The 57671-nt window shown below is 72.2% G+C and carries 51 protein-coding genes (1 of these 51 running past the window's edge); 14 read left to right on the top strand and 37 right to left on the bottom strand.

Features of this window, described 5'->3' with window-relative positions:
• Nucleotides 1-953 carry the 3' end of a glycosyltransferase family 2 protein gene (locus AAW13_RS18125; protein WP_046733119.1) on the top strand. It extends 964 nt beyond the left edge of the window, so the window shows 953 of its 1917 coding nt (coding positions 965-1917); the start codon falls outside the window, past its left edge; it ends in the stop codon at nt 951-953.
• Between the two features lie 27 nt (nt 954-980).
• Here the strand turns inward: AAW13_RS18125 and AAW13_RS18120 are convergent, their stop codons facing one another.
• The 4 genes from AAW13_RS18120 to AAW13_RS18105 all read right to left on the bottom strand — a co-directional run bounded on the left by AAW13_RS18120 (nt 981) and on the right by AAW13_RS18105 (nt 9944).
• Entirely contained in the window at nt 981-2585 is a 1605-nt protein-coding gene (locus AAW13_RS18120) for a serine/threonine-protein kinase (protein WP_046733153.1), read from the bottom strand.
• A gap of 81 nt (nt 2586-2666) precedes the next feature.
• Nucleotides 2667-4454, bottom strand: coding sequence for a serine/threonine-protein kinase (locus AAW13_RS18115; protein ID WP_046733118.1), 1788 nt, complete (start codon nt 4452-4454; stop codon nt 2667-2669).
• Between the two features lie 181 nt (nt 4455-4635).
• Nucleotides 4636-7608 carry a protein kinase gene (locus AAW13_RS18110; RefSeq protein ID WP_046733152.1) on the bottom strand — a complete coding sequence of 991 codons (2973 nt, stop codon included), beginning with the start codon at nt 7606-7608 and terminating at the stop codon, nt 4636-4638.
• Between the two features lie 137 nt (nt 7609-7745).
• Nucleotides 7746-9944, bottom strand: coding sequence for a serine/threonine-protein kinase (locus tag AAW13_RS18105; protein WP_071659593.1), 2199 nt, complete (start codon nt 9942-9944; stop codon nt 7746-7748).
• 168 nt (nt 9945-10112) lie between these two features.
• Between AAW13_RS18105 and AAW13_RS18100 the strand changes: the two genes are divergently transcribed.
• On the top strand, nt 10113-11156 hold the full coding sequence (locus tag AAW13_RS18100; RefSeq protein WP_046733116.1) for a serine hydrolase domain-containing protein: 1044 nt from the start codon (nt 10113-10115) through the stop codon (nt 11154-11156).
• 274 nt (nt 11157-11430) lie between these two features.
• Here AAW13_RS18100 and AAW13_RS18095 read toward each other — a convergent pair whose 3' ends face one another.
• Complete coding sequence (locus tag AAW13_RS18095) at nt 11431-13137, bottom strand: glycerol-3-phosphate dehydrogenase/oxidase (RefSeq protein WP_071659592.1); 1707 nt, start codon at nt 13135-13137, stop codon at nt 11431-11433.
• 292 nt (nt 13138-13429) lie between these two features.
• Between AAW13_RS18095 and AAW13_RS18090 the strand changes: the two genes are divergently transcribed.
• Both AAW13_RS18090 and AAW13_RS18085 read left to right on the top strand, forming a co-directional pair.
• The gene (locus tag AAW13_RS18090; protein ID WP_046733114.1) at nt 13430-14638 is read left to right on the top strand and encodes a nucleotide sugar dehydrogenase; all 1209 of its coding nucleotides are present in this window, start codon (nt 13430-13432) and stop codon (nt 14636-14638) included.
• Between the two features lie 134 nt (nt 14639-14772).
• Nucleotides 14773-15426 carry a hypothetical protein gene (locus tag AAW13_RS18085; RefSeq protein WP_046733113.1) on the top strand — a complete coding sequence of 218 codons (654 nt, stop codon included), beginning with the start codon at nt 14773-14775 and terminating at the stop codon, nt 15424-15426.
• A gap of 75 nt (nt 15427-15501) precedes the next feature.
• Here the strand turns inward: AAW13_RS18085 and AAW13_RS18080 are convergent, their stop codons facing one another.
• From AAW13_RS18080 to AAW13_RS18065, 4 genes are all read right to left on the bottom strand, one after another.
• Complete coding sequence (locus AAW13_RS18080; RefSeq protein WP_046733112.1) at nt 15502-16626, bottom strand: GuaB3 family IMP dehydrogenase-related protein; 1125 nt, start codon at nt 16624-16626, stop codon at nt 15502-15504.
• A 117-nt stretch (nt 16627-16743) separates the two neighbouring features.
• Nucleotides 16744-18246, bottom strand: coding sequence for an IMP dehydrogenase (gene guaB / locus AAW13_RS18075; RefSeq protein WP_046733111.1), 1503 nt, complete (start codon nt 18244-18246; stop codon nt 16744-16746).
• Nucleotides 18247-18522: 276 nt separating this feature from the next.
• Entirely contained in the window at nt 18523-19083 is a 561-nt protein-coding gene (locus AAW13_RS18070; protein WP_420855474.1) for a sigma-70 family RNA polymerase sigma factor, read from the bottom strand.
• A gap of 304 nt (nt 19084-19387) precedes the next feature.
• Complete coding sequence (locus AAW13_RS18065) at nt 19388-19999, bottom strand: response regulator transcription factor (RefSeq protein WP_003948568.1); 612 nt, start codon at nt 19997-19999, stop codon at nt 19388-19390.
• A gap of 381 nt (nt 20000-20380) precedes the next feature.
• On the opposite strand from AAW13_RS18065, the gene AAW13_RS18060 reads away from it, so the two are divergent.
• Nucleotides 20381-20710 carry a WhiB family transcriptional regulator gene (locus tag AAW13_RS18060; protein ID WP_046733109.1) on the top strand — a complete coding sequence of 110 codons (330 nt, stop codon included), beginning with the start codon at nt 20381-20383 and terminating at the stop codon, nt 20708-20710.
• A gap of 226 nt (nt 20711-20936) precedes the next feature.
• On the opposite strand, the gene AAW13_RS18055 is transcribed toward AAW13_RS18060, so the two are convergent.
• On the bottom strand, nt 20937-21845 hold the full coding sequence (locus AAW13_RS18055) for a LysR family transcriptional regulator (RefSeq protein ID WP_046733108.1): 909 nt from the start codon (nt 21843-21845) through the stop codon (nt 20937-20939).
• An 81-nt stretch (nt 21846-21926) separates the two neighbouring features.
• On the opposite strand from AAW13_RS18055, the gene AAW13_RS18050 reads away from it, so the two are divergent.
• From AAW13_RS18050 to AAW13_RS18040, 3 genes are all read left to right on the top strand, one after another.
• A complete protein-coding gene (locus AAW13_RS18050; protein WP_046733107.1) occupies nt 21927-22595 on the top strand; it encodes an MOSC domain-containing protein in 669 nt (222 codons plus the stop codon).
• 97 nt (nt 22596-22692) lie between these two features.
• Nucleotides 22693-23466, top strand: coding sequence for an SDR family NAD(P)-dependent oxidoreductase (locus AAW13_RS18045; RefSeq protein ID WP_046733106.1), 774 nt, complete (start codon nt 22693-22695; stop codon nt 23464-23466).
• A gap of 69 nt (nt 23467-23535) precedes the next feature.
• Complete coding sequence (locus AAW13_RS18040) at nt 23536-24243, top strand: ester cyclase (RefSeq protein WP_046733105.1); 708 nt, start codon at nt 23536-23538, stop codon at nt 24241-24243.
• A gap of 87 nt (nt 24244-24330) precedes the next feature.
• Here the strand turns inward: AAW13_RS18040 and groL are convergent, their stop codons facing one another.
• From groL to AAW13_RS18020, 4 genes are all read right to left on the bottom strand, one after another.
• The gene (gene groL, locus AAW13_RS18035; protein ID WP_046733104.1) at nt 24331-25956 is read right to left on the bottom strand and encodes a chaperonin GroEL; all 1626 of its coding nucleotides are present in this window, start codon (nt 25954-25956) and stop codon (nt 24331-24333) included.
• Between the two features lie 109 nt (nt 25957-26065).
• Entirely contained in the window at nt 26066-26374 is a 309-nt protein-coding gene (groES, locus tag AAW13_RS18030; RefSeq protein ID WP_004955293.1) for a co-chaperone GroES, read from the bottom strand.
• Nucleotides 26375-26587: 213 nt separating this feature from the next.
• Nucleotides 26588-27400 (bottom strand): polysaccharide deacetylase family protein, encoded by an 813-nt coding sequence (locus AAW13_RS18025; protein WP_071659591.1) that lies wholly within the window; start codon nt 27398-27400, stop codon nt 26588-26590.
• Nucleotides 27397-28314, bottom strand: coding sequence for a polysaccharide deacetylase family protein (locus tag AAW13_RS18020; protein WP_079178853.1), 918 nt, complete (start codon nt 28312-28314; stop codon nt 27397-27399). The genes AAW13_RS18025 and AAW13_RS18020 overlap by 4 nt, the downstream gene beginning before the upstream one ends.
• 90 nt (nt 28315-28404) lie before the next feature.
• Here AAW13_RS18020 and AAW13_RS18015 point away from each other — a divergent pair, with 90 nt between their 5' ends.
• A complete protein-coding gene (locus tag AAW13_RS18015; RefSeq protein WP_046730599.1) occupies nt 28405-29580 on the top strand; it encodes a THUMP-like domain-containing protein in 1176 nt (391 codons plus the stop codon).
• A 168-nt stretch (nt 29581-29748) separates the two neighbouring features.
• Here the strand turns inward: AAW13_RS18015 and AAW13_RS18010 are convergent, their stop codons facing one another.
• From AAW13_RS18010 to AAW13_RS17990, 5 genes are all read right to left on the bottom strand, one after another.
• Entirely contained in the window at nt 29749-31011 is a 1263-nt protein-coding gene (locus AAW13_RS18010; RefSeq protein WP_046730600.1) for an RNA polymerase sigma factor, read from the bottom strand.
• Between the two features lie 52 nt (nt 31012-31063).
• Nucleotides 31064-31420 (bottom strand): YciI family protein, encoded by a 357-nt coding sequence (locus AAW13_RS18005; protein ID WP_046730601.1) that lies wholly within the window; start codon nt 31418-31420, stop codon nt 31064-31066.
• Between the two features lie 190 nt (nt 31421-31610).
• A complete protein-coding gene (locus AAW13_RS18000) occupies nt 31611-32666 on the bottom strand; it encodes an LCP family protein (protein WP_046730602.1) in 1056 nt (351 codons plus the stop codon).
• Between the two features lie 94 nt (nt 32667-32760).
• Nucleotides 32761-34104: an endo-1,4-beta-xylanase gene (locus AAW13_RS17995; RefSeq protein ID WP_046730603.1), complete on the bottom strand. Its 1344-nt coding sequence runs from the start codon at nt 34102-34104 to the stop codon at nt 32761-32763.
• Between the two features lie 120 nt (nt 34105-34224).
• Nucleotides 34225-35256 carry a LacI family DNA-binding transcriptional regulator gene (locus AAW13_RS17990; protein WP_046730604.1) on the bottom strand — a complete coding sequence of 344 codons (1032 nt, stop codon included), beginning with the start codon at nt 35254-35256 and terminating at the stop codon, nt 34225-34227.
• A 135-nt stretch (nt 35257-35391) separates the two neighbouring features.
• On the opposite strand from AAW13_RS17990, the gene AAW13_RS17985 reads away from it, so the two are divergent.
• On the top strand, nt 35392-37689 hold the full coding sequence (locus AAW13_RS17985; protein WP_046730605.1) for a beta-xylosidase/alpha-l-arabinosidase: 2298 nt from the start codon (nt 35392-35394) through the stop codon (nt 37687-37689).
• Nucleotides 37690-37836: 147 nt separating this feature from the next.
• Here AAW13_RS17985 and AAW13_RS17980 read toward each other — a convergent pair whose 3' ends face one another.
• Genes AAW13_RS17980 through tsaB form a run of 4 tightly spaced genes read right to left on the bottom strand, consistent with a single transcriptional unit; the run spans nt 37837 to nt 40370 of the window.
• Nucleotides 37837-38100, bottom strand: coding sequence for a hypothetical protein (locus AAW13_RS17980; RefSeq protein ID WP_046730606.1), 264 nt, complete (start codon nt 38098-38100; stop codon nt 37837-37839).
• A complete protein-coding gene (gene tsaD / locus AAW13_RS17975; protein WP_046730607.1) occupies nt 38097-39185 on the bottom strand; it encodes a tRNA (adenosine(37)-N6)-threonylcarbamoyltransferase complex transferase subunit TsaD in 1089 nt (362 codons plus the stop codon). Before tsaD ends, AAW13_RS17980 begins: the two co-directional genes overlap by 4 nt.
• Nucleotides 39178-39696 carry a ribosomal protein S18-alanine N-acetyltransferase gene (gene rimI, locus AAW13_RS17970; RefSeq protein ID WP_046730626.1) on the bottom strand — a complete coding sequence of 173 codons (519 nt, stop codon included), beginning with the start codon at nt 39694-39696 and terminating at the stop codon, nt 39178-39180. Before rimI ends, tsaD begins: the two co-directional genes overlap by 8 nt.
• Before the next feature lie 17 nt (nt 39697-39713).
• Entirely contained in the window at nt 39714-40370 is a 657-nt protein-coding gene (tsaB, locus tag AAW13_RS17965; protein WP_046730608.1) for a tRNA (adenosine(37)-N6)-threonylcarbamoyltransferase complex dimerization subunit type 1 TsaB, read from the bottom strand.
• A 148-nt stretch (nt 40371-40518) separates the two neighbouring features.
• Between tsaB and AAW13_RS17960 the strand changes: the two genes are divergently transcribed.
• Nucleotides 40519-41082: a L,D-transpeptidase gene (locus AAW13_RS17960; RefSeq protein WP_046730627.1), complete on the top strand. Its 564-nt coding sequence runs from the start codon at nt 40519-40521 to the stop codon at nt 41080-41082.
• On the opposite strand, the gene AAW13_RS17955 is transcribed toward AAW13_RS17960, so the two are convergent.
• The 8 genes from AAW13_RS17955 to glmS all read right to left on the bottom strand — a co-directional run bounded on the left by AAW13_RS17955 (nt 41079) and on the right by glmS (nt 49452).
• Nucleotides 41079-41270: a hypothetical protein gene (locus tag AAW13_RS17955; RefSeq protein ID WP_046730609.1), complete on the bottom strand. Its 192-nt coding sequence runs from the start codon at nt 41268-41270 to the stop codon at nt 41079-41081. The genes AAW13_RS17960 and AAW13_RS17955 overlap by 4 nt on opposite strands.
• A gap of 130 nt (nt 41271-41400) precedes the next feature.
• Nucleotides 41401-41913, bottom strand: coding sequence for a tRNA (adenosine(37)-N6)-threonylcarbamoyltransferase complex ATPase subunit type 1 TsaE (gene tsaE / locus AAW13_RS17950; RefSeq protein ID WP_046730610.1), 513 nt, complete (start codon nt 41911-41913; stop codon nt 41401-41403).
• A complete protein-coding gene (locus AAW13_RS17945; protein WP_046730611.1) occupies nt 41879-43132 on the bottom strand; it encodes an alpha/beta fold hydrolase in 1254 nt (417 codons plus the stop codon). The genes tsaE and AAW13_RS17945 overlap by 35 nt, the downstream gene beginning before the upstream one ends.
• 177 nt (nt 43133-43309) lie before the next feature.
• Entirely contained in the window at nt 43310-44524 is a 1215-nt protein-coding gene (gene alr, locus AAW13_RS17940) for an alanine racemase (protein WP_046730612.1), read from the bottom strand.
• A gap of 78 nt (nt 44525-44602) precedes the next feature.
• Nucleotides 44603-45496: a L,D-transpeptidase family protein gene (locus tag AAW13_RS17935; RefSeq protein ID WP_107483349.1), complete on the bottom strand. Its 894-nt coding sequence runs from the start codon at nt 45494-45496 to the stop codon at nt 44603-44605.
• 169 nt (nt 45497-45665) lie between these two features.
• Nucleotides 45666-47162, bottom strand: coding sequence for a bifunctional ADP-dependent NAD(P)H-hydrate dehydratase/NAD(P)H-hydrate epimerase (locus tag AAW13_RS17930; RefSeq protein WP_052768598.1), 1497 nt, complete (start codon nt 47160-47162; stop codon nt 45666-45668).
• A gap of 54 nt (nt 47163-47216) precedes the next feature.
• Entirely contained in the window at nt 47217-47588 is a 372-nt protein-coding gene (locus tag AAW13_RS17925) for a holo-ACP synthase (RefSeq protein WP_046730615.1), read from the bottom strand.
• 16 nt (nt 47589-47604) lie between these two features.
• Nucleotides 47605-49452: a glutamine--fructose-6-phosphate transaminase (isomerizing) gene (gene glmS / locus AAW13_RS17920; RefSeq protein WP_071659589.1), complete on the bottom strand. Its 1848-nt coding sequence runs from the start codon at nt 49450-49452 to the stop codon at nt 47605-47607.
• Nucleotides 49453-49625: 173 nt separating this feature from the next.
• On the opposite strand from glmS, the gene coaA reads away from it, so the two are divergent.
• Complete coding sequence (coaA, locus tag AAW13_RS17915) at nt 49626-50594, top strand: type I pantothenate kinase (RefSeq protein WP_046730617.1); 969 nt, start codon at nt 49626-49628, stop codon at nt 50592-50594.
• A 25-nt stretch (nt 50595-50619) separates the two neighbouring features.
• On the top strand, nt 50620-51549 hold the full coding sequence (locus AAW13_RS17910) for a DUF389 domain-containing protein (RefSeq protein ID WP_046730618.1): 930 nt from the start codon (nt 50620-50622) through the stop codon (nt 51547-51549).
• Nucleotides 51550-51633: 84 nt separating this feature from the next.
• On the opposite strand, the gene glmM is transcribed toward AAW13_RS17910, so the two are convergent.
• The 3 genes from glmM to rplM all read right to left on the bottom strand — a co-directional run bounded on the left by glmM (nt 51634) and on the right by rplM (nt 54185).
• Nucleotides 51634-52992 (bottom strand): phosphoglucosamine mutase, encoded by a 1359-nt coding sequence (gene glmM / locus AAW13_RS17905; RefSeq protein WP_046730619.1) that lies wholly within the window; start codon nt 52990-52992, stop codon nt 51634-51636.
• Between the two features lie 179 nt (nt 52993-53171).
• A complete protein-coding gene (gene rpsI, locus AAW13_RS17900; RefSeq protein ID WP_046730620.1) occupies nt 53172-53699 on the bottom strand; it encodes a 30S ribosomal protein S9 in 528 nt (175 codons plus the stop codon).
• Nucleotides 53700-53741: 42 nt separating this feature from the next.
• On the bottom strand, nt 53742-54185 hold the full coding sequence (gene rplM / locus AAW13_RS17895) for a 50S ribosomal protein L13 (RefSeq protein ID WP_046730621.1): 444 nt from the start codon (nt 54183-54185) through the stop codon (nt 53742-53744).
• Nucleotides 54186-54532: 347 nt separating this feature from the next.
• Between rplM and AAW13_RS17890 the strand changes: the two genes are divergently transcribed.
• On the top strand, nt 54533-55408 hold the full coding sequence (locus tag AAW13_RS17890) for a membrane protein (protein ID WP_046730622.1): 876 nt from the start codon (nt 54533-54535) through the stop codon (nt 55406-55408).
• A 44-nt stretch (nt 55409-55452) separates the two neighbouring features.
• On the opposite strand, the gene truA is transcribed toward AAW13_RS17890, so the two are convergent.
• From truA to AAW13_RS17875, 3 genes are all read right to left on the bottom strand, one after another.
• The gene (gene truA / locus AAW13_RS17885; RefSeq protein WP_046730623.1) at nt 55453-56310 is read right to left on the bottom strand and encodes a tRNA pseudouridine(38-40) synthase TruA; all 858 of its coding nucleotides are present in this window, start codon (nt 56308-56310) and stop codon (nt 55453-55455) included.
• A 129-nt stretch (nt 56311-56439) separates the two neighbouring features.
• Nucleotides 56440-56946, bottom strand: coding sequence for a 50S ribosomal protein L17 (rplQ, locus tag AAW13_RS17880; RefSeq protein ID WP_046730624.1), 507 nt, complete (start codon nt 56944-56946; stop codon nt 56440-56442).
• 96 nt (nt 56947-57042) lie between these two features.
• Nucleotides 57043-57671, bottom strand: a 629-nt coding sequence (locus AAW13_RS17875; protein WP_143145012.1) for a DNA-directed RNA polymerase subunit alpha, incomplete at its 5' end; no start/stop codon positions are given.

Genomic DNA, 57671 nt, shown 5'->3' with positions numbered 1-57671 from the left:
CCCTCGCCGGACGCGTCCGCGAGGTGACGGCCCGCACCGAGGTGGGCACCCCGCACTGGGCCGACGGCGGCCTGGTCGCCGACGTCACGCTCAGCCTGCTGCGCGGTGACGGCGAGCCGCTGGTCCTCGTCGAACGGGACGGGAAGCACCGGCTCGACCCGGAGCTGGTGGCCGGCGTGCCGGGGACCGAGGACGGCTGGGAGGTCCGCGATCCGTTCCGGCTGGCCTACGCCGAACTGGTGGTCAAGGACCGGGACCGGGAGGACTGGTGGTACCCGGAGGGCGACCTCGCGGTGGAGCTCCGGCCGCTCGGCGAGGGCCGCTCGCAGCTCGTCGCCACCGGCCGGCTGCGCCTCGATCCCGAACGGCTCGCCGGTGGCCGGCCGTTGCAGCGCGGGGTGCACGACGTGTGGGCGTTCGTGCAGCTGCTCGGCGTCGACCGGATGGTCCGGGTGACCGGCGACGGCACGCCCGGCACCCCGGCCGCGGGCCCCGCGCTGACCGGCGGCCGGCTCGCCCTGCCGTACTGGACGGGCAGCGGCCAGCTGGCCCTCGACATCGACCAGCGGCAGCGGAAGCTGGCCGCGGACACGGCCCTGGCGAGTGCCGCCGACGCCGGGCGCGGCGAGGGGGCGGCGCTCCCGCTGCCGTACATCGCGGCCACGGGCGGCGCCGCGGCGCGCGTCAAGGTCGGTGTGGGCCCGGTGACGGTGCGGGCGGAACTGGTGCCCGAGGCGGGGACGGCACTGCTGCGGCTCCCGGCACGCCTCCAGGTGCCCACCGGCCGGCATCCGGTCACGCTCCCGAAGGCGTCGGCGCCGGTCGCGTACGCGGTGGTCCGGGACGGTGCGGTGCTGCGCCTGGAGGGTCCGGCGTACCGGCCGAACCCGGCGCGCCGGTTCCTGGACGCGGCGTCGGACGGCCTGCGGCGCGTCAGCCGCGCTCCCCGCTAGCGGCGGGCCGGCTCCGCCGTCCCGTCCTCAGCCCGCCGTGAACGTGTCCAGGGCGACGTCGAAGTACTCCCGTGCCTCCCGCACCTTCCCGACCGGCGCCGACACCCACACGTCGTACAGCCGTCCGTTCTCCTCCCAGCAGAGGTCGTAGGTGTGGCGAGGGCCCTCCGTCGCGCTGAAGCCCTTCCAGGTGAACTCCCAGAAGGCGGCCGGGTGCCCGGAGTGGGTGGTGTCGGTGACCCGGCCGTCGTGGTAGCCCGGGTTGGTGCTCGGCCCCTCGGCCGCCGCCCGCCGCATCACCGTCCCCGGGCCGCCGGCCGGCGACTCCGAGACCTTGACGCCGAGCCGGAAGGTCTGCCCCGGTGACAGGTAGAAGACCCGCTCGCCCTGCGGATCGCGGGTGAAGCCCGCCGGCACCGCGAGCGAGAACCCGGCCGGGTCCTGCGCGAAGCGGTACCCGGAGGGCACGGTGCGGGAGCCGGTGGCCGGAGCAGAGGGGGAGGCCGGGGACGAGGTCGGCGGCGGGGCGGGCGAGTCGGTCTCCGGATAGGACGCGGAGACGGCCGTCGTGGCGGCGGGGCCCGGCGTGCCGCCGCCCCCGTCCCCGTGGAACAGCAGTGTCGCCGCCGAGACGCCCGCCCCGGCCACGGCGGCGACCAGCAGCGCGGCCACCAGCACCCCGCGCGTTGCGGTCCGCGGCGCGGCGGCGGCCACGGGCGGCGGCCGCGGCACGTCCCGCTGGGTCGGCGTGTACGGCGTCACGCCGCCGCTCTCCGTCGCGGCCGGGGCCGCCACGGCCCCCGTGGCCAGGTACTCGCGCAGCATCCGCTCGGCCTTCGCCGCGCCCAGCCGCCGCTCGGGATCCCGCTCCAGCAGCCCCCGTACGACGGGCAGCAGCGGCTCCGCCTGGGCCGGTGGCCGGATCTCGTCGGAGACCACGGCGTGCAGGATCCCGCCGAGCGAGTCGCGCCGGAACGGCGACTCGCCGCTGAGCGCCGCGCACAGCAGCGCGCCCAGCGACCACAGGTCGGACGCCGGGCCGGACCGCGAGCCGGACATCCGCTCCGGCGCGGTGTATTCGGGCGACCCGACGAAGGAACCGGTCTCGGTGAGCGTGGTGGCGCCCGCGACCTGGGCGATGCCGAAGTCGGTGAGCACGGCCCGTCCGGTGCCGGCCTCGACGAGCACGTTCGCCGGTTTGATGTCCCGGTGCAGCACCCCGGCGTCGTGCGCCGTCCGCACCGCGCTCAGCAGGTCGCTCCCGATCCGCGCGGCCTCGGCGACGTCCACCGGCCCGCCCCGGGAGATCCGGTCGGCGAGCGAACCGCCGTCGACCAATTCCATGACGATGTACGGCCGGCCGCCGTCCTCCACCACGTCGTGGACGACGATGATGTGCGGATGGCGCAGCTGCGCGACCGCCTGCGCCTCGCGCAGGGTGCGCTCGCGGCGCAGCCGGGCCTCGTCCTCGGAGAGGGTGTCGTCGACGGTGAGCTCCTTGACGGCGACCTCCCGTCCCAGCAGCTGGTCGGTGGCCCGCCACACGACGCCCATGCCTCCGCGTCCGAGCCGCGCCCCCAGGCGATACCGCCCCGCGACCAGACGTACGGCGTCGTCCCCCGGATTCACCATGGAGCCCATGATGCCCCACCGGACGCCGGGCTTCCGGACGGTGACCGGCCAAGCCCCACGGCCGGGACGCCCGGCGGCGGCTCAGCCCGAAGTCCCCGGGTCCCAGCTCTGAAGCACCCACTTGAACTGCTTGCTCGCGGTCGCCCAGCCCGTCGCGGGCGAGGACATGTAGATCGCGTACTCGACGCCGTCCCGCGAGTAGTACGTCTCCTCGATGGCGCGCCGCGGTCCCGCCGCGTTCGCCCCGTCCTTCTTCAGCGCGGTCCAGGTGTAGTCCCAGACCGCCCCGGGCCGGTCCCGGTACGTGTTCTTCTGCATGGTCACGCGGTGGTAGTTGACCAGCCGCTGCAACTGCTGCTCCAGGTCCTGCTGGTGCGCGAGCGCGTCGGAGAAGTCGGGCGAGCTGTCGATGGCGACGCGCAGGAAGTGCCTGCCGTTGTCGGGTGAGTAGTCGATCTGCTTCAGGTCGCCGTCGATGCCGTAGACGGTGCGCTTCCAGCCCTTGGGCAGGGAGAGACTGAAGCCGAGCGGGTCGTGCTTGGTCACCCAGTCGGCGGGGACCGCGCCGTCCGGGGTCGCGCCCGGCGAGGAGGAAGCGGAGGACGAGGAGGACCCCGACGTGGCGGGCGAGGCCACGCTGCCGGTGTCGTCCTTCTCCTGCCCGAAGCCCCACTGCTGCAACGCCACCGCCGCGCCCCCGCCGAGCAGCGCGGCCACGGCGACGACGAGCGCGAGCGTGCGCAGCCGGCGCCGTCTGGGGTGCACGGCACCGGGACCGGACGGCCCGCCGACGGCCGTCCGCGGGGTCGTGGAACCGCCCCCGGAGGGAGGCCGGACCTCGTACGAACCGCCGTAGAGACCGTCGTACGAATCGCTGTGCGAACCCCGGTGGGGGCCGCTCCGCGAACCCTGGGGGGAGCCGCCGCCGTAGGCCCCGTCCCGCGGGCTGTCGTACGACGGCTGGTGCGAGGTCGCCCCGGGCACACCGGAGTCCAGGCGGGTGCCGCCGCCGAGCTGCGACCGTGTCGGCACGTACGCCTGTGCCGCGCTGGGCCGCCGGCCCTCGGCGGCCTCGGCGAGCATCTGCTCGACCTCTTCGGGGGTCGGTCGCTGCGCCGGTTCCTTGCGCAGCAGCGCGGTGATGACGGGTCCCAGCGCGCCGGCCGCCTGCGGTTCGGTGGCCTCGTCCTCGACGACCGCCTGCATGGTGGTCAGCGGCGAGGTACGGCGGAACGGCGAGCGCCCCTCGACGGCCGTGTACAGGGTCGCGCCCAGCGCCCACAGGTCGGAGGACGGCCCGGGGTCGTGCCCGCGCACGCGCTCCGGCGCGAGGTAGTCGACGGATCCGACCACCTCCCCGGTCCGGGTGATGGTCGTGTCGCCCTCGATCTGCGCGATGCCGAAGTCGGTGAGGAGCACCCGGCCGTCCCGGCCGAGCAGCACGTTGCCCGGCTTGACGTCCCGGTGCAGCACCCCGGCGCTGTGCGCGGCGCGCAGCGCGCGCAGCACCCACAGCCCGATCCGGGCGGCCTCGCGCGGCTCGATGCGCCCCTGCTCCTTGACCGCGTCGGCCAGCGAGTGGCCCTCGACCAGCTCCATGACGATCCACGGCCGGCCGTCGTGTTCGAGTACGTCGTGGACGGTGACGACCGCCGAGTGGTTGATGCGGGCCGCGGCCCGGGCCTCGGCCCGGGTGCGCGCCAGCAGGATGGCCTGGTCGCCCTCGGAGACGTAGAGCGCGGCCGTCAACTCCTTGATGGCGACAGCCCGGTGCAGCACTTCGTCATGGGCGCGCCACACCCGGCCCATGCCGCCGCTGCCGATGGTGTCGGCGAGCCGGTACCGGCCCGCTATGAGCAGGCCCTGCATCTGATTCACGTTGCCCCGCAATGCTCTTGTCAGGGCCAGACTAAGGACCGGCCTGTGGTCATGGAACCAGTGGGGTGCCACGGAGACAGCACTGTGACGGTTTTCGCCTCCATTACGGGATGCGGACGAAATCCCCTCACCGGGGCGGGAACCGATCCGCCCGGGAAGGCGTCTCCGCGGCTCAGCCCGTGTACTTGTAGGTCGTCGACGCCTGCTCGTACAGCTCGGTGACCTCGTCCCGCTCGGACTCCGGGCCACGCACCTGCACGATGTGGTACCGCCCGCCGATCAGGAAGACCATGTTGCGCACGAACAGGTCGCCCTGTCCGCTGTCCGTCCAGGTGAACTGCCCCTCGGCGGAGACCTGCTGGCCCACCGTGATGGTCCGCAGCCCGCCGGCCGTGGCCCAGCTGGAGTCCCGGTACGGCTGGAGCTCCGGCTCCTTGTCCCGCTGGTACGCCATCGGGTCGCTGCCGTAGCTCGCCGCGCTGTCCCGCCCGGCCACGACGATCAGCTCGAACTTCCCGTGCGAGTAGATCACCTGGCCGCTGCCGTTCCTCGGGGTGCGGCTCCAGCCCTTGGCGACGGCGATCCGGAAACCGTCCGGGTCGTCGCGCAGGGTGAAGCCGTCGCCGGCGGAGGCGCCGCCCGTCGAACCGGCGGTGGTCTGGGTCTCCGTGGACGGGGCCGCCGTGGGCGTGGGGGTGGGGGTCGCGCTGGGCCGGGAGCTGGGCGTGGTGCTGGCCGACCCCGCCGACCCCGTCCGTTCGCCGGCGCCGTCCGTGTCGGTCTTCTTCGGCAGGAACAGCATCGCGTACGCGACGGCGGCCGCCAGCAGGAGCAGGACCAGCAGAAGCAGCGTACGGCCCAGCCTGCGCGGTGACTTGGGCTCCTGCCGGGCCCGCTTGTGCCGGCCGTGCGTCGCCGGGAGCCCGGCCCTGCGCCGGCGCACCAGCTCACCGCGGCGCCGGACGATCGGCAGCCGCCTGGGGTCGGCGGGCGGGGCGGCGACGACATGCGTACCCGCGTCCGGCTCGGGCGCGGACCGCACCAGCGAGCGCAGCCAGCCGCGCAGCTCCTCGAAGTCCAGTCGCTCGGTGGGGTCCTGACGCAGCAACGACTCGACGACCGGCCTGAGCGAACCGCACTCCTCCGCGAAGGCGGGCGGCTCCGAACACACCAGCTGCACCAGTTCGGCCGTCGACTCCTCGGGGTAGGGCGCGTGCCCCTGCACCGCGCGGAACAGCAGCGCACCGAGCGCCCACAGGTCGGTGGCCGGTCCGATCGGCGCCGCCAGCTGCCAGTTCTCGTGCACGGGCACGGCCTGTTCCGGCGCCCAGCGCTCGGTCACGGGCCCCACCACGGTCATCCGCACCTGCCGGGCCCGCTCGGCGGCCAGCGCGGTGGCGGGCCCCCGCCGTCCGGGCACGGCGGCACCCGCCTCGCCCCACCGGGGCGCGGCGCCGGCCCCCTGCGCGGGCACGACCGCGTGCGGCTGCCCCTGAGCGCCCCCGAGCACGCCGGGAAACGCCCCGGGAAGTTCGAGCCCGGCCGCGGCGGGCGCGGCGGGCGGCAGCGCGGAACGCTCCTGCCCGGCGAGCGCCGGCGGCACACCGGGCCGCGTGCGCGGCGACACGCCGGGCTGCGGACGCGGCGACGCGTCGGAAGGCGGACGCGGCGACACGTCGGACTGCGGGCCTGGTGACACGCCGGGTTGCGGGCGCGGTGCGGCTCCGTGCCAGGGCGCGGGCGCGCCGCGCACTCCGTAGGGGTCGGCGATCCGGCCGGGCGGCACGCCACCGGCGCCCCGCTGCTCGGCACCGGGCTCCGCCCCCTGCCCCCGCCCACTGCCGTACGGCGACTGCGACTCGCCGTTGACCTGTCCGGGACCGTACGGCGCCCTGGACTCGCCGGGCGCCTGCCCCGGGATGTGGGGCGACTGGGCGGCGCCGTTGGACTGCCCCGTGGCGTAGGGCGGCCGGGGCTCGGGGGCGGGCTGCTCCGGGTCGTACGGCAGTTGTGGTGCGTAGGGCGCGGTGTCGCCGTCGGCCGGCGGCCGGGCACCGGGCAGGGCGGCCCGGCTGTTCTGCTGGGCCTCCTGGACGCGGGCGGCGGCCCTGGCCCCCGCCTGGTACGCGGCGATCGCCCCGGCCCGGGCCGCCCGGACGTCCGCGCCGGTATCCAACGCGCGCCGTTCCACGGCCCCCGTACCGGCGCCGCCCGACCCCTCGTCCGGTCCGGCCCCCGGCAGCCCGCCGGCAGCCCGCGCCTGTATCGCGGCGCGCCGTGCGGCCTCGGGATCCGCCTCCGACGCGCCGGGCGCCGTCTGCGCGCCGCCCGTACCACCGAACGCACCACCGATGCTTCCCGTGCTCCCGACAGCGAGGGCTCCCGCACCGGCGGAACCACCCGAAACGGGCGAAGCGGGCGATACGTCGAGCGCACCGGCGACACCGGGGGTGCCGGGGGTGCCGGAACCTTCCGTCTGCCCGGCGCGCCGCTCACCGCCGGCCTCCCCGCCGCTCTCGCCCTCCGGGAACGGCACCGGGTCGTACCCGCTCAGCGCCTCCTCCGCCGCCCCCACCGCGAGGCCGGTCAGCATCACCCGGCCGTCGTCGCAGACGAGGACCGTGCGGGCGGTGATGTTGCGGTGGACCCAGCCGTGCGCGTGCAGCACCCGCAGCGCCATCAGCACGTCGGAGGCGACCTCGGCCGCCCGGTACGGCGTCAGCGGCTGCTCGGCCAGCAGCGCCGCCAGCGGCCGCGCCGCGACGAACTCGCTGACGATCCAGAGCGACCCGCCCTCGGCGAACACGTCGAAGACCTGGTCGAGCCGGGGATGGTCGGGGATCCGGGCGGCGGCCTGCGCGGCCTCCACGGCGCGGCGCACCGCCGGATCGCTGGGCCGGCGTGTCGCGGTCCGTGCCGACGGCGGACGGCGCGCGCCACGGTCACGGGCTGTGAACCCGTCGGGCAGTCCTTCCGCGTCGAGCACCTCCGCCTCGACGACCTCCGGCAACGGCACCTGCCGGACGAGCACTTCCTGCCCGCTGTAGGTGTCGAAGGCCCGGGTCTCGGTGAGTTCGTACTCGTCGGAGGGGGGCAGGGGCAGGCGGTAGCGGTCGGCGAGCACCCGACCCGCATAGTCGTCCACGTTGCCTCCCCCGGCCGTCCGGTTGGTCAAATCCGTTCGTTTCGCGGCCCGTTCTGTATGCATACCTGCATGCGTACGGTCCGCAACCACTCACGATACGTGCCGGAGGCAATTCGCATTGTGGGGATGCGAATTTGTCACTTGGGCTCGAAGGACGCCGTCAGCGTCTTCCAGGTGTCCTTGCGCAGCTCACTGCTCCAGCCGGCGGCCTTCGCGGTGTACATCAGCGCGTAGCCCTGGCTCGAGCTGACGACGAAGCCCCGGTCGATCGTGTGGTACTTGGTGCCGCCGTCGACGTAGGTGAACTCCCAGTCGGCGGTGTTCCAGCCGCGGTAGCCGACCGCGGCTATGCGGACCTTCTGGTACTGGGAACGCACCATGTAGCGCTCCTGGTTCTCCCAGTCCGCCACCGGGTTGTCCTTGGGCGTGCTCGTCCAGGCGATCAGCAGCTTCTGCCCGTCGGGGCCGGTGAAACGGTCGCCCGCTGAGCTGCTGGTCTGGAACTTCCAGCCCTTGGGCAGCCCGATCGAGTACCCCTGGCTCCCGGTGTACTTCTTCACCACCGGCGCGCCGTCGTCGGCACTGCCACTGGAGTTCGACGCCGAGGTCCCGTCGTCGCTCGCCGCGTCCGTGTCCGAGCCGCTCCCGGTGGTCGCGGACGCCGACGTGTCGCCGTCCGTGCGGGTGCCGCCGCTGGTGTCCTCCTTGGTGGACGACCCGCTGCCGGACCCCGAACCGGAACCGGTGCTCGCGCTCGCCCCGGAGGTCGCCACCGCCTTGGAACCGCCGCTCTTGCCGCTCCCCTTGCCGCCGCCGTCGTCCCCACCGCCCAGCGTGAGGGCGAGCACGGTGCCGAGCACCGCGAGCACCACCACCACGGCGATGATCACCAGGGTGCGCTTGGGCACCACGTCGGTGAGCGGTGCCCGGGGCACCGGCCGGGGCGCCAGGTCCAGGTCCGGCGGCGGCACCACGGGCCACCCCGAACTCGGCTTCCCGGCGGCCGGCTTGGCTCCCGCGGTACCGCCGGCGGAACCGGCCGCGCCACCGACACCCACGGAGGCCGAACCCACGACGGCCGAACGCGCGCCGCCACCGGACGCCGAACCCGGGCCCGAGCCGGAACCCGCCGCGGCACCCGAGCCGGACCCGGAGCCGGAACCCGAGCGGGCACCGGTGCCGTTCCCGACGCCCGCGCCGGCCGGACCGCCCGCACCGGACACCCCGGCCGAGCCCGCCGTTCCGCTCGCCGTGCCGCCCGCCGGGGCACCCGCACCGCCACCGCTCTTCGCCTTGCTCACGGCCGAGGCGCTCGCCGCCCCCGCGGCCTTGCGGACGGAACGCAGCGCCCCACGCAGCTTCTCCCCGGCCTCCTCACCGCGCTTGGCCGGGGTGGCCTTCTCCACCGACGGCGCGTCGGGCTGCGGGGGCAACGGCACCACCCGCGTGGCGTCCGCGGGCGCCTCCTCGGGCATGTTGATGACCGCGTTGAGCATCGCCCGCGCGCCCGCGTCGTCCAGCCGCTGGGCCGGATCCTTGGTGAGCAGCCCGTAGATGACGTCCCTGAGCGGCCCGGCGTTCTTGGGCTCCTCCAGCTGCTCGGTCATCACCGCGGTCAGGGTGGCGATCGCCGACCCCTTGTCGTAGGGCGGGGCACCCTCGACCGCCGCGTACAGCAGACCGCCCAGCGACCACAGGTCGGCCGCCGGACCGGGCTTGTGACCGCGGGCCCGCTCCGGGGAGATGTAGGAGGGAGCGCCGACGAGCATGCCGGTGGAGGTGATGGACGGGTCGCCCTCGACCTGGGCGATACCGAAGTCGGTGAGCACCACGCGGCCGTCGTGCTCCGAGATCAGCACGTTGGACGGCTTCACGTCCCGGTGCAGGATGCCCTCACGGTGCGCCGACCTCAGCACGTCGAGGATCGCCAGTCCGACCTCGGCCGCACGCTTCGGGTCCAGCAGGCCGTCCTCCCGGATGACCTCGGCCAGCGACTTGCCCTCGACCAGCTCCATCACGATCCAGGGCCGGTCGTCCTCCTCGACCACGTCGAAGACCGTCACCGCGCTGTTGTTGCGGATCCGGGCGATCGCCTTGGCCTCGCGCAGGGTGCGCGTGATCAGGCGCCGCTTCTCGTCCTCGTCGATGTTCGACGGGAACCGCAACTCCTTGACGGCCACGGTCCTGCCGAGGGTCTCGTCCTCGGCTCGCCACACGGTGCCCATCCCGCCGCGGCCGAGTACTCCCCCCAGCCGGTACCGCCCGGCGAGAAGACGCTCACTGTTGTCCTGACGAGTCCCCTGACGAGAAGTGCCCGCCCGCTCCGCCTCCGACATGCGTCCCCTCATGCAACCCGCCCTGACAGAGCCTCCATTGTCCCTCACCCGACAAGTGCCCGACGCCCAGGGGGCCCCTGACCGCACATCGGGGCTCCGGCCGGAACCCCCGGTGACGAGGGCGTCACAGGGACCGGGATGATGGGCCGCGACAAGGGAGGTAGCCGGATGCCACCGCTTCGGACACTGACGGCCATACCGGTCTCTCTCGCCCTCCTGTTCGCCCCGGTGGCCACCGGTTCCGCCTCCTCGGCGGAGGCCACGGACCCGCTCCTGTCACAGTTCGTCACCGCGGGCGGAGCACCGGCCGCCGCCCTCCTCGACGTCGACGGCGACGACGTCCACTACGCGGCCGCCGGCCGGCGCATCGCCCGCGCCGACCACTTCCGCGCCGGCAGCATCACCAAGACCTTCATCGCCACCGTCGTCCTGCAACTGGCCGCGGAACACCGGCTGTCCCTGTCCGATCCCGTCGAGCGTCACCTGCCGGGGCTGCTGCGCGGCCGCGGCACCGACGGACGCTGGATCACCCTGCGCGCCCTGCTCAGCCACACCAGCGGACTCGCCGACTTCACCACGGTCACCCGGGGTGTCGTCCCCCTGACGCCGCTTCAGGCCGTACGTGTCGCACTCGCCCTCCCTCCGACCCGGCCGGGTCGCTACTCGTACTCCAGCACCGACTACGTCCTGCTCGGCATGGTGATCCATCAGGTCACCGGCGCCTCGTACGCCGCCGAGGTCCGGCGCCGCATCATCACCCCCCTCCGTCTGACGGGCACCTCCTTCCCGGGCGCCCGCACCACGCTGCCCTCCCCGCACGGCCGCGCCTACGCCACCGACGGCTCCGACGTCACCGAGCTGGACCCGCGCGTGGCCGGCGCGGCGGGTGAGCTGGTGACCACGCTCGACGACCTGGACCGCTTCTACGCGGCCCTGCTGGGCGGCGAGCTGCTGCCCCCGGGCCGGCTGCGCGAGATGCTCGACACCCGTGCCGCACATGGCGCGTACGGCCTGGGGATCTTTCCTGTGAAGCTGCCGTGCGGGACCACGGTGTGGGGACACAACGGCCGGATCCCCGGCAGCTACGTACGGAGCGCCGCGTCGGTCGACGGCCGGCATGTCCTCACGTTCCGCGTGAACACGACGGCGGTCGCCGACCCGGACCTCGAACCCGCGCTGCTCGCGGCCCAGTTCTGCCCTCGCAGTGAGTAGAACGGCCGGGGCCCGGTGGAAGATCCCGACCCCGGGTCCCTCGATCGGGTGACATCCGGCGACTCGCCACCAGGAGCGTCCAGCACACGTCACCCAGGGAGCCAGCACCCGGGCACCACCACAGCCCGGCACCCAGGCACCCGGGCACCACCACAGCCCGGCACCCAGGCACCCGGGCACCACCACAGCCCGGCACCCAGGCACCACCACGGCCCGGCATCCAGCCCCCCGGCACCATCACAGCCCCGCGCCTAGGCACCCCGGCACCCCGGCACTACAGCGGGACGATGTCCGGTGCTCCCAGCCGTGCCGCGTCCGCCGTCAGGTCGTCCGGCTGGAGTTGGGACTCGCGCTCCGCCTCCACCCGCTTCTCGTAGTGCTCGACCTCCCGCTCGATCTGGTCCTTGTCCCAGCCGAGGACCGGCGCCATCAGCTCGGCCGCCTCACGGGCGCTGCGGGTGCCACGGTCGAAGGTCTCGATGGAGATGCGGGTGCGGCGCGTCAGTACGTCGTCGAGGTGGCGCGCGCCCTCGTGGGAGGCCGCGTAGACGACCTCGGCGCGCAGGTAGTCGTCGGCCGCGGACAACGGTTCACCGAGGCCGGGATCGGCGGCGACGAGGTCGAGGATCTCATCGGCGAGCGAGCCGTACCGGTTGAGCAGATGCTCGACCCGCACCACGTGCAGCCCGGTACGGGCGGCGATCCTGGCCCGCGCGTTCCACATCGCCCGGTACCCCTCGGCGCCGATCAGCGGGATGTCCTCGGTGACGCACTCGGCGACCCGCATGTCGAGCCCGTGCACGGCCTCGTCGACGGCGTCCTTGGCCATCACCCGGTACGTCGTGTACTTGCCGCCCGCGACGACCACCAGGCCGGGCACCGGGTGCGCGACCGTGTGCTCGCGCGACAGCTTGCTGGTGGCGTCCGACTCGCCGGCCAGCAGCGGGCGCAGACCCGCGTAGACGCCCTGCACGTCGTCACGGGTCAGCGGGACCGCCAGCACCGAGTTGACGTGGTTGAGCAGGTAGTCGATGTCCGCGCTGGAGGCGGCCGGGTGGGCCTTGTCGAGGTCCCAGTCGGTGTCGGTGGTGCCGATGATCCAGTGCCGGCCCCAGGGGATGACGAACAGCACCGACTTCTCGGTGCGCAGGATCAGACCGGTCGTGGAGTGGATGCGGTCCTTCGGGACGACCAGGTGGATGCCCTTGGAGGCACGCACGTGGAACTGGCCGCGCTCGCCGACCATCGCCTGGGTGTCGTCGGTCCACACACCGGTCGCGTTGACGACCTGCTGGGCGCGGATCTCGTACTCCCCGCCGCCCTCCACGTCCTGCACCCGCGCCCCGACGACCCGCTCGCCCTCACGCAGGAACCCGGTCACGCGCGCCCGGTTGGCGGCCTTCGCGCCGTAGGACACCGCCGTGCGCACCAGGGTCGCCACGTAGCGGGCGTCGTCCATCTGCGCGTCGTAGTACTGGATCGCGCCGACCAGCGCGTCCTTGCGCAGCGCGGGTGCGACACGCAGGGCGTGACCGCGCGTCAGGTGGCGGTGGGCCGGCAGGCCCCGGCCGTGGCCGCGGGCCATGGACATCGTGTCGTAGAGCGCGACGCCCGAACCGGCGTACAGGCGCTCCCAGCCCTGGTGCTGGAGCGGGTAGAGGAACGGCACCGGCTTGACCAGGTGCGGTGCGAGGCGTTCCAGGAGCAGGCCACGTTCCTTCAGGGCCTCGCGGACCAGGGCGAAGTCGAGCATCTCCAGGTAGCGCAGGCCGCCGTGGACCAGCTTGCTGGACCTGCTGGAGGTGCCGGAGGCCCAGTCACGGGCCTCCACGATGCCGGTGTTCAGGCCCCGGGTCACCGCGTCCAGCGCGGTGCCCGCGCCGACCACTCCACCGCCCACCACCAGCACGTCCAGCTCGCGCTCGGCCATGGCCGCCAGGGACTCCGCACGCTGCTTCGGCCCCAGTGTCGCTGTCCTCACCGCTGCCTCCCGCTCTGCCGCCATCGGTCATCGCTCGTCGTCGGTCATCGGTCGCGCAGGCCGCACCCGGCAGGCGAAGCCCATGACCAGATTCTGACCGGGTTGCCCGGCTTCAGCCACCACTCACCCCCAGCCTGTGGACAACGGTCACCGAACCCGCGGAAGACACACGAACACAATCCCACATAACGGTCATATTTACTCCTAGTCTGACATTGCGCTTCGCTCATCCTGTCCACCGGGCTTGCGCACCTGTCCCGCTTCGGTTACTGGGAAGGACGGCCCACACGCCATGCCCGCAGATCTCGCCGTCATCGGACTCGGTCCCTACGGCCTGCCCCTGGCCCAGGCCGCCGTGGCCGCCGGCGTCCGCACGATCGGCTACGCCACCGGCCCCGAGGCCGGCTCACTCAGCCCGGCCGAGCTGCGCCGGATGCTCTCGGGGGGCTTCCGGACGGCCGAGGACCCGGCCGAGTTGGGGCGGGTACGGACGGCCGTGATCTGCGCGCCGACCCCACGCGGCGCCGACGGCGGGCTCGACCTCGGCCAGGTGGAGACCGCCGCCCGCACCCTGGCCGAGCGACTGCGCCCGCACACGACGGTGATCCTGGAGTCGCCGGTCCACCCGGGGACGACGGAGGACTTCCTGCGCCCCCTGCTGGAGAAGGGCTCGGGGCTGCGCGCGGGCCGCGACTTCCATCTCGCCTACTCCCCCAGCCGGGTGGACCCCGGCAACCGCGAGTTCACCCCGGCCAACACGCCGAAGGTCATCGGCGGTCTCACTCCCGCGTGCATGGAGTCGGCCGCCACGTTCTACGGGCGGCTCACCGACAAGGTGGTACGCGCGCGCGGCCCGCGCGAGGCCGAGACCGTGCACCTCCTGGAGACCAACTTCCGGCACGTCAACATCGCCCTGGTCAACGAGATGGCCGTCCTCTGCCACGACCTGGGCGTCGACCTGTGGGACGTCATCCGCTGCGCGGAGACCAAGCCGTTCGGCTTCCAGGCCTTCCGTCCCGGTCCCGGCGTCGGCGGCCACGGCGTCGCCCAGGACCTGTCCGGCCTCGCCGGCCGCGGCCTGCGCATGGTGGAACTGGCCCAGCAGGTCAACAACCGGATGCCCGGTTACGTCGTCCAGCGCGCCGCCGCCCTCCTCAACGAGCACGGCAAGTCGGCCCGCGGCGCGCGCGTGCTGCTGCTCGGCGTCACCTACAAGGCGGACCTCGCCGACCAGCAGGACACCCCCGCGCGGGAGATCGCGACCCGCCTCATGGAACTCGGCGCCTCCGTCAGCTACCACGACCCGCACATCGGATCCTGGAGCGTCCTGGACCGCCCGGTGCCCCGCGCGGACTCGCTCTACGAGGCGGCCGCCGACGCCGACCTGACGATCCTGGTCCAGCAGCACCGCACGTACGACCTCCAAGGTCTCTCCGTGAAGGCCCAGTTGCTGCTGGACACACGCGGGGCGACACCCACGGGGGTGGCCCACCGGCTCTGAGCGGGGCCGCACACCGAAAACCGCGAGGGCGTTGTCACAGGGTCCTGTTAGCCTCCCCCCACTCGTCGCACAGTTGTGCGCACGCCGCTTCGTCCCATCGCTTTCGAGTGGTCACACCAGGGGGGATTCCTGTCATGAGCCAGTCAGCTCCACCGCCGCCGCCGTCGCAGCCGCACCCGCACCCGCAGCCCCAGCAGCAGCCGCAGTCCCAGCAGCAGTCCCAGACACAGCCGCAGTCCCAGACACAGCCGCAGTCCCAGCAGCAGTCCCAGACACAGCCGCAGTCCCAGACACAGCCGCAGTCCCAGCCCGCCGACGGCAACCCGTTCGCCCAGCCCGGCGCCGTACCCCCGCCCTCCGCGCCGGCAGCGCCGCCCGTGCCGCCCCGGTCCAACCTGGCCGTCGGCCTGGTCGCCGCCGTCGTCGCGGCCGTCGCCGCCGCGGCGCTCTACGGCGTGATCATCGGCGTCACCAAGCACGAGATCGGGTGGGCGGCGGTGGGCGTCGGCTTCGTCATCGGCCTCGCGGCCGGCCGGCTCGGCGGCCGCAACCCGGTCCTCGCGATCTCCGCGACCGTGCTGGCGCTCGGCTCGGTCTACCTCGGCCAGCTCGTCGGCGAGGCGATGATCGGCGCCGACCAGCTGGGCGTGGGCTTCTCCGAGGTGTTCTTCCAGCACTTCGACGTCGTCCAGCAGGCCTGGAAGGCGGAAGCCGACCCGCTGACCTTCCTCTTCTTCGCGATCGCGGCCTGGGCGGCGTTCTCGGGAGCCCAGAAGGCGGCCCGCTGACCGGCGCACCCGGGCATGCGGGAGGGCCGGTCACCCACGCGGGATGACCGGCCCTCCGTGCGTCTGCCGTGCGGCCTACCGCTTGTGCTGCGAGTCCGCCACGGTCACCTCGACGCGCTGGAACTCCTTGAGCTCGCTGTAGCCGGTGGTGGCCATCGCGCGGCGCAGGGCGCCGAACAGGTTCATCGAACCGTCGGGGGTGTGGGACGGGCCGGTCAGGATCTCCTCGAGGGTGCCGACCGTGCCGAGGTCGACCTTCTTGCCACGCGGAAGCTCCTCGTTGACGGCCTCCATGCCCCAGTGGTGGCCCTTGCCCGGACCGTCGGTCGCACGGGCCAGCGGGGAGCCCATCATCACCGAGTCGGCACCGCAGGCGATCGCCTTGGGCAGGTCGCCGGACCAGCCGACACCGCCGTCCGCGATCACGTGCACGTAGCGGCCACCGGACTCGTCCATGTAGTCGCGGCGGGCCGCGGCGACGTCCGCGACCGCGGTCGCCATCGGGACCTGGATGCCGAGCACGTTGCGCGTGGTGTGCGCGGCACCGCCGCCGAAGCCGACGAGCACACCAGCGGCGCCCGTGCGCATCAGGTGCAGGGCCGCCGTGTAGGTGGCGCAGCCGCCGACGATCACCGGCACGTCGAGTTCGTAGATGAACTGCTTCAGGTTCAGCGGCTCGTGCGAGGACGAGACGTGCTCCGCGGAGACCGTCGTACCGCGGATGACGAAGATGTCCACGCCCGCGTCCACGACCGCCTTGGAGAACTGCGCGGTGCGCTGCGGGGAGAGCGCGGCCGCCGTGACCACGCCGGAGTCGCGCACCTCCTTGATGCGCGCGCCGATCAGCTCCTCCTTGATGGGGGCGGAGTAGATCTCCTGGAGGCGCCGGGTGGCGGTGTCGGCGTCCAGCCCCGTGATCTCGTCGAGCAGCGGCTGCGGGTCCTCGTGCCGGGTCCACAGGCCTTCGAGGTTGAGCACCCCGAGGCCGCCGAGCTCACCGATGCGGATCGCGGTGGCCGGGGAGACGACCGAGTCCATGGGGGCGGCCAGGAACGGGAGCTCGAAGCGGTAGGCGTCGATCTGCCAGGCGATCGAGACCTCCTTCGGGTCCCGCGTACGGCGGCTGGGGACGACGGCGATGTCGTCGAAGGCGTACGCCCGGCGGCCGCGCTTGCCGCGCCCGATCTCGATCTCAGTCACGTCTGTGGCCTTTCCCTCTGCGTTTCAGCGTCTTCCAGTATCGCCGACGGGCACGACAAGGGCGGCCCCGGTGTGTCCGGGACCGCCCTGGAAGCGAGCGTCACGCGCGCGTGCGCGTCACTTACGGCTGTAGTTCGGTGCCTCGACCGTCATCTGGATGTCGTGCGGGTGGCTCTCCTTGAGGCCCGCGGAGGTGATGCGGACGAAGCGGCCCTTGGTCTCCATCTCCTCGACGGTGGCCGCGCCCACGTAGCCCATGGTCTGGCGCAGACCGCCGACGAGCTGGTGCAGCACGTTGGCCAGCGGGCCGCGGTAGGGCACCTGGCCCTCGATGCCCTCGGGGACGAGCTTGTCGTCGGAGGAGACCTCGGCCTGGAAATAGCGGTCCTTCGAGTACGACCGGCCCTGGCCACGCGACTGCATGGCACCCAGCGAACCCATGCCGCGGTACGACTTGAACTGCTTGCCGTTGATGAAGAGCAGTTCGCCGGGCGACTCCTCGCAACCGGCCAGCAGGCTGCCGAGCATCACGGTGTCGGCACCGGCCGCGAGGGCCTTGCCGATGTCACCGGAGTACTGGAGGCCGCCGTCGCCGATCAGCGGGATGCCGGCCGGGCGGGCGGCGAGGGAGGCCTCGTAGATGGCCGTGACCTGCGGGACACCGATGCCGGCGACGACCCTGGTCGTACAGATGGAGCCGGGGCCCACGCCGACCTTGATGCCGTCGACACCGGCGTCGATGAGGGCCTGCGCGCCGTCCCGGGTGGCGACGTTGCCGCCGATCACGTCGACGTCCACGCTCGACTTGATCTTCGCCATCCAGCTGAGGGCGTTGCTGTTGTGGCCGTGCGAGGTGTCGACGACCAGGAAGTCCACCCCGGCCGCGGCGAGCGCCTGGGCCCGCTCCAGGGCCTCGGGGCTGGCGCCCACGGCGGCACCGACGAGGAGGCGGCCCTCGGCGTCCTTGGCGGCGTTCGGGTACTTCTCGGCCTTGACGAAGTCCTTGACGGTGATCAGGCCCTTGAGGATGCCCTCGTCGTCGACCAGCGGCAGCTTCTCGATCTTGTGCCTGCGCAGCAGCTCCATGGCCTCGACGCCGGAGGTGCCGACCTTGCCGGTGATCAGCGGCATCGGGGTCATGACCTCGCGCACCTGGCGGCTGCGGTCGGACTCGAAGGCCATGTCGCGGTTGGTGACGATGCCGAGCAGCTTGCCGGCCGGGTCGGTGACGGGCACACCGCTGATGCGGAACTTCGCGCACAGCGCGTCCGCCTCGGCGAGGGTCGCCTCCGGGTGCACCGTGATGGGGTCGGTGACCATGCCGGACTCGGACCGCTTGACCAGGTCGACCTGGTTGACCTGGTCCTCGACGGAGAGGTTGCGGTGCAGCACGCCGACGCCGCCGAGCCGGGCCATCGCGATCGCCATGCGGGACTCGGTCACCTTGTCCATCGCCGCGGAGAGCAGCGGGATGTTGACCCGGACGTTGCGTGAGATACGGGACGAGGTGTCGACCGCGTTGGGGAGCACCTCGGATGCACCCGGCAGCAGCAGCACGTCGTCGTAGGTCAGCCCGAGTGTCGCGAATTTGTCGGGCACTCCGTCGACGTTTGCAGTCATGACACCTTCCCCAAATGGCCTTGAACGGTGCGGATGTCCATGCTAACGGGAACCAGAGGCCCCAAATTCCACGGTACGACCCGGCTCCGGGCTTCGTATGTTCGTACGGAAACGGGCGGGGGGCTGTTCATCGTGGGTGGCTGTGACCCCGTTCGGCCGCCGCTGCCGACTGCTTCGGCCGCTGCCGCCCACCGTTCGGGCCGCTGCCGCCCACCGTTCCTGCCGCCGCTGCCCACCGTTCCTGCCGCCGCCGGTCGGTGTTCCGGCCGCTGCCGGTCACTGTTCGGCGAGCGCCCGCAGCCGGCTCAGCGCCCGGTGCTGGGCGACCCGGACCGCGCCCGGTGACATTCCCAACATCTGACCCGTCTCCTCCGCCGTGAGGCCCACGGCGATGCGCAGCAGCAACAGCTCGCGCTGGTTCTCGGGGAGGTTGGCGAGGAGTTTCTTGGCCCATTCGGCGTCACTGCTGAGCAGCGCGCGCTCCTCGGGGCCGAGGGAGTCGTCGGGCCGCTCGGGCATCTCGTCGGAGGGGACGGCCGTGGAGCCGGGGTGGCGCATCGCGGCCCGCTGGAGGTCGGCGACCTTGTGGGAGGCGATGGCGAAGACGAAGGCCTCGAAGGGGCGGCCGGTGTCGCGATAGCGGGGCAGGGCCAGCAGGACCGCCACGCAGACCTCCTGGGCGAGGTCCTCGACGAAGTGCCGGGCGTCCCCCGGCAGCCGGGACAGCCGGGTGCGGCAGTAGCGCAGCGCGAGGGGGTGGACATGGGCGAGCAGGTCGTGCGTGGCCTGCTCGTCCCCGTCTACGGCGCGGTGGACGAGGGCACCGATCGTCCCCATGGCAGTGACTGCCTCGTCCTCGCGCATCGGTCCATGGTGCCCTGCTGCCGTCGGCTGGGTGGCACCGCGTCCGTCGTTGTGCACCGAAGCGTTATGAGCAGGTGCGCCGGAACTCATCTCCTGCGCCCTCCCCTTCCGCTCGAACGACTCGTCCCCGAGAGACTCCACACCTCAAGGATGCGGCATCCGCGCCGAAACGAGCAGCGGCACTGCGCCGATCCGTCTTGCGGACCCCGCCCACCGTGCGGTAGGCGGGGGCGTCCGGCCGGTGCGCGGTCCGGCTGCGGCGCAGCTCACCGCCGTGTCATCGGACCAGTCCCCAGCGGAACCCGAGGGCCACCGCGTGGGCGCGGTCGGAGGCGCCGAGCTTCTTGAAAAGGCGCCGGGCGTGCGTCTTGACGGTGTCCTCGGAGAGGAACAGCTCGCGGCCGATCTCGGCGTTGGAGCGGCCGTGGCTCATGCCCTCCAGGACCTGGATCTCGCGCGCGGTGAGGGTGGGCGCGGCGCCCATCTCGGCCGAGCGCAGGCGCCGGGGCGCCAGTCGCCAGGTGGGGTCGGCGAGCGCCTGTGTGACGGTCGCGCGCAGTTCGGCGCGCGAGGCGTCCTTGTGCAGGTAGCCGCGGGCGCCGGCGGCGACGGCCAGGGCCACGCCGTCCAGGTCCTCGGCGACCGTGAGCATGATGATGCGCGCGCCGGGGTCGGCTGACAGCAGCCGGCGTACGGTCTCGACGCCCCCCAGTCCGGGCATGCGCACGTCCATCAGAATCAGGTCGGAGCGGTCGGCGCCCCAGCGGCGGAGGACTTCCTCGCCGTTGGCCGCCGTCGTCACGCGCTCGACGCCGGGCACGGTCGCGACCGCGCGGCGCAGCGCCTCTCGGGCAAGCGGGGAGTCGTCGCAGACGAGGACGGATGTCATGACCGCCCTCCGCAGCTGATGCGCGTCACCTTGAGCCTCCAGGCTGGTACGGAATCGTCACCTGTGCGGTCGAACGTCTCGGACGCCTGCCCGAGCGCTTGTTGCTTCAACCGCCACCGCACTCTCAACGACGGTCACTCGAAAGAGTTACGGGGCTGCATGCCGTCTTCGGCACTCTACGTGAGGGCGCGGACACGGTGCAGACATGGACGTCAGACCCTCAACTTTTCATCACAACCAATGCCCCATTTAGACCTTTTTCTTCCTGTTTCACAGTGTCTGGGGCTAGATTGCCAATGAGTCATATTTTCATCTCTCTAGACCGGAGATGTACGGTCGTTGGCACCGTATCCGCCCAGAACGGCTACAAGGGGTCACGTAATGGCAGATTTCTCCCGCCTTCCCGGACCGAACGCGGACCTGTGGGACTGGCAGCTCCTGGCCGCCTGCCGTGGGGTCGACAGCTCGCTCTTCTTCCATCCCGAGGGCGAGCGCGGGGCGGCTCGGAGTGCCCGTGAGAACTCGGCCAAGGAGGTCTGCATGAGGTGCCCGGTCCGCGCGGAGTGCGCGGCGCACGCGCTGGCGGTCCGTGAACCGTACGGCGTGTGGGGCGGCCTGACCGAGGACGAGCGCGAAGAGCTCATGGGGCGGGCGCGCAACAGGCTGGTGTCGGCGTCGACGACCAGCGGCGACTCCGCCTCCGACACATGAAAGAACGTTTCTTCAGTCTTTTGGCGATCCTTCTCCGACCACCGGGCACGCGCGCGTGCCCGGCAGACCGCGTGCCGCCCGCGGAACCACCGCCCACCGCGGCCACCCGCCAGAACCGCCGCCAGCACACGGCCTGCACCCGCCACACGGCCTGCACCCGCCAGAACCGCCGTTCCCACACGGCCACCGGCCGTCGGGACCGCCGACCGCACACGGCCGCCGGGCGTCAGGGGCGTCGGGCTGCCCGGCTCAGTTGTTCCAGCGTCGCCGCAACCGCCGGCACCTGCTCCAGGTCGGGCAGGGTGAGGGCGACGATCTCCCGCCGCACCGCCGGCTCCAGGGCCACCGTGCGCACGCCCCTCGGACGTACCGACTCGATCGCCAGCTGAGGCAGCGCGGCCACGCCCAGGCCCGCGCCCACCAGGCCGACCACGGCCGGGTAGTCGTCGGTGGCGAAGTCGATGCGGGGTGTGAAGCCCGCGCTCTCGCACGCCTGGACGAGCTGCCCCCGGCAGCGCGGGCAGCCCGCGATCCAGGGCTCGTCGGCCAGCTCCCCGAGGGCGACGGACTCGGCGTGGGCCAGCCGGTGCCGTTCGGGCACCAGGCCGACGAGGCGGTCCGCGAGCAGCGGCCGCACCACCAGGTCCGCCCACTCCTCGGCGCCGCCTGCGTCCGCCGCGCCCTCGTAGCGGAAGGCGAGCGCGATGTCGCAGTCGCCCGCGCGCAGCAGGTCCACGGAGTCCGGGGGCTCGGCCTCCTCCAGGGAGACGCGGGTGCCCGGATGGGCGGCGCGCAGGGCGGCGAGGGCGGTGGGGACCAGCGTGGAGCTGCCGCTCGGGAAGGAGACCAGCCGGACCCGGCCGGCCCGCAGCCCGGCGATCGCGGCGACCTCCTCCTCGGCGGCGGTGAGTCCGGCGAGGATCCCGGAGGCGTGCCGCACCAGCGCCTCACCGGCCTGGGTCAGGCGCATCTCGCGGCCGTTGCGCACCAGCAGCGGGGTGCCCACGGAGGCCTCCAGGGCCTTCATCTGCTGGCTGACGGCAGGCTGGGTGCAGCCCAGTTCCCGCCCCGCCGCCGAGAACGAACCGGTGGCGGCGACGGCGCGCAGGACGCGGAGATGACGTGCTTCGATCACCCTCAGATCATAAGGCGGACTTGGGTACGGCGTCCGTTAATGCGTCGGCGCTTTGGGGCGTGGTCCATTACGGTTCGGAGCATGCAGCTTCTCTCCGTGAACCTCGGCCGCCCGACCCCGTCCCCCCACACGGACCAGGTGGACGGCGTGACCGGCATCGACAAGCAGCCGGTGGACGGGCCGGTGCGGGTGGCGGCCCCCGGGCCGAAGGGCGTCGCGGGCAGCGGTCTGGCCGGGGACGCGGTGTGCGAGCTGCGCCATCACGGCGGTGACGACCAGGCGGTGTACGCGTTCGCGCGCGAGGACCTCGACGACTGGGAGAAGGAACTCGGCCGCACCCTGCGCAACGGCTCCTTCGGCGAGAACCTCACGACAAACGGGCTGAACGTGTCCGGCGCGCTGATCGGCGAGCGCTGGCGGATCGGTTCCGAGGTCGTACTGGAGGTCACCTCCGGGCGCATCCCGTGCCGCACTTTCCAGGGCCATCTGGGCGAACGGGGATGGGTGAAGAGGTTCACGCGGAAGGGTGCGACCGGTGCCTACCTCCGGGTGATCGAACCGGGCGAGATACGGACCGGCGACCCGATCGAGATCGTGCATCTGCCGGAGCACGGGGTGACGGCCGCGATGGAGTTCCGTGCCACCACCACCGAGCGGGAGCTGCTGCCGCGGCTGCTCGCGGCGGGCCCGGCCCTGCACCCGGAGGCGCTGGCGCAGGCGCGCAAGTACGTGGCGGCGCAGGGCGGCTGAGCGGCCGTCACGGCGGCCGCCTTCACCGGCGCTCCATCCTTCGGGAGAGCTGGTGCGCACAGCGGACCCGGGCAGTCCGGGTAACTACCCTTGGGCCATGACAACGGCTCTGATTACGGGATCGACCGCGGGGATCGGTGCCGCGTTCGCGCGGCGGCTGGCGGCGGACGGGCACAACCTCGTCCTGGTGGCGCGGGACACCAAACGGCTGCGCGAACAGGCGACCGAGCTGCACGACCGGCACGGCATCGAGGCGGAGGTGCTCACCGCCGACCTCGCCGAGGACGCCGGCATCGAGTCGGTCGCCGCCCGTCTCGGTGACCGCAGGAACCCCGTCGACCTGCTGATCAACAACGCGGGCTTCGGCAACAAGGGCCGCTATCTGGACGTCTCCATGGCCGACGAGCTGCGCATGCTCAAGGTGCACTGCGAGGCGGTGCTGCGGCTGACGTCGGCGGCGGCCGAGGCGATGCGGGAGCGCGGGCGCGGCGGTGTCGTGAACGTGGCGTCGGTGGCGGCGTTCGTGCCGCGCGGTACGTACGGCGCCTCGAAGGCGTGGGTCGTGCAGTTCACCCAGGGCGCGGCGCGCGATCTGGCGGGCAGCGGGGTGCGTCTGATGGCGCTGGCGCCCGGGTTCGTGCGGACCGAGTTCCACGAGCGGGCCGGGATGGGCACCGACAACATCCCCGGCTGGATGTGGCTGGACGCCGACAAACTGGTCGCGGCGGCCCTCGCCGACCTGGCCCGCGGCAAGTCGCTGTCGGTCCCGGATCCCCGCTACAAGGTGCTGACGGGCCTGGCGAAGATGGCCCCGCGCAATCTGGTGGGCGGCATCAGCTCGCGGACCGGACGCAAGTACGGGCCGCAGTAGGAGCGCCGGCCGGGCCGGTGGGAAAATGGGCGTGACGGTACCGGACCCAGGGGGGCCGGAGGCTGCGGTATGACGTTCATGCAGGTCATCGAGTGCAGGACCAGCCGGTTCGAGGAGCTGGACCGGCTGTTGGACCGATGGGTCGAGCAGACCAAGGGGAAACGGACGGCGACGCACGCGGTGGTCGGCATGGACCGCTCCGACGCGTCGCACGTCGTCGAGATCGTGGAGTTCCCGTCGTACGAGGAGGCGATGCGGAACTCACGGCTCCCGGAGACCGACGAGGTCTTCCACGAGATGCTGGCGCTCTGCGACCAGATGCCGAAGTTCACCGATCTGGACGTGGTGCGCGACGAGCGGATGTACGCCGACACCGCGCGGCGGTTCTTCGAGACGGTCGCCGCGTCCGGCCCGCTGGCCCCGCTGGACGGTCTGGTGGCCGAGGGCTACCACGGCCATGATCCGGCCGACGACCAGGACACCATCGGCATGGACGCGCTGCGGCGCGAGCTCGGGATGTGGCGGAACGCCTTCGACTTCACGTTCCTGGTCGAGGACCAGATCACCCAGGAGGACCGGGTGTGCAGCCGGTGGATCTGGACGGGGGTGCAGAAGGGCGAGTTCCTGGGACTGCCGAACGCGGGACGCCAGGTCAGCATGACCGGCACCACCGTGCACCGCTTCGACGACAGCGGGAAGATCGCCGAGGGCTGGTGGCAGTACGACCGGCTCGGGCTGATGGGCCGGCTCGGAGCACTGGACGCGCTGGAGAACTGAGACCACAGTGAAAGCCCGCGAGGGGCGAAGCCCCCGCTCCCGGCGGACGACCGGGGACGGGGGCTTCGTGCAGCGTCGGAACGGTGCTCAGTGGGCGTGGCCGTGGGAGTGGCCGGCCGCCGCGGGCTCCTCCTCTTCCTTCTTCTCGACGACCAGGGTCTCGGTCGTGAGGAGCAGGGAGGCGATGGAGGCGGCGTTCTCCAGGGCGGAGCGGGTGACCTTGACCGGGTCGATGACGCCGGCCTTGACCAGGTCGCCGTACTCGCCGGTGGCGGCGTTGAAGCCCTGGCCCTTCTCGAGCTCGGCGACCTTGGAGGTGATGACGTAACCCTCGAGGCCGGCGTTCTCGGCGATCCAGCGCAGCGGCTCGACGACGGCGCGGCGGACGACGGCCACACCGGTCGCCTCGTCGCCGGTCTTGCCGAGGCCGTCCTCCAGCACCTTCGCGGCGTGGACGAGCGCGGAGCCACCACCGGAGACGATGCCCTCCTCGACCGCGGCGCGGGTCGCGGAGATGGCGTCCTCCAGACGGTGCTTCTTCTCCTTCAGCTCCACCTCGGTGGCGGCGCCGACCTTGATCACGCACACGCCGCCGGCCAGCTTCGCGAGGCGCTCCTGGAGCTTCTCGCGGTCCCAGTCGGAGTCGGTGTTCTCGATCTCGGCCTTGATCTGGGCGACGCGGCCGGTGACGTCCGCGGAGTTGCCGGCACCGTCGACGACCGTGGTGTCGTCCTTGGTGACGGTGACGCGGCGGGCGGAGCCGAGCACGTCCAGGCCGACCTGGTCGAGCTTGAGGCCGACCTCCTCGGAGATGACCGTGGCGCCGGTGAGGATCGCCAGGTCCTGGAGCATCGCCTTGCGGCGGTCACCGAAGCCGGGGGCCTTGACCGCGACCGCGTTGAAGGTGCCGCGGATCTTGTTCACCACGAGGGTGGACAGGGCCTCGCCGTCCACGTCCTCGGCGATGATCAGCAGCGGCTTCGAGGCGTTGCCCTGGATGATCTTCTCCAGCAGCGGCAGCAGGTCCGCGATGGAGGAGATCTTGCCCTGGTTGATGAGGATGTAGGGGTCCTCCAGGACCGCCTCCATGCGCTCCTGGTCCGTCACGAAGTACGGCGACAGGTAGCCCTTGTCGAAGGCCATGCCCTCGGTGAAGTCCAGCTCCAGACCGAAGGTGTTGGACTCCTCGACGGTGATGACACCGTCCTTGCCGACCTTGTCCATCGCCTCGGCGATGAGCTCGCCGACCTGCTGGTCCTGGGCGGACAGCGCGGCGACGGCGGCGATGTCGGACTTCTCGTCGATCGGGCGGGCCGTCGCGAGCAGGTCCTCGGAGATGGCGGCGACGGCGGCGTCGATGCCCTTCTTCAGGGCGGCCGGGGAGGCACCCGCGGCGACGTTCTTCAGGCCCTCGCGGACCAGCGCCTGGGCGAGCACGGTGGCGGTGGTCGTACCGTCACCCGCGATGTCGTTGGTCTTGGTCGCCACCTCCTTCACCAGCTGCGCGCCGAGGTTCTCGTACGGGTCCTCGATCTCGACCTCGCGGGCGATCGTGACACCGTCGTTGGTGATGGTGGGAGCGCCGAACTTCTTGTCGATGACGACGTTGCGGCCCTTGGGGCCGATCGTCACCTTCACCGTGTCGGCAAGCTTGTTGACGCCGCGCTCAAGGGCGCGACGGGCGTCCTCGTCGAACTTCAGGATCTTCGCCATGGGAGCGGTTCAGCCCTCTCGGAAAGCTTGAAAGAAACGAACTGCGCCCCCGGCGCCCGGCTACACAGAGTCGCGGGGCCAGGGGCGCAGTCCACTAGAACTGGGTGAATTACTTCTCGATGATCGCGAGCACGTCGCGAGCCGAGAGGACGAGGTACTCGTCGCCGTTGTACTTCACCTCGGTGCCGCCGTACTTGCTGTAGAGCACGACGTCGCCGACCTTGACGTCGAGCGGCAGGCGCTCGCCGTTCTCGAAACGGCCCGGGCCCACAGCGAGGACGGCGCCCTCCTGGGGCTTCTCCTTCGCGGTGTCCGGGATGACCAGGCCGGAGGCCGTGGTCTGCTCGGCGTCGAGCGGCTGGACCACGATGCGGTCCTCAAGCGGCTTGATGGCAACCTTGGAGCTGGCGGTCGTCACGATCCGACCTCCCCCTTCGGAGATCTCACGGGGTTAACTGTCTGAGGTGGCGACCAGGTGGATCCGTCGTCGCGGGTGCCGGACCTGCCCGTCGCGTTGTTGGCACTCTCATCTGCCGAGTGCCAGAGCCGAGACTATGACCGCGATTAGCACTCGGTCAAGCGGAGTGCCAATTACGTGCGGCGCGGCGCGCGAAATGACCGTCGGGCCCGCTCAGAGATAGTCCTCCAGCCGCCCCACCGTCAGGCCGCTCGCCTGGACCCGGCGCAGCAGCCGGGCCGTGCGCTCCCTCAGGGCCGGCCCCATGGCCTCGTCGGGGCCCACCAGGATGATGTCGCCGGGCCGGAGCTGCTTGTCCCGCCCCCGGTAGGTGATGCCGTCCGGGGTCATGGCCGCCCGCCACAGCACCACCACCGTGACCCCGCAGTCGGCCGCGGCCCGCAGGGTGGTGGTGTCGTAGGTGCCGTAGGGCGGCCGGAAGAGGCGGGGGCGGATGCCGAAGCGGGACTTCAGCTTCTCCTGCTGGCCGCAGATCTCGGCACGCTGGCCGGCGTAGGGCAGGCCGGGCATGGCGGGGTGGTCGAGGGTGTGGTTCTGCACGCTGGCGCCGACCGACTGGAGGCGGGCGAAGTGGCCGTAGCCGGGGCCGACCACGCTGTCCGTGAGGAACAGGCTGACCGGGAGGCGCAGTTCGCGGACCATGTCCACGAAACGGGGGTCCTTCTCGGCTCCGTCGTCGTAGGTGAGGAACACCACCCGGTCGGCGGTGGCGACGCGGTCGACGACCGGAGGCAGGGCCGCCCGGAGGGCGAGCGGGCGGGACGGGGGGTGCGGCGGGTGCGGGGGCGGGGACAGCGGGGCGCTCAGGCCCCAGCGACGGTACGACTGGGGCCCTGCCGGACCGTGCGGCCGTACCCGGTCGGCCGCCTTCATGCCGAGCCGTTCGATGGGGTCGACGGAGGGGGCGCAGGCCGACAGGAGGAGGGCGGCGGTCAGCAGCGCGGCCGTCGCCCCCGGTCGGCTCACAGGTAGTCCTCCAGGCGCGCCACCGCGTAGCCGTCACGGGTGACCTTGTTCAGGAAGCGCCGCATGTCGTCGACCATGGTGCCGTCCCAGTCGTCCCGGCCCCGGAAGTGGGTGAGCACGATGTCGCCGGGGTGCAGGCTGCGGTCCCAGTCGCGGTACTCCCAGTGGTCGACGAACACCTCCTCGTCCCAGATCGGCGCGTACTTGATGCCGCAGGCCTTGGCGGCGCGCAGGGTGTCGCCGTTGTAGTTGCCGTACGGCGGGCGGAAGACCGTCGGCGCCCGGCCGAACTGCTTCTCCATGATCGACTGCATGCCGCAGATCTCGTGCTTCTGCTCCTCGTAGGACAGGCCCGGCAGGTAGGGGTGGGTCAGGGTGTGGTTGTTGAGGGTGTGGCCCTCGGCCTGCATCCTGCGGAAGAAGCCGTAGTCGTCCTTGACCAGGTAGTTGCTGAGGAACGCCGAGTAGGGGATCTTCAGCTCGCTCATCATCCGCAGGAAGGCCGGGTCCTTGTTCGCGCCGTCGTCGATGGTGAGGAAGACGACCTTCTGCCGGGTCGGGATCGTGGTGAAGACCGGCGGCAGGTCGTCCTCCACCTGTCCGTCGACCTCGAACCCGTCGCGAGCGGTGATCCGCGGTCTGTGCTTCGGCGGGGCCGGGGGCCGCAGCGGGACCGCGTCAAGACCCCAGCGCCGGGCGGCGGCGACCAGGGCGGCGTGGGAGTCGGGGGCGGGGGCCGCCGCCCGGTGGGCCTGCTGGCCGGCGGCGGGGCGGACATCGGGCCCCTCCTGCGGTCCGGCGCAGCCGCACACGACGGCACCGGCGGAGAGGGCGAGGACCGAGAGCAGCACTCCGCTCCTTCGTACTCCGCCCCTCTTGGACCTGTTTTTGTCATTTTGTACGACTGCTCGCATGGCGTCGGATCTTTCCAGGCCCCCGCCCGGAACCGGGGCAGACACCTCCGTCCGAGGCGAACCATCCACCGACTGGCCGACAATGACCCGGTGAACGACCTCCTCTCCCCCCTTCTCACCCCCGAGGGCCGCGCCCTCCTCGACGAGGTGCGCGGCACCGCGCCCGCCGACGAACTCGCGGTGGCCACCCGGCTGCGCCGCGGACACCCCGCCGAGCTGGTGTCGGCGGCGCTGGCCCAGGCCCGGCTGCGGCAGCGGGCGGCGGCGAAGTTCGGGGACGCGGACGCGGAACGCATGTTCTTCACCCCGAACGGGGTCGAGCAGTCGACGCGGGCGAGCGTCGCCGCCCACCGGGCCCGGCGGCTGACGGCGCTCGGGGTGACCTCGGTCGCCGACCTGTGCTGCGGGATCGGGGGTGACGCGATCGCCCTCGCGCGGGCCGGGATCCGGGTGCTCGCCGTGGACCGGGACCCGCTGACGGCGGCCGCCGCCCGCGCCAACGCCGACGCGCTCGGGCTCGCCGGCCTGATCGAGGTCCGGGAGGCCGACGTCACGGAGGTGGACACGGCCGGCCACGACGCCGTGTTCGTCGACCCGGCCCGCCGCGGCGGCCGCGGCCGCATCTTCGACCCGGAGGCGTACTCACCGCCCCTGTCCTGGGCGGTCGCGGCGGCCTCGGCCGCACGGGTGGCGGCCCTGAAGATCGCCCCCGGCATCCCGCACGAGGCGGTCCCGGCGGACGCCGAGGCGGAGTGGATCTCGGACGCGGGCGACGTCAAGGAGGCGGTCCTGTGGTTCGGGACCGAGCCGGGCGCGGTGCGCGCCACCCTGCTGCCCGGCCCCCGCACCCTGCTCGGCAGAGGGCTGCCCGACCCGCGGGTGCGCCCGGTCGGCCGCTACCTGTACGAGCCGGACGGCGCCGTCATCCGCGCCCACCTGGTTGCCGAGGTGGCCGAGGAGCTGGACGGCGGCCTGGTCGACCCGACGATCGCGTACATCACCGCCGACGGACTCCGGCACACGGACTACGCGACGCCCTACGAGATCACCGACGAGCTGCCCTTCAACGTCAAGAAGCTGAAGGCCCTGCTGCGGGAGCGCGGGGTCGGGAACCTGACCGTGAAGAAGCGCGGGTCGGCCGTGGAGCCGGAGGAACTGCGCCGGAAGGCCCTGCCGAAGCCGCAGGGGCGGAACGCGGCGACCGTGTTCCTGACCCGCGTGGCGGGGGCGCCGACCATGCTGCTGGGCCGGCCGGGCCGGCCCTGAGCGGGGCGCCGCGATGTGCCGTGAAGTGGCGTGAAGTGGCGTGATTGGTCTGATGTCGCGTGATGTGGCGTGAAGTGGCGTGAAGTGGCGTCGAGCGTCCGCCGCGCCGTCATGGCTGGTCGCGCGGTTCCCCGCGCCCCTGAAGGGCGCTCGCCGGGGCCCCTGCTTTCAGAGCCCTCGTGCCCGTCGCAGCAGCAGGACGCGTTCGCGTTCGTTGCGGGCCAGTCCGGCGGCTCGTTCGAACTCGGTACGGGCCTCCGCCGTACGGCCCAGGCGGTTCAGCAGGTCGCCGCGCACGCTCGGCAGCAGGTGGTAGTCGCGGAGCGCGGGTTCGGCCGCCAGCGCGTCCACGATCACGAGGGCCGGCTCCGGGCCCTGGGCCATGGACACGGCCACCGCCCGGTTCAGCTCGACGACCGGGGACGGCGAGCGGGCCGCGAGCAGCCGGTACAGGGTGGCGATGGCCGGCCAGTCGGTCTCCTCGTAGGTGTACGCGTGCGCGTGGCAGGCCGCGATGGCCGCCTGGAGGGCGTACGGCCCGGGAGCACCCGTCGTCGTGGCGTCCGCGCGGGCCAGGGCCCTGATGCCGCGCGCGATGAGCATGCGGTTCCAGCGGCGGCGGTTCTGGTCCCTGAGCAGGACCGGCTCACCGTCGGGACCGGTGCGGGCGGCGGCCCGGGAGGACTGGAACTCCAGGAGCGCGGTGAGGGCGTGCACCTCCGGCTCCTTCGGCATCAGCGCGGACAGCACACGGGCCAGCCGCAGCGCGTCCTCGCACAGCGACGGGCGCAGCCAGTCGTCGCCCGCGGTGGCCGCGTACCCCTCGTTGTAGATCAGGTAGATGACGTCCAGGACCGAGCCGAGCCGGGCCTCGCGGTCGGGTCCGTACGGCACCTCGAAGGCGATGTCCTTCGTCGCGAGGGTGCGCTTCGCGCGGACGATCCGCTGGGCGACCGTCGGCTCCGGGACGAGGAAGGCGCGGGCGATCTCGGCCGTGCTCAGGCCGCCGAGCAGGCGCAGCGTGAGCGCCGTGCGGGCCTCCGGCGACAGCACCGGATGGCAGGTGGTGAAGACCAGGCGGAGCAGGTCGTCGTCGATGTCGTCCGGGTCGGCGATCTCCTCGGGCGGGACGGCCGTCTCCGTGCTGCGGCCGATCTCCGCGAGCTTGCGGGCGTAGTTCTCCCGGCGCCGGACCAGGTCGACGGCGCGGTGCCGGGCGGTGGCCATGAGCCAGGCGCCCGGGTTGTCCGGCACCCCGTCCCGGGGCCACTGCTCCAGGGCGGCGACCAGCGCGTCCTGGGCCAGTTCCTCCGCGATGCCGACGTCCCGGACGACCCGGGCGACGCCGGCGATCACGCGGGGCGACTCCAGGCGGAAGACGGTCTCGATGGCGTGGCGGGCGTCGGCCTCTGCGGGGGGCTGTGTGCTCACAGCCCCCCATGCAACACCCACCGTCGGCCGTACGCCAGGAAGGTCGGGAAGGTCAGCCCTCGGCGATCTCCCGCACCTCGCAGGTCACCGTCCAGAACTCCTCGTGGACCTTCAGGAACCGCTTGGTCCACTCCAGGGCCTCGGCCTTGTCCTTGCACTGCATGATGGCGTAGCCGCCGACGACCTCCTTGGACTCGGTGAACGGCCCGTCGGTGACCGAGATCTGCCCGCCCTCCCAGTGCACGCGGGTGCCGGCGGCGGACGGCGTCAGACCGGCGGTGTCCAGCATCACGCCCGCCTTGGTGATCTCCTCGATCAGCTCGCCCATCCGCTGCATCAGCTCCTCGCTGGGGCCCTCGGCGGGGGCGGAGTTCTCGTCGATCCGCACGAGCGACAGGTAACGGGGCATGGTGACTCCTCGGGTTCCCGCGGGGTCTCTCCCCGCATCTCACCCTTGCGTCGAACGGGGAACGCCGGGTTCGACACGCCCGCCGAGATTCCCCGAAGTTTTTTTCCGGCGCCCGCGGCCGGGACGGCAGCGGGCGACAGCTGAGGTGGGCAGCGGGGGGGGCAGCGGGCGGCAGCGGGCGGCAGGGTGGCTACCGCAGCGACTCCCACAGCTCGCTCGCCGCCGGTTCCTTCGCGACCACCCGGTTGGGATCGGAGGGTGCGGTCACCACGGGCATCATCACCGTTCTGGCGCTGTCGGAGGTCAGCCCCTTCAGGCTCTGCCCGAGGCGCATCAGCTCGCTCAGCGAGTCCAGGCCGGTGTCGGTGGTGAGGGACGAGGTGACCGCGTCGGCGACCTCGTAGAGCCTGGCCGGGTCGGTGAGGAGGTTGATGGCGGCGATCCGGTCCAGCAGGGCTTTGACCAGTTTCTGCTGGAGGCCTATCCGCCCGAGGTCGCTGCCGTCGCCTATGCCGTGCCGGGTGCGGGCGAGCGCGAGGGCCTGCGTGCCGTCCAGGTGGTGGGTGCCCTTCTTCAGGTGCAGATGGCTGTCGTCGTCGTCGATGTCCTGGCCGGTCGTGACGGTCACGCCGCCGAGCGCGTCCACCAGCTTCGCGAAGCCCGAGAAGTCGATCTCCAGGTAGTGGTCCATCCGTACGCCGGTGATCGACTCGACCGTCTTCACCGCGCACACCGCCCCGCCCACCGAGTAGGCGCTGTTGAACATCGAGTTGTAGGCGACCGCCGTCGAACCACCGGAGGACAGTGGGCACGAGGGGCGGGTGACCAGGGTGTCGCGCGGGATGCTGACCACGGTCGCCGAGGTCCGGCCCGCGTCGATGTGCACCACCATCGCCGTGTCGGAACGGGCGCCCGAACTGCTGCCCCCGCCGAGCTTCTCGTTCTCCTTGCCGCTGCGCGAGTCCGAGCCCAGCACCAGGATGTTCACGGACCCGGTGGGCAGCGGGGACGCGGAGGCGGACGCGGCGGCCGTCGGTGTCGAGACCGCCTTCGCCGGCCGGTCGTCCCCGAGCGCGCTGTTGATGTCGACGCTCTTGATGTTGTCGTTGAGGTGCACATAGGCCCACCCCGCGGCCGCGACGCCGAGCGTCACGACCCCCGCCAGGGTGAGGCCGACGATCTTCAGCACGCGCGACCGCCGGCCCACCCGTCTGCCCGCTTCGTCTTGCTCCTCGTGTCCCGTCACGGGCAGGAACGTAAGTCCGAATTATTAGGGGAGTGTTAGTGGAAGCGCGGTGAAGGGGATTTCTTCGGAAAATCTCACGCTTCTCAGTCCCTGCTTACCCAAGGGTCACCGTGGGCACGGGATTGCTCCCGGTCCAGGACGCGTTGAACCCGAAGGTCACCGAACTCCCGTCCGCGACCGTGCCGTTGTACGAGGCGTTCGCGCAGGACACGGACGCGCCCGACTGGGTGCAGGTGGCGTTCCAGGCCTGGGTGATCTGCTGTCCGGCGCCGTACGTCCAGTTCACCTTCCACGACGTCAGCGAGGCCCCGGAGCACGAGATCGTCACCTGCCCGGTGAACCCGGTGTTCCACTGGCTGCTCACGGCGTAGGCGGCGGTGCAGGCGCCGGTCGGCGGTGTCGTCGTGGTCCCGCCGAGCGCCTCCGCGATGCCGTGGTACGCGGGTTTCGGCGCGTAGTTCGCGTCGTACGGCGTCGCCGCCCCGTACCCCGGGAAGGTGCTGTCCACCCAGGAGTCGGAGTCGGTGAAGCCCCACACGGTGACGTTGACGCACCGGCTCACCGCGACGCACGCGGCCACCACCGACTTGAAGTCGGCCTTCTGCTGGGCGAGTTTCGTGCTGTCGGACGGCAGCGCCATCCGGACGTCCAGCTCGGTGATCGCCACGTCGACACCCAGGTCGGCGAAGCGCTGGATGTTCTGCTGGAGGGTGGCCGGGACCTGGCCGAGGATCAGGTGGGCCTGGAGACCCACCCCGTCGATCGGGACGCCCGCCGCCTTCAGGGACTTCACCAGGTTGTACAGGGCGGTGCTCTTCGCGTTGACGCCCTCGACGTTGTAGTCGTTGATGTACAGCTTGGCGGCCGGGTCCGCCGCGTGTGCCCAGGTCAGGGCGTTGGCGATGTAGTCGGAGCCGAGGCCGTTGTACCAGATCGTCGACCGGTAGCTGCCGTCCTCGTTGAAGGGCTCGTTGACGACGTCCCAGGCGGCGATCTCGCCCTTGTAGCGGCCGACCTCGGTGCTGATGTGGTTCTGGAGCAGGCTGCCGAGCTGGGCCGAGGTCCAGGTGCCGTTGGTCAGCCAGCCGGGGTTCTGGCTGTGCCAGACCAGGGTGTGGCCGCGCACCTGCTGGTCGTGGGCCTGGGCGAAGGCGACGATCTGGTCGGCCTCGGTCCAGTTGAAGGTGCCCTGGGTGGGCTCGACCGTCCCCCATTTCATGGCGTTGCCGGGGGTCAGCGAGCTGAACTGGCCGCCGGCGAGGTCGCCGTACGTCCCGGTGAGCTTGGAGCCGGTCACCGCGGTGCCGATCACCTTGCCCTGCGCCGCGGCGAGGTCGCGCAGCGGGGTGTCGGCGGCGTGCGCCGTGGGAGCCGTGAAGAGCAGTGCCACACCGGTGAACAGTGCGGCGAGGGGTAAGCCGAGTCTCAGAGATCTCATCGCGGGTGCCTCCGAAAGTTTCGGTCGTGCAACCGATTGGCTTCGGAGGAGTGTGGGCGCGGCCGCACCACCCGTCAATACGTCAACTTCTGGCCAAGCCCGCCTCGCCCTGCGCCCGCGTCACCCCGTCGCGGGGGCCGCCGTGCTGGACCGCACCACCAGACTCGTGGCCAGCTCCACCCGGGTCGCCGTGGTGGCCTCCTCCACGCGCCCCATCTCCAGCACCAGCCGCGCCGCCGCCTCGGCCATCTCGGTCAGCGGCTGCCGTACGGTCGTCAGCGGCGGCCCCACCCAGCGGGCCACCGGCAGGTCGTCGAACCCGACGATGCTCACGTCCTCCGGGATGCGCAGCCCCAGCTCGCGCGCGGCCTCGTACAGCCCGAGGGCCTGGAGGTCGTTGCCGGTGAAGACCGCGGTGGGCCGGTCGGGCATGCGCAGCAGCTCCAGGCCGAGCCGGTAGCCGGCGTCGTGGTGGAAGTCGCCGGCCTTGATCAGCCCCTGGTCGACGGGGAGCCCGGCGGTCTCCAGCGCGGCCCGGTAGCCGTCCACGCGGGCCCGGCTGCACATCATCCGGGACGGTCCGCTGATGGCGCCGATGCGCCGGTGCCCCAGCTCGACGAGGTGCCGGGTGGCGGCCAGGCCGCCCTGCCAGTTGGTGGCGCCGATGGACGGCACGTCCGGGCCGGGGTCCCCCGCCGGGTCCATCACCACGAACGGGATCGACCTGCTCAGCAGCAGCGCCCGCTGCGACTCGTCGAGCCCCGACAGCACCAGCACCACGCCGTGCGGCCGACGCGCCGCCACCTGGTCCGCCCAGGTCCGCCCGGGGGTCAGCCGCCCCGCGGACTCGGAGAGGACGACACTCAGACCCGCGTCCCGGGCCACGTTCTCCACCCCTCGGATGACCTCCATCGCCCAGGCGCTCTCCAGTTCGTGGAAGACCAGGTCGATCAGCGGGGAACGGGAGGCCTCGGCGCGGCGCCGCCGGTAGCCGTAGGCCCGCAGCAGTTCCTCGACGCGGGTGCGGGTGGCCGGGGCGACGTCGGCACGTCCATTGAGGACCTTCGAAACAGTCGGAGCGGACACGCCTGCCTCACGGGCGATTTCGGCGAGCGTCGCCGTCTGCGTTTCTGCGGGCTTCGAAGGCGTCATGCCCGCGATCGTATCCCTGCGCTCCCCCTTGACGAAGACCTGCGCACGCCATAGGTTCCCGGAACATTCGGTGTGTGGTACGAAACATTCGCAGCGTTCGCAGCAGAACCCGCAGAAAGCGAAGACGGGAGTTTCATGACCACCGCTCCTTGGCGAGACCCCGCACTGCCCGTCGCCACCCGCGTCGACGACCTGCTCTCCCGGATGACCCTGGAGGAGAAGACCGCCCAGCTCTACGGCGTGTGGGTGGGCGCAGCCTCGGACGGCGACGGAGTCGCCCCGCTGCAACGCGAGATGACCGCCGACTACGACTGGAACGAGCTGATCACCCTCGGCCTCGGCCAGCTGACCCGTTCCTTCGGCACCGCCCCGGTGGCCCCGGCGCTGGGCGCGCGCGCACTGGCCCGCGCCCAGCGCCGGATCACCGCCGCGGGCCGCTTCGGCATCCCGGCGATCGCCCACGAGGAGTGCCTGGCCGGGTTCACGGCCTGGCAGGCGACGGCCTATCCGGTCCCGCTCGCCTGGGGCGCCGCCTTCGATCCGCCGCTGGTCGAGGAGCTGGGCCGGCGCATCGGCGAGGACCTCCGCTCGGTCGGCGTCCACCAGGGCCTGGCCCCCGTCCTGGACGTGGTCCGCGATCCGCGCTGGGGGCGGGTCGAGGAGACCATCGGCGAGGACCCGTACCTCGTGGGCACCATCGGCACCGCCTACGTCCGGGGCCTGGAGTCGGCCGGGATCGTCGCCACCCTCAAGCACTTCGCCGGTTACGCCTCCTCCGCGGGCGCCCGCAACCTGGCCCCGGTCCGCGCCGGTGTCCGGGAGTTCGCGGACATCACCCTGCCCCCGTTCGAGATGGCGCTGCGGGAGGGCGGGGCCCGCTCGGTGATGGCCGCGTACAACGACACCGACGGCGTCCCGGCCTCCGCCGACCCGCGGCTGCTGACCGACCTCCTGCGCACCGACTGGGAGTTCGAGGGCACGGTGGTCGCCGACTACTTCGGCATCGGCTTCCTCCAGACCCTGCACCGGGTGGCGGGCACGGAGGCGGAGGCGGCGCACCTGGCGCTCGCCGCGGGCATCGACGTGGAGCTGCCCACCCTGAAGTGCTACGGCCGCCCGCTGGTGGCGGCCGTGGCGGAAGGCACCGTCCCGGAGGCGCTGGTCGACCGGGCGGCGCGCCGGGTGCTGCGGCAGAAGTGCGAGCTGGGCCTGCTGGACGAGGACTGGGAGCCTCCGCGGGAAGGTCCGGTCGACCTCGACTCGGCGGACAACCGCGCCCTGGCCCGCCGGCTGGCCGAGGAGTCCGTGGTCCTCCTGGACAACCCGGACGGTGTCCTCCCCCTGCCCTCCGACACCCGGATCGCCGTGGTGGGCCCCCGGGCCGCCGACGCCCTGGCCATGCTCGGCTGCTACTCCTTCCCGTCGCACGTGCTGACCCACCACCCCGAGGTGGACCCGGGCATCTCCATCCCCACCGTCCTGGAGTCCCTGCGCTCCGAACTCCCGGACGCGAAGGTGACGTTCGCCGAGGGCTGCGACGTCTCGGACCCGGACACCTCGGGTTTCGAGGAGGCGGTGGCCCGGGCCGCGGAGGCGGACGTGTGCGTGGCGGTCCTGGGCGACCGGGCAGGCCTGTTCGGGCGGGGCACGTCGGGCGAGGGCTGCGACGTCACGGACCTCGCGCTGCCCGGCGTCCAGGCCGACCTGCTGGACACGCTGCTCACGACGGGCGTGCCGGTGGTCCTGGTCCTGCTCACCGGGCGCCCGTACGCACTGGGCCGCTGGCACGGCCGGCTGGGCGCGGTGGTGCAGGCGTTCTTCCCCGGGGAGGAGGGCGGTCCGGCGGTCGCGGGCCTGCTGTCGGGGCGCGTCAACCCGTCGGGGCGGCTGCCGGTGAGCGTCCCGCGGGTGCCCGGCGGCCAGCCCTGGACCTACCTCCAGCCCCCGCTGGGCCTGGCGGGCGAGGTCAGCAACCTGGACCCGACCCCGCTGTACCCGTTCGGCCACGGCCGCTCGTACACGGACTTCTTGTGGGAGCCGGTGTCCCCGGGGGCGGCCGAGATCGCCACGGACGGCTCCCACGACGTGACGGTCACGGTCCGCAACACGGGCGAGCGGGCGGGCGCGGAGGTCGTGCAGCTGTACCTGCACGACCCGGTGGCGTCGGTGACCCGCCCGGACGTCCGGCTGATCGGCTACCAGCGGGTGGAGCTGGCTCCGGGCGAATCGAGAAGGGTGACCTTCCGCTTCCACGCGGACCTGTCGGCGTTCACGGACCGGGACGGGGCACGGGTGGTGGAGCCGGGGGCGCTGGAACTGCGGGTGGCGGCGTCGAGCGCGGAGACACGGGCCACGGTGCGGCTGCGACTGACGGGCCCGGTACGGCGCCCGGGCCCGGACCGGGTGCTGCGGTGCGAGACGAAGGTGGAGTGACCGCACCCCACCGCCGACCGCACCCCACCGGTGACGGCGCCCCACCGGCGACCGCACCCCGCCGGCGACGGCGCCCCACCGCCGACCACACCCCACCGCCGACCGCACCCCGCCGGTCACGGTTCCCTTCCGACGACCGGCCCGCCGTCAGTCTCCCTGGTCGACCGGCTCGAAGCGCCAGCGGTGGGCCGGGCGGGCCAGTAGGCCGTCCGGCGGGTCCGGGAGTTCGGGGAGGTCCGGTTCGTGGTACGGCGCCTCCCACCACGTGATCACCAGGACCCGGTCCTGCGGGGCACGGAAGGTCTCCCGGCGCAGCGGCTCCCGCGCGAGCCGCTGCGCCCGCGCCCACGTGAGGAGTTCGGCACCCCGGCCCTCGGCCGCCCGCGCCTCCCACATCAGCGCGACGCTCACGAGTAGAGGTTCTCCTTGCTGACCTCGTGCACGTGGTCGTGGTTGCCGGGGACGTGCGGGTCCGTCACCGGCAGGGAGCTGTCCGCGGAGAGGTCCCAGCTCGACGCGGCCCGGTTGCGGGCGACCATCTCGGCGCCGAGGGCGGCCACCATCGCGCCGTTGTCCGTGCACAGCTTCGGACGCGGCACCCGCAGCCGGATGCCCGCGGCCTCGCAGCGCTCCTGCGCCAGCGCGCGCAGCCGGGAGTTGGCGGCGACACCGCCGCCGATCATCAGGTGGTCGACGCCCTCGTCCCGGCAGGCGCGCACGGCCTTGCGGGTCAGGACGTCCACGACCGCCTCCTGGAAGGACGCGGACACGTCACGGACGGGGACCTCCTCGCCCGCCGCCCGCTTGGCCTCGATCCAGCGGGCCACCGCCGTCTTGAGGCCGGAGAAGGAGAAGTCGTAGGCCGGGTCGCGGGGTCCGGTGAGGCCGCGCGGGAAGGCGATCGCCTCCGGGTCGCCCTCCTTCGCGTAGCGGTCGATGACCGGGCCCCCGGGGAAGCCCAGGTTCAGCACCCGGGCGATCTTGTCGAAGGCCTCGCCGGCCGCGTCGTCGATGGTCGCGCCGAGCGGTCGTACGTCCGAGGTGATGTCCGAGGACAGCAGCAGGGACGAGTGGCCGCCGGACACCAGCAGGGCCATCGTCGGCTCCGGGAGGGGGCCGTGCTCCAGCTGGTCGACGCAGATGTGGGAGGCGAGGTGGTTCACTCCGTACAGCGGCTTGCCGAGCGCGTACGCGTACGCCTTCGCCGCCGAGACGCCGACCAGCAGCGCGCCGGCCAGGCCGGGGCCGGCCGTGACCGCGATGCCGTCCAGGTCCCGGGCGCTCACCCCGGCGTCCTTCAGGGCGCGCTCGATGGTCGGGACCATCGCCTCCAGGTGCGCCCGGGACGCCACCTCGGGGACGACCCCGCCGAAACGGGCGTGCTCGTCCACGGAGGAGGCGACGGCGTCGGCCAGCAGGGTGGTGCCCCGGACGATGCCGACGCCGGTCTCGTCGCAGGAGGTCTCGATCCCCAGGACCAGGGGTTCGTCAGCCATTGATCTCGGTTCCTTGTTCGGAGGTGGGTCCGCCGGCGGAGCCACTGTCGGGTTTCGTCGTCAGCCGCATCACCAGGGCGTCCACGTTCCCCGGCTGGTAGTAGCCGCGGCGGAACCCGATGGGCTCGAAGCCGAACCGTTCGTAGAGCTTCTGGGCGCGGATGTTGTCGACCCGGCACTCGAGCATGACCTCGGCGCACTCGAAGGCGGTGGCGGCCCGCAGCAGCTCGGTGAGCAGCTCCCCGCCGAGCCCGGTGCCCCACTGGTCACGGCGGACGGCGATGGTCTGGACGTCGCCCACCGCGGCCCCGCTGTCGGACGCGCCGCCCTGGGCGGCCAGCCCGGCGTACCCGACGATCCGGTCGCCGTCCAGGGCGACCACGTAGCGCCGGGACGCCTCCGGTCCCCTCGCGTGCGCCAGCTCGGACCAGAACATGCCCCGGGACCAGGCGTCCTCGGGGAACAGGTCCTTCTCGAGCTCCAGGACCCGGTCGATGTCCCACCAGCGCATCTCGCGCAGCTGTGCGGTCACTTGGGTGTGACCACCTTGTAGTTCCTGGGCACCTGGGCGTCCGGCCGGCGCAGGTACAGCGGCCGGGGCGCGGGCAGTTCCTCGCCGGCGGCCAGCCTCTCGGCGGCCAGCGAGGCGAGGGCCGCGGCGGAGACGTGCTCGGGTTCGTGCACGGCCGGGAAGGTGTCGGGGTAGAGCAGCGCGCCCGCGCCGACGGCGGGCAGCCCGGCGACCTTCCCGGCGATGTCCGCCGGCCGGTCCACGGCCGGTTCGGTGAGCCGGGTGCGCGAGTCGGCGTACGTCGCCCAGTAGACCTCCTTGCGGCGGGCGTCGGTGGCCACGACGAACGGGCCGCTCCCGATGTCGGCCGCGTAGGCGAGGGCGTCGAGCGTGCACAGGCCGTGCACGGGCACCCCGAGCGCGAGCCCGAAGGTGTCGGCGGTCATCAGACCGACCCGCAGGCCGGTGTAGGGGCCGGGCCCGACGCCTACGGCGATCGCGGTCACGGCGTCCAGCTTGACCCCGGCCTCGGCGAGGACGCGGTCGACGGCCGGCAGCAGCAGCTCGCCGTGCCGGCGCGCGTCCACCTGGCTCGACGAGGCGATGACGGCCGTACCGTCGTGCAGCGCGACGGTGACGGCGGGGGTGGCGGTATCCAGAGCGAGCAAGAGCACGCGAACAGCCTACGGCTCCGGCGCCGCGAGCACGGCCGTCGGGGACGGACGGTCACTGACTGCTACGGTCGGTACGAAGTACGACATATGCGGCGGGACATCCGAGGAGACGTCCGGTGAGACGTCCGACCAGGCAGAGGTGGCGCACGTGGCAGGGACCAGCTCGGCGATCGTGGCAGGCCTGACCGCGGCGGCCGTCGGCACGGTCGGACTCCTCGCCTACCAGGCCTGGGCCACCGTACCGCCCGGTATGGGCAGCGGCTCGGCGGCGAGCCCCGCGCCCGGCGCACCGGCGTCCAGGGCGCCCCGGGACCCCGGTCGTCCGGACGCGCTCCCGAACAGCTCCGGAACGGGTGAACGGGTGGTGTACTCGGTGGACGACGACCGGGTCTGGCTGGTCGACGAGCGGGGCCGCCTGGCACGTACCTTCAAGGTGACCCCCGGCACGATCGACCCCATCCCGGGCACCTACTGGGTGACGTCGCGCTCGAAGGCGGTCACGGGCACGGACGGTCTGCCCATCGAACACGTGGTCCGCTTCGCGACGACGAAGGACGGCTCGGCGATCGGCTTCAGTGCCGCCACCGGGCGCGGCACCGCGGAGGCCCCCGACCCGACGGTGAGGACGGGCGGTATCCGCGAGACCCGCCCCGACGGCGACGCGATGTGGACGTTCGCGACGATCGGCGTGAAGGTGGTCGTGATCCGCTAGGCGGCCTCGCGGCCCTGCCCGACACGACCCTGCCCGACACGGCTCCGCTCGGCCGGCCCCGCCACCGGGTCGGGCGCTCTCGGCGGCCGGGACACCGCGTCGGCGGCCGCGCAGGACGCCAGCAGCTCGCGCATGGACACCACGGCGACCGCGACCGGTCGCCGCTCCTCGGACTGGGACACGGACACTGGCGCCTCCTGAGGTACGGGGGCGGACGTGGTTAGGTACACCTAACTACGAACTGGGTACCATGTGACCACGCCCGATACGTCCGGCGCAATATCTTGCCGACGCCTTGTCGGAACGTTCACACGGTCCTCAGGCGGACAGCGCGCCCAGTCCGACCTCGGCCCACCGCTCCCCCAGACCCGTCAGGGTCACGTGCCGCACCTCGTCCACGGTGTCCCCGACGGCCCGGTGGATCCGCACGGCGAGCCGGTCGTCGGTCAGCTCCTCGACCTTGCCCTCGCCCCACTCCACGACGACCACGGACTCCGGCAGCGAGACGTCGAGGTCGAGGTCCTCCATCTCGTCGAGCCCGCCGCCGAGGCGGTACGCGTCGACGTGGACGAGCGGCGGGCCGTCGTCGAGGGACGGGTGGACACGGGCGATGACGAACGTCGGCGAGGTGACGGCGCCGCGCACCCCGAGCCCCTCGCCCAGACCGCGTGTCAGCGTCGTCTTGCCGGCGCCGAGCTCCCCGCTGAGCATCACGAGGTCACCGGCGCGCAGCAACCCGGCCAGTCGGCGGCCCAGCTCCCGCATCTGCTCGGGGGAGGTGATGATCAGCTCGGTCTCAGCCCGGTCGTGCCGTGCTGCTGGTGCTTCCATAGCCACTTACCGTAGCCCCTGCCGGCACCGCACCCGCGCGGGTGAGCAGGTCCGCGAGGCGGTCGGTGACCACTTCCGGGTGCTCCAGCATGACCAGGTGCCCGGCGTCCGGGACCAGCACCAGCTCGGCGTCGGGCAGCAGGTCGGCGATGACCTCGCTGTGCTCGCTGGGCGTGACGAGGTCCCGCACCCCGGCCAGCACCAGCACCGGCAGGTCCTGGAAGTGGGCGAGCGCGGCGGTCTTGTCGTGGTCGGTGAAGGCCGGGTAGAACTCGGCGACCACGTCGATCGGGGTGGACTCGATCATCCGCTCGGCGAACCGCTCGACGGCCGGGTCGACGTCCCGGCCCGCGAACGAGTACCGCTTGATGATCCCGGCGAACAGGTCCGCGGTGATCTGCCGCCCCTTCTCCACCAGCGCGGCCTGGGTACCGAGCGCCTTGAGCACACCGGGCAGCACCCGGCGCACCGCGTTGACGCCGGCCACCGGCAGACCGAAGTTGACCTCGCCGAGCCGTCCCGACGAGGTGCCGACGAAGGCGGTGGCGACGACCCGCTCCCGGATCAGCTCGGGGTACTGCGCGGCCAGCGCCATCACGGTCATGCCGCCCATGGAGTGCCCGACCAGCACGATCGGCCCGTCGGGGGCGGCGGCGTCGAGGACGGCTCTCAGGTCCCGGCCCAGCTGGTCGATGGTGACGGGCGCGCCTTCCTCGTGCTGGGCGACGCCCCGGCCGGACCGGCCGTGGCTGCGCTGGTCCCAGTGCACGGTGCGCACCACCCCGCGCAGGGCCGCGCGCTGGAAGTGCCAGGAGTCCTGGTTGAGGCAGTAGCCGTGGCTGAAGACGACGGTGACGGGCGCGGGTGCCTTGCGGCCGAAGAGCCGGCGGCGGCGCGGGGAGACGGCCGGACCCGTGTCGGGTTCCACCTCGTCGACCTCGTAGTAGAGCTCGGTGCCGTCGTCGGCCTGCGCCTTGCCGGGCGTACCGCGCAGGGTGCCGTACGGTCCCGCCGAGTCGAGGGCGAGCCGGGCCTTGCGGCGCATCCCGCGGCCGACGGTCATCCGCTCCAGGGCGACGCCGGCCGCCGCCCCGGCCGCGAGCACCCCTATGGCGGCCCCGGCGATACCGGTCACCTTGCGCCAGCTGCCGTCCACCCCCGTGGCGGAGACGACGGCCGCCGCGGCGTCCGCTACGGCCTCCGCACTGCTCTCGCTCACGTACCGCTCCTCTTCGCCGTCTTCGCCGTACTCGCCGTGATCCGCCGTACTCGCCCTGACGCGCCGTGCTCGCCGTACCGCGGTTCGCCGGTTCGGCGGCACGGGTGATGCCGACGCGATGACCGATGCCGCCGCCAACAGGTGTAACCAGGTCGTGCCGCCGGCGAACCCGGGAGGTCAGTCGCCGTCCCCTGGTTCTTGCCCATTCGGTTCCTCGTTCACATAGACGCGGGGAACCCGGGTTCCGATGCGGGTGACGATCTCGTAGGCGATGGTGCCCGCGGCCTGGGCCCAGTCCTCGGCGGTGGGCTCGCCGCGGTCGCCCGGACCGAACAGCACCGCCTCGGAACCGGTTTCGGGTTCGTCGCCGCCGAGGTCGACGACGAACTGGTCCATGGCGACGCGCCCGGCGACCGTCCGCCACTTGCCGCCGACCAGTACGGGCCCGGTCCCGGAGGCGTGCCGCGGGACACCGTCCGCGTAGCCGACGGGGACCAGCCCGAGGGTGGTCTCGCCGGGCGTGACGTAGTGGTGCCCGTAGCTGACGCCGTGTCCGCCCGGGACGTGCTTCACCAGGGCCAGCGAGGCGGACAGCGTCATCACCGGGCGCAGCCCGAAGTCGCCCGCGGCGCCCAGTTCGGGGCTGGGCGAGAGGCCGTAGAGCGCGATCCCGGTGCGGACCAGGTCGAAGTGGGACTCGGGAAGGGTGAGGGTGGCCGGCGAGTTGGCGATGTGCCGCACCTCGGGGCGCACGCCCCGCCCCTCGGCGTACGCGAGCAGGTCGCGGAAGACGGTGAGCTGGGCGGCGATGGAGGGATGCCCCGGCTCGTCGGCGCAGGCGAAGTGCGACCACAGGCCCGTGATCCGGACCGAGCCCGCCGCCTCGGCCCGCAGCGCCTCGCCGACCAGCTCGGGCCAGTCGGCGGGCTGGCAGCCATTGCGTCCGAGCCCGGTGTCGGCCTTGAGCTGCACACGCGCGGGACGGCCGGCCCGCCCGGCCGCTTCGACGACCTCACGCAGCGCCCACATGTCGCTCACCGACACGTCCAGGTCGGCCTCGACGGCCTCCCGCCAGGGCCCGCCCGGGGTCCACAGCCAGCACATGATGCGCACGTCCGCCGGCAGCTCCGGGTCCGCGCGCAGCGCCAGGGCCTCCTCCGGGGTGGCCGTGCCGAGCCAGCCCGCGCCCGCCCGGACGGCGGCGCGGGCGCACCGGACGGCACCGTGGCCGTACGCGTCGGACTTCACCACGGCCATCAGGGCGGCGCCCGGCGCGAGGGCGCGCAGGGTCCGCACGTTGGCCCGCAGTGCGGCCAGGTCGATCTCGGCGCGGGCGCGCAGGGGCGCCGTCGGCGCGGTCCGCGCCGTCCGCGCGGTCGGTGTGTCACTCATCGCGCCCCCAGTGTCTCAGAGGCCCCCGCCGGCCCTCCGGCGCAGGCCCTGGTACGGGGTTCGGGTGCCTCAGGATGCTCAGGTACCCGTCCGATGCCCCCACACGTACACCTTGTCGCCCTTCTTCAGCACGCTCCACAGCTTCTTGGCGTCGCCGAGCTTGAGGTTCACGCAGCCCCAGGAGCCGACGGTGGTGTAGATGGAGCCGTACACGGCGTGGAAGGCCTGTCCGCCGTCGAAGAACTGGGCGTACGGCATGGGCGAGTTGTACAGGGTCGACCAGTGGTTCTTGTGCCGCCAGTAGACGGAGTGCCACCCGGCCCGGGTCGCGTACCCCTTGCGTCCGCTGCGCATCTGCACCGGCCCGTAGATCACCTTGCTGCCCTTCTGCACCCAGGTGACCTGCCGGTTGAGATCGACACAGGCGACCCGGTACGACTTCACGGGGCAGTTCTTCTTGGCGTTCGGGTTCTTCTTCGCCGACAGCAGCATCATCTGGTACCAGGTCACGGGTCCCGCGAACCCGATCGCCGGCTTGATCTTGTACGTCTTCTGGAACTTCTGGATGGCCTTGCAGTCGGCGGTGGACTGCCTGCCGTCCACCTTCAGCTTCAGCCACTGCTCGATCTGCTTCTGGTACGGCCCGGTCAGCTTGGAGCAGCTGACCTTGGAGACGGCGTCGCTGAGCGGCACGTACTCGATGAGGTCGTAGGTGCCCGGTGCCGCCGCCTTCGGCTCGACGGCGTCCTCCTTGGCGCTGGGCGTGTACACCTTCGGCGGCAGCATCTGGTCGGGGGTGTCGAGCTGCCAGGGCTGCGCGGGCCCGGGCGCGACCCCCGGCACGAGCTCGGACTCGGGGATGACGGTCGAGGGCTTGGGGGCACCGGTGTCGGCGGCGACACTCCCGGCACCGACGGAGAGCACGGCCACGGCGGCGACGAGAACTCCGGCACCGCCGCGCCATTTATGCATGATTCGTCCACTAATCATGCGATCAGACAACCCCGGGGGCCTCACGATTCCGGGGAGCCGCGCAGCCAGGTCACCCGAGCGATGCAGACACCGCCCCCTGTAACGCCCCTTCAGGCGCGCGGGGAACCGCGCGATCAGCCCGCACGGCCCGTACCCGAACTACCACCCCTCACCGGGGCCCGGGGCGCAGCCCCGAGACGGGCATCCCCTCGGCCTGTCGAGTGGGGCGGGTGGGCGGGAAGACACCCCGCCACGCCGACGGCAACTCCTCCGCCACCGCATGGGCGACCGTCGGCGCCCCCTCCGCCGCGAACCGCCCCGCGAGCCCGTGCAGATACGCCGCGACGCTCCCCGCGTCCCGCCCGTCCAGCCCGGACGCCAGCAGCGAACCCCCCAGCCCCGACAGCACGTCCCCGCTCCCGGCGGTGGCCAGCCACGGCGTCCCCGTCGCGTTCACCCGTACGGCCGCCACTCCGCCCGCCTCCGCCACCAGCGTCGTCGACCCCTTCAGCAGCACGGTCGCCCGGTACGCCGCCGCCAGTTCCCGCACCGCCGCGAGCCGGCCGGCCTCGACCTCCTCCCGCCGTACCCCCAGCAGCGCGGCCGCCTCCCCGGCGTGCGGCGTCATCAGCGTGGGTGCCGTACGGCCGCGCACCGCGTCCCGGTCGGCGAGCCGCAGCCCGTCCGCGTCGATGAGCACCGGCACCTCCTCCGCCAGCACCTCCGCGACCACCTGCGCCTCGTCGCCGACCCCCGGCCCCACCACCCACGCCTGCACCCGCCCGGCCTTCCGCGGCCCGGCGTCCGACACCAGCGTCTCGGGAAAGCGGGCCAGCACCTGGTCCCCGGCCGGCCCGGCGTACCGTACGGCCCCGGCCCCGCCCCGCAGCGCCCCCGCGACGGCGAGCACGGCCGCGCCCGGATAACGCGCCGAGCCGGCGGCGATGCCCACCACTCCCCGCCGGTACTTGTCGCTCTCCGCGGACGGCGCCGGCAGCAGCCGCGCCACGTCCACGTCCTGCAACGCCTCCAGCTCGGCCTCCGGGGGCAGTTCGAGCCCGATGTCGACCAGCCGCACCGAACCGGCGTACGCCCGCGCGGGATCGATCAGCAGCCCCGGCTTGTGCGTGCCGAACGTGACGGTGAGGTCGGCCCGTACCGCCGCCCCCCGTACCTCGCCGGTGTCCGCCTCGATCCCGCTCGGCAGGTCCACGGCGACGACGGCCGCCCGGGACCGCTCCACCACGGCCACCAGCGCGGCCGCGTCGGGCCGCAGCCCGCCCTTCCCGCCGATGCCCACGATCCCGTCGACGACCAGGTCGGCCCGCAGGATCGGCTCGGTCGCGGCATCGGCCGGCACAGCGGTACCGCCGGCCCGGCGCAGCGCCGCGAGCCCGGCCGCGTGGGTGCGCTCCGGCGCGAGCAGCACGGCCACGACCCCGGCGCCCCGGCGCGCCAGCCGGGCCCCGGCGTACAGCGCGTCCCCGCCGTTGTCCCCGCTGCCGACCAGCAGCACCACCCGGCTCCCGTACACCCGTCCGAGCAGGTCGGCGCAGGCGGCGGCCAGCCCGGCGGCGGCCCGCTGCATCAGCGCCCCTTCCGGCAGCCGCGCCATCAGCTCCCGCTCGGCCGCCCGTACCGTCTCCACGCTGTAAGCAGTCCGCATGCCCCGAGTCTCTCCCGTAACCCTCGGACCACGCATCCGCCACCGCCCGCGGGATCAGCCCTCCGCGATCACCACCGCCGAGGCCACCCCGGCGTCGTGACTGAGCGACACATGCCACGACCGGACGCCGAGTTCCGCGGCGCACGCGGCCACGCTGCCCCGCACCCGCAGCCGCGGCCGCCCGCTGTCCTCGACGACGACCTCCGCGTCCGTCCAGAGCAGTCCCGGCGGCGCGCCCAGTGCCTTGGCCAGGGCCTCCTTCGCCGCGAACCGCGCCGCGAGCGAGGCGACACCACGCCGTTCCCCGCTCGGCAGGAACAACTCCCGCTCCACGAACAGCCGCCCGGCGAGCCCGGGGGTGCGCGCCAGCGACTCCCGGAACCGGTCGATCTCGGCGACGTCGATGCCTACCCCGATGATGCTCATGCCCGGCAGCCTACGGTCACTCCACGGTGACCGACTTGGCCAGGTTGCGCGGCTGGTCCACCTCGTTTCCGCGGGCGGTGGCCAGTTCGCAGGCGAAGACCTGGAGCGGGACCGTGGCGACCAGCGGCTGGAGCAGCGTCGGGGTGGCCGGGATACGGATCAGGTGGTCGGCGTACGGGACGACGGCCTCGTCCCCCTCCTCCGCGATCACGATCGTCCGCGCGCCGCGCGCCCGGATCTCCTGGATGTTGGACACGATCTTGTCGTGCAGCACGGAGCGGCCGCGCGGTGAGGGGACGACCACGACGACCGGCAGGTCCTCCTCGACCAGCGCGATCGGACCGTGCTTCAGCTCGCCCGCCGCGAAGCCCTCGGCGTGCATGTACGCCAGTTCCTTGAGCTTCAGGGCGCCCTCCAGGGCGACCGGGTAGCCGACGTGCCGGCCGAGGAACAGCACCGTCTTCTTGTCGGCGAGGGAACGGGCCAGCGCCCGGACCGGCTCCATGGTCTCCAGGACCCGTTCGACCTCGCCGGAGATGTGCGAGAGGTCCCGGATCACCGCGCTGATCTCGTCGCCCCACTTGGTGCCCCGCACCTGGCCGAGGTAGAGGGCGACCAGGTAGCAGGCGACCAACTGGGTGAGGAACGCCTTGGTCGAGGCGACCGCGACCTCCGGCCCCGCGTGGGTGTACAGCACCGCGTCCGACTCACGGGGGATGGTCGAGCCGTTGGTGTTGCAGATGGCGAGCACCTTCGACCCCTGTTCCCGCGCGTGCCGCAGCGCCATCAGGGTGTCCATGGTCTCGCCGGACTGCGAGATGGCGATGACCAGCGAACGCGAGTCCAGGATCGGGTCCCGGTACCGGAACTCGCTCGCCAGCTCCACCTCGCAGGGGATGCGCGTCCAGTGCTCGATCGCGTACTTGGCGATCAGCCCGGCGTGGAAGGCCGTACCGCAGGCGACGATGACGACCTTGTCGACCTCGCGCAGTTCGGCCGCGCCGATCCGGACCTCGTCCAGGGTCAGCGAGCCGTTCGCGTCGATCCGGCCGAGGAGGGTGTCGGCGACCGCCTTGGGCTGCTCGGCGATCTCCTTGAGCATGAAGTAGTCGTAGCCGCCCTTCTCGGCCGCCGAGGCGTCCCAGTCGACGTGGTACGGGCGGACGTCCGCCGGGGCGCCGTCGAAGCCCGTCACCGTCACGCCGTCCCGGCGCAGCTCCACCACCTGGTCCTGGCCCAGCTCGATCGCCGACCGCGTGTGGGCGATGAACGCGGCGACGTCCGAGGCGAGGAAGGCCTCGCCCGCGCCGACACCCACCACGAGCGGCGAGTTCCGGCGGGCGCCCACGACCACGTCGGGCTCGTCGGCGTGCGCCGCGACCAGCGTGAACGCGCCCTCCAGCCGGCGGCACACCAGCCGCATCGCCTCCGCGAGGTCGGCGGTGCCGGAGAACTCCTCGGCGAGCAGGTGCGCGACGACCTCGGTGTCCGTCTCGGACGCCAGGTCGTGTCCGCGCTCGGCCAACTCCGCCCGCAGCGCCGCGAAGTTCTCGATGATCCCGTTGTGGACGACGGCGACCCGGCCGGCGTTGTCGAGGTGCGGATGCGCGTTGGCGTCCGTCGGCCCGCCGTGCGTGGCCCAGCGGGTGTGCCCGATACCGGTGGATCCCGTCGGCAACGGCCGCTCCGTCAGCTCCTTCTCCAGGTTGACGAGCTTCCCGGCCTTCTTCGCCGAGGCCAGCCCGCCGTCGGCCAGCACGGCGACGCCGGCGGAGTCGTACCCGCGGTACTCCAGCCGCTTCAGCCCGGCCACCACGACATCGAGCGCCGACTGCGCCCCCACGTATCCCACGATTCCGCACATGACCGGCAGCCTAAGCGCCACCCCCGACCCGAACACGGCACAGCGTGCCCGAATTCAGAATTCACACGCGGCCGGCGGGACGGCGCACGAGCGATGCCCCCACGTGACGGACCCCACCCGCCGTCCCGTTCAAACTCCGTTAACAATGGAATGTGATCTCTCCGGTCTCCCCGATGCCCCGGAGCGCCCACCGGCACAGGCCGGAGGCGACTCCCTACGTCGACCTCACCCGCTCCGAGTGGAGCGCGCTGCGCGACAAGACGCCGTTGCCGCTCACCGCCGACGAGGTCGAGAGGCTGCGCGGCCTCGGTGACGTCATCGACCTCGACGAGGTGCGGGACATCTACCTCCCGCTGTCCCGGCTGCTCAATCTGTACGTCGGCGCCACCGACGGACTGCGAGGCGCGCTGAACACCTTCCTCGGCGAACAGGGCTCGCAGTCCGGCACCCCGTTCGTGATAGGCGTGGCCGGTTCGGTCGCCGTCGGGAAGTCGACGGTCGCCCGGCTCCTCCAGGCCCTGCTCTCCCGCTGGCCCGAGCACCCGCGCGTCGAGCTGGTGACGACGGACGGCTTCCTGCTCCCCACCAGGGAACTGGAGGCGCGCGGCCTGATGTCCCGCAAGGGCTTCCCCGAGTCTTACGACCGCCGGGCCCTGACCCGCTTCGTCGCCGACATCAAGGCCGGCAAGGACGAGGTCACCGCCCCGGTCTACTCGCACCTCATCTACGACATCGTCCCGGACCGCAGGCTCACCGTCCGGCGCCCCGACATCCTGATCGTCGAGGGCCTGAACGTCCTCCAGCCCGCCCTGCCCGGCAGCGACGGCCGCACCCGGGTCGGTCTCGCCGACTACTTCGACTTCAGCGTGTACGTCGACGCGAGCGAGGAGGACATCGAGCGCTGGTACCTCAACCGGTTCAAGAAGCTCCGGCAGACCGCCTTCCAGAACCCGGACTCGTACTTCAGGAAGTACACCCAGGTGTCCGAGGAGGACGCCCTGGAGTACGCCCGCGGCCTCTGGCGCACCATCAACAGGCCCAACCTGGTGGAGAACATCGCCCCGACCCGCGGCCGCGCCACCCTGGTCGTCCGCAAGGGCCCGGACCACAAGGTGCAGCGCCTGCGGCTCCGCAAGCTCTGACACCCCGGCCTGTTAGAAAGGCGTCATGCTGCACCTGCGCCTGATCACCCCGGCCGACCGCACCGACGACGTGGTACGGCTGATCGAGACCACCGTCGGCACGGCCCACCTGGTGGTCCTGCCGGGCGCCGCCCGCGATCCCGCCGGGGACGTCGTGATGTGCGACGTGGCCCGGGAGGCCGGTGACGAACTCATCGGCGCGCTCCGGGCCTTCGATCTCGACCGCACCGGTTCGATCGCCGTGGAGGACATCGACCTGTCGCTGTCGCACCGGGCGGACAGGGCGGAGCAGGAGGCGCCCGGCGAGGGCGCGGACGCGGTGCTGTGGGAGGGCCTGACGGAGGCGACCCACGAGGAGTCGACCCTGTCGGTCACCTACCTCGCCTTCATCACGCTGGCCACGATGATCGCGGCCTGCGGTGTCGTCCTGGACAACGCGATCCTGATCGTGGGGGCGATGGCGGTGGGCCCGGAGTTCGGCCCGCTGGCCGGCATCTGCACGGCGCTGATACGGCGTCGACCACGGCTCGCGCTGCGCTCCCTGACCGCCCTGCTCGTCGGCTTCGCCGTGGCGATGCTCGTGACGGTGGGGTTCAGCTACCTCATGGACGGCGTAGGCCTGTTCACCAAGGTGCAGCTGGAGGCGGAACGCCCCAACACCAACTTCATCTACCGCCCGGACGCGTTCTCGTTCGTGGTCGCGGTACTGGCCGGCATCGCGGGCATCCTCTCCCTGACCTCGGCGAAGTCAGGCGCTCTGGTGGGCGTCGCCATCTCGGTGACGACGGTCCCGGCGGCGGCGAACGCCGCGGTCGCCTTCACCTACAGCGAGTACCGGCAGGCGTGGGGTTCGACGGAACAACTCCTCCTGAACCTGCTGGGCATCGTCCTGGCGGGCACGGCGACCCTCATCGCCCAGAAGCTCTTCTGGAGGCGACGACGTGAACGGACTTAGGGGCGCGAGGAACTGCGCGACAAGCCACGACGAGACCCGCAGCCCGCGACACGCGCTCCCCGGCACCCCGTGCCCGGAAAAGAACTATCCCAGCGCCGACTTCACGGCATCGGCCAGCCGCCCCGCCACCGACCGCGCCTGCTCGATGTCGGCCGCCTCCACCATCACCCGCACCAGCGGCTCGGTCCCCGAGGGACGCAGCAGCACGCGGCCCGTCTCCCCCAGCTCCCGCTCCGCCTCGGCCACGGCCGCCGCCAGGTCGCCCGACGTCCGCACCCGTGACCTGTCGACGTCGGGCACGTTGATCAGCACCTGCGGCAGCCGCTTCATCACGTCCGCCAGCTCCCGCAGCGACTTCCCGGTCCCCGCGACCCGCGCCGCCAGCAGCAGTCCGGTCAGCGTGCCGTCGCCGGTGGTCGCGTGGTCGAGGATGATGACGTGCCCGGACTGCTCGCCGCCGAGGGCGTAGCCGTGCTCCTTCATCTCCTCCAGCACGTACCGGTCGCCGACCGCGGTCTGCACGAGGTGCAGCCCCTCCCGCTCCAGCGCCAGCTTGAAGCCGAGGTTGGACATCACGGTGGCGACGACGGTGTCGGCGCGCAGCTCGCCCCGCTCCCGCAGCGCGAGCGCCAGCACGGCCATGATCTGGTCGCCGTCGACCTCCTCGCCGGTGTGGTCGACCGCGAGGCACCGGTCCGCGTCGCCGTCGTGCGCGATGCCGAAGTCGGCGCCGTGCTCGACGACCGCGGCCTTCAGCGGGCCGAGGTGGGTCGAGCCGCAGCCGTCGTTGATGTTCAGGCCGTCCGGCTCGGCACCGATGGTGACGACCTCGGCACCGGCCCGGCGGAACGCCTCCGGCGAGACCCCCGCGGCCGCGCCGTGCGCTTCGTCGAGAACGATCCTCAGACCGTCGAGCCGGTTCGGGAGGACGCCGAGCAGGTGCCCGACGTACTGCTCGAAGCCCTCGTCGTAGGACCGCACCCGGCCGACGCCGGCACCGGTCGGCCGTTCCCAGGGCTCACCGTGCCGGTGGGACTCGTACACCGCCTCGATACGGTCCTCCAGCTCGTCGTCGAGCTTGTGGCCGCCGCGGGCGAGGAACTTGATGCCGTTGTCGGGCATCGCGTTGTGGCTGGCGGAGAGCATGACACCGAGGTCCGCGCCGAGCGCGCCGGTGAGGAAGGCCACGGCGGGGGTCGGCAGGACGCCCACGCTCAGGACGTCGACGCCGGCGCTGGCCAGGCCCGCGACCACGGCCGCCTCCAGGAACTCCCCGGACGCGCGCGGATCCCGTCCGACGACCGCCTTCGGGCGGTGGCCCTCGAACGTGCCCGCCTCGGCCAGCACGTGCGCCGCCGCGACCGACAGGCCGAGCGCCATCTCGGCGGTCAGGTCCGCGTTGGCGACACCGCGCACGCCGTCCGTGCCGAAGAGTCGTCCCACTTGTCCTCCTGAGGAAGCGTCCTTGCTGCCAGGAAATGATGGCAGGCGCTTTGTCATGCGATCACACCAGCCTTTGAGCGTCTTGTGTCGTTATACGCCCTTGGCTGGGATAAACGAACGCCCCGGCGGCACATGTGGCGTGCCGCCGGGGCGTTCGGAGTACGTGCAGGCGACTGCGATTAACGCTTGCTGTACTGCGGGGCCTTACGGGCCTTCTTGAGACCGGCCTTCTTGCGCTCGACCGCACGGTCGTCGCGCTTGAGGAAGCCGGCCTTCTTCAGCGGGCCGCGGTTGTTGTCGACGTCCGCCTCGTTCAGCGCGCGGGCGACACCGAGACGGAGCGCACCGGCCTGACCGGAGACACCGCCACCGGCGATGCGGGCGACGACGTCGTAACGGCCCTCGAGCTCCAGCACCTTGAAGGGCTCGTTGACTTCCTGCTGGTGCACCTTGTTCGGGAAGTAGTCCTCGAGGGTGCGACCGTTGATCTTCCACTTGCCGGTGCCCGGGACGATCCGGACGCGGGCGATGGCGTTCTTGCGACGCCCCAGGCCGGCGGCCGGCTGCGGGTCGCCGAAGCGGGACGCGAGCGACTCGGAGGTGTACTCGCCCTCGACGGGCACCTCGGACTCGGTGGTGTAGCTGTCGATGTCGACGAGCTCGGTCTCGGTCTCTTCGACCGGCTGCTCAACAGTGGTCTCGGCCACGATGCTCCTCAGATTCTTTTCTGTCTTAGGGGGTGGCCGGAACTACTGCGCGACCTGGGTGATCTCGAACGGCACCGGCTGCTGCGCAGCGTGCGGGTGCACGTCACCCTTGTAGACCTTCAGCTTCGAGAGCATCTGACGGCCCAGCGTGTTCTTGGGGAGCATGCCCTTGACGGCCTTCTCGATGGCCTTCTCGGGGTTCTTGTCGAGGAGCTCGTCGTAACGGACGGAGCGCAGACCACCCGGGTAGCCGGAGTGGCGGTACGCCATCTTCTGGGTCCGCTTGTTGCCGGACAGGTGCACCTTGTCGGCGTTGATGATGATGACGAAGTCACCGGTGTCGACGTGGGGGGCGTAGATCGGCTTGTGCTTGCCGCGGAGAAGGGACGCGGCGGTGGTGGCCAGACGGCCCAGGACGATGTCCTGAGCGTCAATGACGTGCCACTGGCGAGTCACATCGCCGGGCTTGGGGCTGTACGTACGCACTTCGCAGCCTTCTTCTTCAGTGGATGGGTGCTGACACATGGCATCACTGAAGCGATCGTGCAGCTGGGGACGACAATGCCGGGGACGCTGCCCGTATGCCGCCCACTGGTAACTGCTCCAGGGAACCTAGGTAGAGGCCACTCCCGTGAGAATGAGCGAGCCAATACACAACGAAGAGCCAGCGTACCGGGACGCCCCCGGACGGGTCAAAACGAACCCCTGGCGGCACTCCCCGGACATCGGAGGCGCTCAGCGGTACCAGGATGCTCCCCCGTGCCCCAAAGGTCCACTATCACCGTTCGTACTGTCGCACCGGCACCCCCCTTCGCCCGTCTAAGATGCGCCCCATGAGTTATGGGCAGGGGGGACCCCAGTCCCAGTGGGATCCCTGGAAACCGCAGTCTCAGCAGCCCTGGCGCGACAGCTCCGGGCCGACGCCGGACTGGGCCGCGCTCGCCGACGCGTCGGAAACGCGGAACAAGCGGCGCAGAGTGCTGTTCATCGGCGGTGGCGTGGTCGCCACGCTGGCGATCGGCACCGCCGTCGCGATGGCGGTGGTGTCCGCGAACGGCGACGACAAGGCCTCCGGCACGCCCTCGAACCTGCCCGCGAGCGCCTCGCTGCCCAGTGAGTCGGCGGGCTCGCCGTCCTTCGCGCCGACCAGCGCGCCGCCACCGCTGGATCCGCAGGACTTCATATCCAGCGTCCAGAAGGACACGGCGCCGCTCAGCGCGGAGACCCTCTTCCCGGGCACCCAGCTGACCATGGGCGAGACGGTCTACAAGAAGAACGCCACGGCCGACACCAAGCAGTGCGCGTCGGTCGCCAAGGGCACCCTGGTCAACGTGCTCACCAAGAACAACTGCACCCGGCTGCTGCGGGTCACCTACAGCAAGGACGGCGTCGCGGTGACGGTGGGCGTGGCCGTCTTCAACACCGAGGCGCAGGCCACCAAGGCCAAGAGCGAGGCCGACAAGAAGGGCTTCGTCAGCTCGCTGGCGGGCGCCGGCGTGAAGACCTTCTGCAACTCCGGGGTCTGCCGTACCACGGCCAACTCCTACGGCCGCTACGCCTACTTCACCACCACCGGCTTCACCAGCGGCAAGGACGTCACCACCAAGGACACCAAGGTCTTCCAGACCGGTGACGACCTGGCGGAGTTCACCTTCCGGCAGATCCGCCGCCGCGGCGAGGCCCAGGCCTCGGCGGCGGCGAACCAGTGACCGCGGCGAACCAGTGACCGCGGCGAACCAGTGACCGCGGCGGTCTAGCAGCACCCGGCGGACGGCAGCGACCGCTTGTTGCGCGCTTCCTTGTTGCGCGCGGCGAGGAGGTCGTCCGCCGGGTAGCCGACCTCTTCCAGGGTCAGGCCGTGCGGCCGTACGACGTGCACGGCCGAGTCCCTGACCCCGGCGGCCAGCACCTTGCCGGGCCACTCCGGGCCGCGGTGCCCGTCCCCCACGAACAGCAGCGCTCCGATCAGGGACCGCACCATGTTGTGGCAGAAGGCGTCGGCCCGCACGGTGGCCGTGACGATCCCGTCGGCCCCCCGCTCCAGGCGCAGCTCCTGGAGGGTCCTGATGGTCGTCGCCCCCTCCCGGCGCTTGCAGTACGCGGCGAAGTCGTGCTCCCCCAGCAGCCGGGCCGCCGCCTCGTTCATGGCATCCACGTCCAGCGGCCAGTCGTGCCACAGGACGTGGTTGCGCAGCAACGGGTCCACCCCGCCGGGGGCGTCGGTCACCCGGTACGCGTAGCGGCGCCAGACGGCCGAGAAACGGGCGTTGAAGCCCTCCGGAGCCACGGTGAGCGACCACACCCGGACATCCTTCGGCAGCCGCCCCGCCAGCCGCTTCAGCAGCTTCTCGCCCTGCTCCTCCCACAGCCCGGCCGGCAGGTCGACGTGCGCCACCTGTCCGCGCGCGTGCACCCCGGCATCGGTCCGCCCGGCGACGGTCAGTTCGTACGTCGTCTCCTGCGACCGCGTGACGATCCGCAGCGCGTCCTCGATCTCCCCCTGCACGGTCCGCTTCCCACCGGCCTGCTTGGCCCAGCCGTGGAAGCCGGTCCCGTCGTAGGACAGGTCGAGTCGGACACGGACATGGCCGGGCTGAACTTCGTCACTCACGGAAGAATCCTCTCAGGGCAAGAAAAGCGGGCCCGTCCCCATGAAAGGAACGGACCCGCTCACGCGCCCTTTCAGGGGCGCGGGGAACTGCGCGACCAGCCACGACGGACCAGCAGCCAAAGGACGGCCTTACGCCTCCTTCGACTCCTCACCCTCGGCCGGCGCCGCGTCCTCGACGACCTCGTCGGCCTTGGTCTCCTCGACCTTGGCCTCCTCGGCCTCCTTGACCGCACGCTTGGTGGCGGCCTCCGCCTCGCCGGTCGCCTGCTGCGCGACCGTCAGCGCCTCGACCAGCTCGATGACAGCCATGGGCGCGTTGTCGCCACGGCGGTTACCGATCTTGGTGATGCGGGTGTAGCCACCCGGACGGTTCTCGTAGCGGGGGCCGATCTCGGTGAAGAGCGTGTGCACGATGCTCTTGTCCGTGATGACCTGGAGCACCTGACGGCGGTTGTGAAGGTCGCCCTTCTTCGCCTTGGTGACCAGACGCTCGGCGTACGGGCGCAGGCGGCGGGCCTTCGCCTCGGTGGTGGTGATACGGCCGTGCTCGAAGAGAGACTTCGCGAGGTTCGCGAGGAGCAGCTTCTCGTGCGCGGCGCTGCCGCCCAGACGGGCACCCTTGGTGGGCTTCGGCATGGTTCTTCTCCTGTGTGTCTGCCCCGGCCGTGTCAGGTACCGGGGTCAGGAACCCGGTGAGCGGATGCCCACCGGCAACGACCGGTCAGGTACTGATCAGTACTGCTCGGTCTCCACGAAACCCGCGTCCGCGTCGTCGTCGGCGCCGAAGGCGTCGGCAGCGGCCGTGGGGTCGAATCCGGGCGGGCTGTCCTTGAGGGCCAGGCCCATGCCGGCCAGCTTCGCCTTGACCTCGTCGATGGACTTCGCACCGAAGTTGCGGATGTCCAGGAGGTCCGCCTCGGAACGCGCCACGAGCTCACCCACGGAGTGGATGCCCTCGCGCTTGAGGCAGTTGTAGGAACGGACCGTGAGCTCGAGCTCCTCGATGGGGAGCGCGAGGTCGGCGGCCAGGGCGGCGTCCGTGGGGGACGGGCCCATGTCGATGCCCTCGGCGTCGATGTTCAGCTCGCGGGCGAGACCGAACAGCTCGACCAGGGTCTTGCCCGCCGAGGCCATGGCGTCACGCGGACGCATCGCCTGCTTCGTCTCGACGTCGACGATCAGCTTGTCGAAGTCGGTGCGCTGCTCGACACGGGTCGCCTCGACCTTGTACGTGACCTTCAGCACCGGGCTGTAGATGGAGTCGACCGGGATCCGGCCGATCTCCTGGCCCACCTGCTTGTTCTGCACGGCCGAGACATAACCACGGCCACGCTCGACCGTCAGCTCCATCTCCAGCTTGC

This window comes from Streptomyces humi, assembly GCF_001005085.2.
Taxonomy (GTDB): Bacteria; Actinomycetota; Actinomycetes; order Streptomycetales; family Streptomycetaceae; genus Streptomyces; species Streptomyces humi.
Note: the sequence above shows the minus strand (reverse complement) of the source record. Positions and strands in the feature narration are given on the sequence as shown.

Coding starts and splice junctions, on each gene's coding strand:
- AAW13_RS18120 (WP_046733153.1), bottom strand. CDS start 2,585: ATGGTGAATCCGGGGGACGACGCCGTACGTCTGGTCGCGGGGCGGTAT.
- AAW13_RS18115 (WP_046733118.1), bottom strand. CDS start 4,454: ATGCAGGGCCTGCTCATAGCGGGCCGGTACCGGCTCGCCGACACCATC.
- AAW13_RS18105 (WP_071659593.1), bottom strand. CDS start 9,944: ATGTCGGAGGCGGAGCGGGCGGGCACTTCTCGTCAGGGGACTCGTCAG.
- AAW13_RS18100 (WP_046733116.1), top strand. CDS start 10,113: ATGCCACCGCTTCGGACACTGACGGCCATACCGGTCTCTCTCGCCCTC.
- AAW13_RS18090 (WP_046733114.1), top strand. CDS start 13,430: ATGCCCGCAGATCTCGCCGTCATCGGACTCGGTCCCTACGGCCTGCCC.
- AAW13_RS18085 (WP_046733113.1), top strand. CDS start 14,773: ATGAGCCAGTCAGCTCCACCGCCGCCGCCGTCGCAGCCGCACCCGCAC.
- guaB (WP_046733111.1), bottom strand. CDS start 18,246: ATGACTGCAAACGTCGACGGAGTGCCCGACAAATTCGCGACACTCGGG.
- AAW13_RS18070 (WP_420855474.1), bottom strand. CDS start 19,083: ATGGGGACGATCGGTGCCCTCGTCCACCGCGCCGTAGACGGGGACGAG.
- AAW13_RS18065 (WP_003948568.1), bottom strand. CDS start 19,999: ATGACATCCGTCCTCGTCTGCGACGACTCCCCGCTTGCCCGAGAGGCG.
- AAW13_RS18060 (WP_046733109.1), top strand. CDS start 20,381: ATGGCAGATTTCTCCCGCCTTCCCGGACCGAACGCGGACCTGTGGGAC.
- AAW13_RS18050 (WP_046733107.1), top strand. CDS start 21,927: ATGCAGCTTCTCTCCGTGAACCTCGGCCGCCCGACCCCGTCCCCCCAC.
- AAW13_RS18045 (WP_046733106.1), top strand. CDS start 22,693: ATGACAACGGCTCTGATTACGGGATCGACCGCGGGGATCGGTGCCGCG.
- AAW13_RS18040 (WP_046733105.1), top strand. CDS start 23,536: ATGACGTTCATGCAGGTCATCGAGTGCAGGACCAGCCGGTTCGAGGAG.
- groL (WP_046733104.1), bottom strand. CDS start 25,956: ATGGCGAAGATCCTGAAGTTCGACGAGGACGCCCGTCGCGCCCTTGAG.
- AAW13_RS18020 (WP_079178853.1), bottom strand. CDS start 28,314: ATGCGAGCAGTCGTACAAAATGACAAAAACAGGTCCAAGAGGGGCGGA.
- AAW13_RS18005 (WP_046730601.1), bottom strand. CDS start 31,420: ATGCCCCGTTACCTGTCGCTCGTGCGGATCGACGAGAACTCCGCCCCC.
- AAW13_RS17995 (WP_046730603.1), bottom strand. CDS start 34,104: ATGAGATCTCTGAGACTCGGCTTACCCCTCGCCGCACTGTTCACCGGT.
- AAW13_RS17990 (WP_046730604.1), bottom strand. CDS start 35,256: ATGACGCCTTCGAAGCCCGCAGAAACGCAGACGGCGACGCTCGCCGAA.
- AAW13_RS17985 (WP_046730605.1), top strand. CDS start 35,392: ATGACCACCGCTCCTTGGCGAGACCCCGCACTGCCCGTCGCCACCCGC.
- tsaD (WP_046730607.1), bottom strand. CDS start 39,185: ATGGCTGACGAACCCCTGGTCCTGGGGATCGAGACCTCCTGCGACGAG.
- rimI (WP_046730626.1), bottom strand. CDS start 39,696: ATGCGCTGGTGGGACATCGACCGGGTCCTGGAGCTCGAGAAGGACCTG.
- tsaE (WP_046730610.1), bottom strand. CDS start 41,913: ATGGAAGCACCAGCAGCACGGCACGACCGGGCTGAGACCGAGCTGATC.
- alr (WP_046730612.1), bottom strand. CDS start 44,524: ATGAGTGACACACCGACCGCGCGGACGGCGCGGACCGCGCCGACGGCG.
- AAW13_RS17935 (WP_107483349.1), bottom strand. CDS start 45,496: ATGCATAAATGGCGCGGCGGTGCCGGAGTTCTCGTCGCCGCCGTGGCC.
- AAW13_RS17930 (WP_052768598.1), bottom strand. CDS start 47,162: ATGCGGACTGCTTACAGCGTGGAGACGGTACGGGCGGCCGAGCGGGAG.
- AAW13_RS17925 (WP_046730615.1), bottom strand. CDS start 47,588: ATGAGCATCATCGGGGTAGGCATCGACGTCGCCGAGATCGACCGGTTC.
- glmS (WP_071659589.1), bottom strand. CDS start 49,452: ATGTGCGGAATCGTGGGATACGTGGGGGCGCAGTCGGCGCTCGATGTC.
- coaA (WP_046730617.1), top strand. CDS start 49,626: ATGCCCCGGAGCGCCCACCGGCACAGGCCGGAGGCGACTCCCTACGTC.
- AAW13_RS17910 (WP_046730618.1), top strand. CDS start 50,620: ATGCTGCACCTGCGCCTGATCACCCCGGCCGACCGCACCGACGACGTG.
- AAW13_RS17890 (WP_046730622.1), top strand. CDS start 54,533: ATGAGTTATGGGCAGGGGGGACCCCAGTCCCAGTGGGATCCCTGGAAA.
- rplQ (WP_046730624.1), bottom strand. CDS start 56,946: ATGCCGAAGCCCACCAAGGGTGCCCGTCTGGGCGGCAGCGCCGCGCAC.